The sequence below is a fragment of the Micromonospora chokoriensis genome, from assembly GCF_000718555.1.
GTDB classification, from domain to species: domain Bacteria; phylum Actinomycetota; class Actinomycetes; order Mycobacteriales; family Micromonosporaceae; genus Micromonospora; species Micromonospora chokoriensis_B.
Genome location: NZ_JOAN01000024.1, coordinates 1 through 57,671, shown reverse-complemented (window position 1 = coordinate 57,671; position 57,671 = coordinate 1). Strand labels below are relative to the sequence as shown.

General features: G+C 71.0%; 42 protein-coding genes (1 of these 42 running past the window's edge). 20 read left to right on the top strand and 22 right to left on the bottom strand.

Annotated elements, in window-relative coordinates; genetic code table 11:
• Both IF46_RS0127010 and IF46_RS0127005 read right to left on the bottom strand, forming a co-directional pair.
• Positions 1 to 1,243 carry the 5' end (the start) of a X2-like carbohydrate binding domain-containing protein gene (locus IF46_RS0127010; protein ID WP_030491201.1) on the bottom strand. 1,244 nt of this gene lie to the left of the window's left edge, so 1,243 of the gene's 2,487 nt are visible here — the first part of the coding sequence; its start codon is at positions 1,241 to 1,243; the stop codon falls past the left edge of the window.
• 363 nt (positions 1,244 to 1,606) lie between these two features.
• On the bottom strand, positions 1,607 to 4,315 hold the full coding sequence (locus tag IF46_RS0127005; RefSeq protein ID WP_030491200.1) for an MGH1-like glycoside hydrolase domain-containing protein: 2,709 nt from the start codon (positions 4,313 to 4,315) through the stop codon (positions 1,607 to 1,609).
• A 42-nt stretch (positions 4,316 to 4,357) separates the two neighbouring features.
• Between IF46_RS0127005 and IF46_RS0127000 the strand changes: the two genes are divergently transcribed.
• The 12 genes from IF46_RS0127000 to IF46_RS0126945 all read left to right on the top strand — a co-directional run bounded on the left by IF46_RS0127000 (position 4,358) and on the right by IF46_RS0126945 (position 21,247).
• Entirely contained in the window at positions 4,358 to 6,301 is a 1,944-nt protein-coding gene (locus tag IF46_RS0127000; protein ID WP_030491199.1) for an amylo-alpha-1,6-glucosidase, read from the top strand.
• Between the two features lie 84 nt (positions 6,302 to 6,385).
• Entirely contained in the window at positions 6,386 to 7,714 is a 1,329-nt protein-coding gene (locus tag IF46_RS0126995; protein WP_051724210.1) for a glycosyltransferase family 4 protein, read from the top strand.
• Between the two features lie 83 nt (positions 7,715 to 7,797).
• Positions 7,798 to 9,438: a serine/threonine-protein kinase gene (locus IF46_RS0126990; RefSeq protein WP_051724209.1), complete on the top strand. Its 1,641-nt coding sequence runs from the start codon at positions 7,798 to 7,800 to the stop codon at positions 9,436 to 9,438.
• A gap of 119 nt (positions 9,439 to 9,557) precedes the next feature.
• On the top strand, positions 9,558 to 11,186 hold the full coding sequence (locus IF46_RS0126985; protein ID WP_036393418.1) for a serine/threonine-protein kinase: 1,629 nt from the start codon (positions 9,558 to 9,560) through the stop codon (positions 11,184 to 11,186).
• A 103-nt stretch (positions 11,187 to 11,289) separates the two neighbouring features.
• Positions 11,290 to 12,099: a metal-dependent hydrolase gene (locus IF46_RS0126980; RefSeq protein WP_030491195.1), complete on the top strand. Its 810-nt coding sequence runs from the start codon at positions 11,290 to 11,292 to the stop codon at positions 12,097 to 12,099.
• On the top strand, positions 12,096 to 12,998 hold the full coding sequence (locus IF46_RS0126975) for an amidohydrolase family protein (protein WP_030491194.1): 903 nt from the start codon (positions 12,096 to 12,098) through the stop codon (positions 12,996 to 12,998). The genes IF46_RS0126980 and IF46_RS0126975 overlap by 4 nt, the downstream gene beginning before the upstream one ends.
• Positions 12,999 to 13,248: 250 nt before the next feature.
• A complete protein-coding gene (locus tag IF46_RS0126970; protein WP_232234189.1) occupies positions 13,249 to 14,298 on the top strand; it encodes a LacI family DNA-binding transcriptional regulator in 1,050 nt (349 codons plus the stop codon).
• An 85-nt stretch (positions 14,299 to 14,383) separates the two neighbouring features.
• Entirely contained in the window at positions 14,384 to 15,688 is a 1,305-nt protein-coding gene (locus tag IF46_RS0126965; protein ID WP_030491192.1) for an ABC transporter substrate-binding protein, read from the top strand.
• Positions 15,689 to 15,755: 67 nt separating this feature from the next.
• A complete protein-coding gene (locus IF46_RS0126960; protein ID WP_030491191.1) occupies positions 15,756 to 16,724 on the top strand; it encodes a carbohydrate ABC transporter permease in 969 nt (322 codons plus the stop codon).
• 1 nt (position 16,725) lies between these two features.
• Positions 16,726 to 17,613 carry a carbohydrate ABC transporter permease gene (locus IF46_RS0126955; RefSeq protein WP_030491190.1) on the top strand — a complete coding sequence of 296 codons (888 nt, stop codon included), beginning with the start codon at positions 16,726 to 16,728 and terminating at the stop codon, positions 17,611 to 17,613.
• Positions 17,610 to 19,841 carry an alpha-xylosidase gene (gene yicI / locus IF46_RS0126950; RefSeq protein ID WP_030491189.1) on the top strand — a complete coding sequence of 744 codons (2,232 nt, stop codon included), beginning with the start codon at positions 17,610 to 17,612 and terminating at the stop codon, positions 19,839 to 19,841. The genes IF46_RS0126955 and yicI overlap by 4 nt, the downstream gene beginning before the upstream one ends.
• The gene (locus IF46_RS0126945) at positions 19,838 to 21,247 is read left to right on the top strand and encodes a GH1 family beta-glucosidase (RefSeq protein ID WP_030491188.1); all 1,410 of its coding nucleotides are present in this window, start codon (positions 19,838 to 19,840) and stop codon (positions 21,245 to 21,247) included. Before yicI ends, IF46_RS0126945 begins: the two co-directional genes overlap by 4 nt.
• Before the next feature lie 185 nt (positions 21,248 to 21,432).
• Here IF46_RS0126945 and IF46_RS33440 read toward each other — a convergent pair whose 3' ends face one another.
• The 3 genes from IF46_RS33440 to IF46_RS0126930 all read right to left on the bottom strand — a co-directional run bounded on the left by IF46_RS33440 (position 21,433) and on the right by IF46_RS0126930 (position 24,723).
• On the bottom strand, positions 21,433 to 22,191 hold the full coding sequence (locus IF46_RS33440) for a hypothetical protein (protein ID WP_051724208.1): 759 nt from the start codon (positions 22,189 to 22,191) through the stop codon (positions 21,433 to 21,435).
• Between the two features lie 57 nt (positions 22,192 to 22,248).
• Positions 22,249 to 22,842, bottom strand: a complete 594-nt coding sequence (locus IF46_RS0126935; protein WP_030491186.1) for a nucleotidyltransferase family protein — start codon at positions 22,840 to 22,842, stop codon at positions 22,249 to 22,251.
• Positions 22,843 to 23,013: 171 nt separating this feature from the next.
• Entirely contained in the window at positions 23,014 to 24,723 is a 1,710-nt protein-coding gene (locus IF46_RS0126930) for a bifunctional 3'-5' exonuclease/DNA polymerase (RefSeq protein ID WP_030491185.1), read from the bottom strand.
• A gap of 120 nt (positions 24,724 to 24,843) precedes the next feature.
• Here IF46_RS0126930 and IF46_RS0126925 point away from each other — a divergent pair, with 120 nt between their 5' ends.
• Positions 24,844 to 26,610, top strand: coding sequence for an ABC transporter ATP-binding protein (locus IF46_RS0126925; protein WP_051724207.1), 1,767 nt, complete (start codon positions 24,844 to 24,846; stop codon positions 26,608 to 26,610).
• Between the two features lie 50 nt (positions 26,611 to 26,660).
• Entirely contained in the window at positions 26,661 to 28,358 is a 1,698-nt protein-coding gene (locus tag IF46_RS0126920) for an ABC transporter ATP-binding protein (protein WP_232234188.1), read from the top strand.
• Between the two features lie 66 nt (positions 28,359 to 28,424).
• On the opposite strand, the gene IF46_RS0126915 is transcribed toward IF46_RS0126920, so the two are convergent.
• From IF46_RS0126915 to IF46_RS0126895, 5 genes are all read right to left on the bottom strand, one after another.
• Positions 28,425 to 29,228 (bottom strand): carbohydrate ABC transporter permease, encoded by an 804-nt coding sequence (locus IF46_RS0126915; RefSeq protein ID WP_232234187.1) that lies wholly within the window; start codon positions 29,226 to 29,228, stop codon positions 28,425 to 28,427.
• A gap of 162 nt (positions 29,229 to 29,390) precedes the next feature.
• Positions 29,391 to 30,332: a carbohydrate ABC transporter permease gene (locus IF46_RS0126910; protein WP_030491181.1), complete on the bottom strand. Its 942-nt coding sequence runs from the start codon at positions 30,330 to 30,332 to the stop codon at positions 29,391 to 29,393.
• 31 nt (positions 30,333 to 30,363) lie between these two features.
• Positions 30,364 to 31,776 carry an N-acetylglucosamine/diacetylchitobiose ABC transporter substrate-binding protein gene (ngcE, locus tag IF46_RS0126905; protein ID WP_030491180.1) on the bottom strand — a complete coding sequence of 471 codons (1,413 nt, stop codon included), beginning with the start codon at positions 31,774 to 31,776 and terminating at the stop codon, positions 30,364 to 30,366.
• A 25-nt stretch (positions 31,777 to 31,801) separates the two neighbouring features.
• Positions 31,802 to 32,551: a sugar isomerase domain-containing protein gene (locus IF46_RS0126900; RefSeq protein ID WP_030491179.1), complete on the bottom strand. Its 750-nt coding sequence runs from the start codon at positions 32,549 to 32,551 to the stop codon at positions 31,802 to 31,804.
• Entirely contained in the window at positions 32,548 to 33,501 is a 954-nt protein-coding gene (locus IF46_RS0126895) for a MurR/RpiR family transcriptional regulator (RefSeq protein WP_030491178.1), read from the bottom strand. The genes IF46_RS0126900 and IF46_RS0126895 overlap by 4 nt, the downstream gene beginning before the upstream one ends.
• Positions 33,502 to 33,707: 206 nt before the next feature.
• Between IF46_RS0126895 and IF46_RS0126890 the strand changes: the two genes are divergently transcribed.
• Entirely contained in the window at positions 33,708 to 34,694 is a 987-nt protein-coding gene (locus IF46_RS0126890) for an N-acetylglucosamine kinase (RefSeq protein ID WP_030491177.1), read from the top strand.
• A gap of 143 nt (positions 34,695 to 34,837) precedes the next feature.
• Here IF46_RS0126890 and IF46_RS0126885 read toward each other — a convergent pair whose 3' ends face one another.
• The 3 genes from IF46_RS0126885 to ngcE (IF46_RS0126875) all read right to left on the bottom strand — a co-directional run bounded on the left by IF46_RS0126885 (position 34,838) and on the right by ngcE (IF46_RS0126875) (position 38,124).
• Complete coding sequence (locus IF46_RS0126885; RefSeq protein WP_051724206.1) at positions 34,838 to 35,737, bottom strand: carbohydrate ABC transporter permease; 900 nt, start codon at positions 35,735 to 35,737, stop codon at positions 34,838 to 34,840.
• Positions 35,734 to 36,642 carry a carbohydrate ABC transporter permease gene (locus tag IF46_RS0126880; protein WP_030491175.1) on the bottom strand — a complete coding sequence of 303 codons (909 nt, stop codon included), beginning with the start codon at positions 36,640 to 36,642 and terminating at the stop codon, positions 35,734 to 35,736. The genes IF46_RS0126885 and IF46_RS0126880 overlap by 4 nt, the downstream gene beginning before the upstream one ends.
• A 66-nt stretch (positions 36,643 to 36,708) precedes the next feature.
• Positions 36,709 to 38,124, bottom strand: coding sequence for an N-acetylglucosamine/diacetylchitobiose ABC transporter substrate-binding protein (gene ngcE / locus IF46_RS0126875; protein WP_030491174.1), 1,416 nt, complete (start codon positions 38,122 to 38,124; stop codon positions 36,709 to 36,711).
• A gap of 194 nt (positions 38,125 to 38,318) precedes the next feature.
• On the opposite strand from ngcE (IF46_RS0126875), the gene IF46_RS0126870 reads away from it, so the two are divergent.
• Positions 38,319 to 39,689 (top strand): acyltransferase family protein, encoded by a 1,371-nt coding sequence (locus tag IF46_RS0126870; RefSeq protein ID WP_030491173.1) that lies wholly within the window; start codon positions 38,319 to 38,321, stop codon positions 39,687 to 39,689.
• Here IF46_RS0126870 and IF46_RS0126865 read toward each other — a convergent pair.
• Positions 39,661 to 41,148: a CoA-acylating methylmalonate-semialdehyde dehydrogenase gene (locus tag IF46_RS0126865; RefSeq protein WP_030491172.1), complete on the bottom strand. Its 1,488-nt coding sequence runs from the start codon at positions 41,146 to 41,148 to the stop codon at positions 39,661 to 39,663. The genes IF46_RS0126870 and IF46_RS0126865 overlap by 29 nt on opposite strands.
• Positions 41,145 to 42,443 carry an aspartate aminotransferase family protein gene (locus IF46_RS0126860; protein ID WP_030491171.1) on the bottom strand — a complete coding sequence of 433 codons (1,299 nt, stop codon included), beginning with the start codon at positions 42,441 to 42,443 and terminating at the stop codon, positions 41,145 to 41,147. Before IF46_RS0126860 ends, IF46_RS0126865 begins: the two co-directional genes overlap by 4 nt.
• 151 nt (positions 42,444 to 42,594) lie before the next feature.
• Between IF46_RS0126860 and IF46_RS0126855 the strand changes: the two genes are divergently transcribed.
• Positions 42,595 to 43,491, top strand: a complete 897-nt coding sequence (locus IF46_RS0126855; RefSeq protein WP_030491170.1) for a glutamate cyclase domain-containing protein — start codon at positions 42,595 to 42,597, stop codon at positions 43,489 to 43,491.
• Here IF46_RS0126855 and IF46_RS0126850 read toward each other — a convergent pair.
• Positions 43,475 to 44,290, bottom strand: a complete 816-nt coding sequence (locus IF46_RS0126850; RefSeq protein ID WP_030491169.1) for a hypothetical protein — start codon at positions 44,288 to 44,290, stop codon at positions 43,475 to 43,477. The genes IF46_RS0126855 and IF46_RS0126850 overlap by 17 nt on opposite strands.
• 30 nt (positions 44,291 to 44,320) lie before the next feature.
• Positions 44,321 to 45,196 carry a hypothetical protein gene (locus tag IF46_RS0126845; RefSeq protein WP_030491168.1) on the bottom strand — a complete coding sequence of 292 codons (876 nt, stop codon included), beginning with the start codon at positions 45,194 to 45,196 and terminating at the stop codon, positions 44,321 to 44,323.
• Positions 45,197 to 45,283: 87 nt separating this feature from the next.
• Here IF46_RS0126845 and IF46_RS0126840 point away from each other — a divergent pair, with 87 nt between their 5' ends.
• Entirely contained in the window at positions 45,284 to 46,255 is a 972-nt protein-coding gene (locus IF46_RS0126840) for a hypothetical protein (protein WP_030491167.1), read from the top strand.
• Positions 46,256 to 46,321: 66 nt separating this feature from the next.
• On the opposite strand, the gene murD is transcribed toward IF46_RS0126840, so the two are convergent.
• The gene (gene murD / locus IF46_RS0126835; RefSeq protein WP_030491166.1) at positions 46,322 to 47,668 is read right to left on the bottom strand and encodes a UDP-N-acetylmuramoyl-L-alanine--D-glutamate ligase; all 1,347 of its coding nucleotides are present in this window, start codon (positions 47,666 to 47,668) and stop codon (positions 46,322 to 46,324) included.
• Positions 47,669 to 47,750: 82 nt separating this feature from the next.
• On the opposite strand from murD, the gene IF46_RS0126830 reads away from it, so the two are divergent.
• Positions 47,751 to 49,094, top strand: coding sequence for a hypothetical protein (locus IF46_RS0126830; protein ID WP_030491165.1), 1,344 nt, complete (start codon positions 47,751 to 47,753; stop codon positions 49,092 to 49,094).
• Positions 49,095 to 49,205: 111 nt separating this feature from the next.
• Here the strand turns inward: IF46_RS0126830 and IF46_RS0126825 are convergent, their stop codons facing one another.
• Genes IF46_RS0126825 through IF46_RS0126815 form a run of 3 tightly spaced genes read right to left on the bottom strand, consistent with a single transcriptional unit; the run spans position 49,206 to position 53,457 of the window.
• Positions 49,206 to 50,984, bottom strand: a complete 1,779-nt coding sequence (locus IF46_RS0126825; protein WP_030491164.1) for a PucR family transcriptional regulator — start codon at positions 50,982 to 50,984, stop codon at positions 49,206 to 49,208.
• 59 nt (positions 50,985 to 51,043) lie between these two features.
• On the bottom strand, positions 51,044 to 52,495 hold the full coding sequence (argG, locus tag IF46_RS0126820; RefSeq protein ID WP_030491163.1) for an argininosuccinate synthase: 1,452 nt from the start codon (positions 52,493 to 52,495) through the stop codon (positions 51,044 to 51,046).
• Between the two features lie 47 nt (positions 52,496 to 52,542).
• Positions 52,543 to 53,457: a TrmH family RNA methyltransferase gene (locus IF46_RS0126815; protein ID WP_420063596.1), complete on the bottom strand. Its 915-nt coding sequence runs from the start codon at positions 53,455 to 53,457 to the stop codon at positions 52,543 to 52,545.
• A gap of 26 nt (positions 53,458 to 53,483) precedes the next feature.
• On the opposite strand from IF46_RS0126815, the gene IF46_RS0126810 reads away from it, so the two are divergent.
• Positions 53,484 to 55,331: a thiamine pyrophosphate-requiring protein gene (locus IF46_RS0126810; protein ID WP_051724204.1), complete on the top strand. Its 1,848-nt coding sequence runs from the start codon at positions 53,484 to 53,486 to the stop codon at positions 55,329 to 55,331.
• A 33-nt stretch (positions 55,332 to 55,364) separates the two neighbouring features.
• Here IF46_RS0126810 and IF46_RS0126805 read toward each other — a convergent pair whose 3' ends face one another.
• Entirely contained in the window at positions 55,365 to 57,560 is a 2,196-nt protein-coding gene (locus tag IF46_RS0126805; RefSeq protein WP_030491160.1) for a transglycosylase domain-containing protein, read from the bottom strand.
• Positions 57,561 to 57,671: the final 111 nt, after the last annotated feature.

Below are 57,671 nucleotides of genomic sequence, written 5' to 3'. Positions count from 1 at the left end.
TGGAGCCGAGGTTGAACAGGGCCACGGTGTAGGAGTTGTCCTCGTTGAGCGAGAACCAGGTCTGCCGGTTGCTCTTGATGGAGAGGGGTTGGGCGGGCCGTCCGGCCTGGTTGACCGCGATCACCTCGCGGTTGGTCAACAGGTCCAGGCCGTAGGAGTCGAGCCGGGTCATGTCGTTGCCGATGTAGAGCGGCGCGGCCGAGACCGCCCAGAGCGTCGCGGCGGTACGCCGCTCGTCCCGGGTAAGCCCGTCCATCTGGCCGTTGCCCACGTTCAGCGAGTCCAGATCGTTCCACCCGCCGGGGCCGCCGTGGCGCCACCACTCGGCCAGCTTGGGGAAGAGTCGCGAGATGCTCGACCAGGCGGTGAGGGCCTCACCGGTGCAGTAGCACTCGACGTCCCAGTCGATCCGCCAGCCGTTGGCGTACTGCTTCCAGTAGTCGGCGTAGCGGATGTCGAGGGCCCAGGAGAGCTCGAACCAGATGCCGTGCCGGGCGAGGGCTTGCGACCACGCCTTGACGTCGTCGCGGGAGTCGACGGAGAGATCGTTGATGCCGGAGCCGGGGGTGACGCTGTCGAACTTCAGGAAGTCGACGCCCCATGAGGCGTAGAGGTCAGCGATCGAGTTGACGTACGCCTGCGCGCACGGGTTCTTGAAGTCGATCTTGTGCCCGATCTTCCAGTGGTCGCCCTGCTGCAGCGGTCGCACCGGCAGGTTCCCCGTCGTGCAACCAGGGGCTCCGTAGATGGGCAGGTTGGCATCGATCAGTGCGGACGAGATTCCGGGAATGCCGTACAGCCCGAACTTCTGCCCGTTGGCGTGCACGTGGTCGATGACGTTCTGCAGTCCATCGGGGTACAGCGTCTTGCTCGGCACCGGCCTGCCGTACTCGTCCACGCCGGAGTTCCAACCCGCGTCGACGTTGATGTACTCGTAGCCGTACGCCTGGAGCTTCTCGTGCATGGCATCGGACTGCGCCTTGAGCTGGGCGGCCGTGATCCAGGTGCTGCCGTTGGGCACGAACACCTGCATGCTGTAGCTGCTCCAGCCCATGTAGGGCTTCCGAGCCCGCTCCCCGGCAGGTGCGTACGGGGCGTTCGCGGCGGTGGTGGGGGCGGGCAACCTGGCGGCGGTCGCCGGTCCGGCTGAGGCCGCCGAGGCGGTCAGCCCGACGGGGAGGAGGGCGGCGACGGTCAGCCCCACGACTGCGCCTCGCATCGCCTTGTGGACTTTTCTGGTCATGAGCGGCACGTCTCTCTGTGTGTGTGACAGCTCATCGCGGTCACACCTCCGGGTTGGGGGGAACCGGGGTGGTGCCTGTTGCGATACGACCGACCAAAAGGGTCGGACGAAACATGGCCGAAACCTAAGTGGATTATTAAACTTCGTCAAGTATTGATTTGCGCGAACGCCGCTCCTACGCTCGGCAGTGCTCGACCGAAGCGGTCAGGAGGGTGCGGCGGCGACGAATGCACCGATCGCTGACGGTCCGCATGACCGTGCTCGATCCAGGATCGTGTGGCCTCCGACGCCGGGGATACCGCTACAACATGGATCGAGCGCGATCACGCCGACGGCAGGCCCGCGCAGGCGCGGCCCGGGCGGTCAGCGGCGCAGGGTGAGGATCAGGTCGGCTACCAGGGCCGTCCAGCCGGTCTGGTGCCAGGCGCCCAGGCCGGCCCCGTTGTCGCCGTGGAAGTACTCGGGGAACGCGATCAGATCCCGCCAGTCCGGGTGGGTCTGGAAGAGCTGGCACGCGCCGTAGATCGGCCGTCGACCCCAGTCGTCCTGGGTGAAGAGCGCGATCAGCCGGGCGGAGAGGTCGTCGGCGATCTCGTCGAGGGTGCGCTTCACCCCGGAGCGGGTCGGGTACTCCACCTGGAGGCCGTCGCCGAAGAACGCCGCGTAGTCCCGTAGCGCGCTGATCAGCAGGTAGTTCGTCGGCATCCAAATCGGACCACGCCAGTTCGAGTTGCCCCCGAACAGCCCGCTTGTCGACTCGGCCGGCTCATAGCCGACGGAGAACTCCTGCCCGCCGAGGGTGACCGAGAACGGCTTGTCCAGGTGGGCACGGGACAGCGTACGGAGGCCGAAGTCGGAGAGGAACTCGTCGGGATCGAGCATCCGGGCGAGCAGGCGAACCACCTGCTCCGGGCCGACCATGGAGAGCAACCGCTGCTGCCGGCCGTCGGGGCCCAGTCGGCGGGCGCCGATCACCTGGGCGTACTCCGGGCGGTTGGTGAGGAACCAGCGCAACCGGGCACCCAGCTCCGGCAGCTGGTGCAGGGTCCTGGCGGAGAGCCGGGTGGTGGCCGCCAACGGCAGCAGCCCGACGACGGAGCGGACCTTCAGCGGCACCTTCGTGCCGTCGGCGAGGCGCAGCACGTCGTAGAAGAAGGCGTCCTCGTCGTCCCACAACCCCTGCTCGTACGCGGCGGCGGCGATGTAGGCGAAGTGCTCGAAGAACTTGGTGGCGGTGTCTACCCAGGTCCGGTCATGTTCGGCGAGCACGATCGCCATGTCCAGCAGGTTGAGCGCGTACATGCCCATCCAGCCGGTGCCGTCGGACTGCTCCAGCACGCCGGCGACCGGCAGCGCCGCCGAGCGGTCGAACGGCCCGACGTTGTCCAGCCCGAGGAAGCCGCCCTCGAAGACGTTGTTGCCGCCGGTGTCCTTGCGGTTGACCCACCAGGTGAAGTTGAGCAGCAGCTTGTGCATCACCCGGGCCAGGAAGTCGTAGTCCCGGCCGCCGTCGATCTCGAACACCTTCAGCGCCGCCCAGGCGTGCACCGGCGGGTTCACGTCACCGAACGCCCACTCGTACGCCGGGATCTGCCCGTTGGGGTGCAGGTACCACTCGCGGAGCAGGAGCAGGATCTGCTCCTTGGCGAAGCCCGGGTCGACCCGGGCGATGCTCACACAGTGGAAGGCCAGGTCCCAGGCCGCGTACCACGGGTATTCCCACGGGTCGGGCATGGAGATGACGTCGAAGCTGGTCATGTGCCACCAGGCGCTGTTGCGCCCGTGCCGACGCCCGGCCGGCGGCGGTGTCGAGCCCGGGTCGCCTTCGAGCCAACGCTTGACGTCGAAGTGGTAGAACTGCTTGCCCCACATCAGCCCGGCGATGGCCTGCCGGGCCACCAACGCCTCGTCGGGTGTGGCGGCCGGCGGGATCACTCCGGCGAAGAACCGGTTCGCCTCGGCCCGCCGGGCCCACACCACGGCCTCGAAGCCCTCGCTGAGGTCGGCCGGCGGCGGCGGCGCGGCGGCCGGCGGCGACGCGGTACGGGTCAGGCGCAGCCGGATCTGGCGCTGCCCGCCGGCCGGCACGTCGAGCACGTAGTGCAGCGCGCCCTTGGTGCCCTCCCGGGCCGGGTTGACCGTGGCCGCGCCGTTGACGACGTGGTCGTTGATGCCGTCCTTCGGGTAGGGCGAGCGGCCGGGTAGACCCCAGAGTCGTTCGGCGTTGGTGTCGTTGTCGCAGAGCAGCGGCACCGGGCCGCCGTCACCCTCCAGCAGCAGTTGGCCGAGCACCCGGTGCTCGCCGACGAGCCGGGTGCCCTGGCCGGTCAGCTGGGGGATCCGGTCGCCGCCGGGCAGGCCCCAGGACCAGGTGTTACGGAACCACAGGGTGGGCAGCACGTGCAGGGTCGCCGCCTCATCGCCCCGGTTGGCGACGGTCACCACCATGCACAGGTCGGTCGGGGAGGCCTTGGCGTAGTCGACAGTCACCGCCCAGTACCGGTCGTCGTCGAAGATCCCGGTGTCCACCAACTCGTACTCGGTGTCGTCGCGGCCACGCAACGCGTTCACCGCGACGAGTTCGTCGTACGGGAAGGCGGCCTGCGGGTAGTGGTAGCGCCACCGCATCCAGGAGTGGGTGGGCGTGGAGTCCTCGTACCACCAGTACTCCTTGACGTCCTCGCCGTGGTTGCCGCCGTCGCCGCCGAGGCCGAACATCCGTTCCTTGAGGATCGGGTCCTTGCCGTTCCAGAGGGCGAGAGCGAACGCGAAGGTCTGTCGTTCGTCGCAGACGCCGGCCATCCCGTCTTCATTCCACCGGTAGGCTCTGGACCGCGCGTGGTCATGCGGGAAGTAGTCCCAGGCCGTACCGTGCTCGCTGTAGTCCTCCCGTACCGTCCCCCACGCCCGTTCGGACAGATAGGGACCCCATGCTCGCCAGTCCTGCTCCCCCGAGTCGGCTTGGGCGAGCCGGAGCCGCTCAGCGTCGGGTGGCGAGGCGTCGGAGGACGATCGGTCAGTGATCACGTGCACATCCTTGACGTCGCCTCGGTACTTGACCACAGCGGCCATTCTCGTCGTGGCGTGTTACACCTTGCCGCCGGTGGAGGAAAGTTGATCGACATTCATTTCGGCCCGCAGGTGTGCGGCGATCTGACCAGCGCGGCAAGCCGGGAGTGGCTGGTCCCCGACGGCCTCGGCGGATACGCGATGGGCACGGTCGCAGGGCTGCGGACCCGTCGCTACCACGGTCTGTTGGTGGTTCCCGGCGAAACGCCGGCGTCCCGGCAGGTGGGACTGGTCAGTCTCGATCCGGCGGTCACCCTGCCGTCCGGCGCGCGGGTGCGCCTCGGCGCGCACGAGTGGTCCTCCGGCGACGTGGACCCGCGCGGCTTCGAGCTGTTGGAGCGCTTCGACCTCATCGACGGGCTGCCCCGGTGGCGGTGGCGGATCGGCGCGGTGGTGATCGAACGGGAGTTGGCCATGCTGCCCGGCCGCTCCTGCGTCGCGGTGGTGCACCGGCTGGTCGCCGGCGGTCCCGTCCGGCTGGAGCTGTCGGCCGCCTGCACCTGGCGCGACGCGCACGGCGAACGCCGGGCCGACGGCCCGATTCCGCAGGTCGAGGCGGTCGCCGACGGCGCGGTGGTCGAGGGCGCGTACCGGCTCGCCGGGCCGGGCTGGACGCCCGAGGGGCAGTGGTGGTTGGGCGTGCACCACCGCGAGGAGGCCAACCGGGGCCTGCACCCGGATGAGGATCTCTGGTACGCGGGCCGCTTCTCCGGCGAGTTGGAACGCCCCGGCGACACGGTGTCGGTGCGGGCCTGGGCCGGTCAGCTCGACCTAGTGCCACCGTCGGCGGAGGAGATCGTGGCGACGGCCCGGCGGCGCAACCGGCAGGTGGTGGCGACGGCCAAACCAGCCGACGACGTGGACGCCGCCCTGGCGCTGGCCGCCGACGCGTTCGTGGTGCGCACCAACCAAGCGGCGGTGGACGTGGTCGCCGGCTACCCGTGGTTCGGGGCCTGGTCCCGGGACACGATGATCTCCTACGAGGGGTTGTTCCTCTGCACGGGCCGCGCCGACGAGGGGCGGGAGCTGCTGCGGGCGTACGCGGCGACGCTGTCCGAGGGGATGCTCGCCAACACCGCCGACACCGGCCGGGTGGAGTACAACACCGTCGACGGCACGCTGTGGTTCCTGCACGCGGTGAGCCGGCACGTCACCGTCACCGGCGACACCGACCTCGGCGACGAGCTGCTGCCCGCCCTGCGCGCGGTGATCGACGCCCACGTGGCCGGCACCCGGTACGGGATCCGCGTCGATGCGGCCGACGGGCTGCTCACCCAGGGCGCCGCCGGCACGGCGTTGACCTGGATGGACGCGCGGGTCTACGGGGTGCCGGTCACCCCGCGTACCGGAAAGCCGGTCGAGGTCAACGCGTTGTGGATCAACGGGCTGGCCGGGCTCGCGGAGCTGACCGAACTGGCCGGGCAGGACGCGGACGAGCTGTGGCGACGCCACGGGCAGGCCACCTCCTCCTTCCGGGAGCGTTTCCCGGCGCCGACCGGGTGGCTGCACGACGTGCTGGACGCGCCCGCGCCGGCGTACCCGCTGGGTGGAGCGGCCCTGCACGACGACGACGCGTTGCGCCCCAACCAGCTGCTGGCCTGGTCGCTGCCGTACGCGCCGATGGAGCCGGACGAGGCGACGCTGCGGCGAATCGCGGACGGTCTGTTCACCCCGCTCGGGCCGCGCAGCCTCGCCCCGGACTCGCCGGAGTTCGTGGGCCGGCACGGGGGTGGCCCGGCCGACCGGGACGGGGGCTACCACCAGGGCACGGTCTGGCCGTGGCTGCTCGGTCCGTACGTGGACGCCGCCCGCCGTGGAAAGATGTCCGTCGATGACGCATTCGTCGGCATAGAGGCTCATTTGATGGAATATGGGTTAGGCTCGGTGAGCGAGACGGCCGATGGCCTCGCGCCGCACGCCGCGACCGGCTGCCCGTTCCAGGCATGGTCCGTGGCCGAGTTGCTGCGGGTGCGTCGAAAGAGCCAGTAGCGCTTTACACGACCGCAATCGTGGTGTCGCCGCTGGTTATCGCGATCCCGGCAGGATTGGCCCCGATCCAGACGCGGCGGCGACATCGATTCCGGTGTCGGTCGGCGCGCGCCCGGGGACAACTCAAAGGGGGCCGCATGTTCCTGGGAGTACCCGCCGGTGCTCGTCGGCGGTCTCGGCCGACACGTGCACGCCCTCTCCGTCGCCCTCGCCGCCGCCGGCCACGAGGTCACCGTCGTCCCCCGCCACACCGACGGCGCACCCCTGGAGGAGTACGCCGACGGCGTCCACATCCTGCGCACCCCCGAAGACCCCGTCGCCTTCCCCCTCGCCACCGACTCGCTGCTGGCCTGGACGATGGCCTTCAACCACACCCTCACCCGCACCGCGCTGCGCGCCACCCAGGCCGGCAGCTACGACGTCATCCACGCCCACGACTGGCTCGTCGCCCACACGGCCATCACACTCGCCGAACACCTGGACCTCCCCCTGGTCACCACCATGCACGCCACCGAGGCGGGCCGGCACCAGGGTTGGCTGCCGGAGGAGATGAACCGCACCATCCACGGCGTCGAGCACTGGCTCAGCGGCTCATCCATTCGAGTGATCACCTGTTCCGGTTACATGCGCGAGCAGGTGACCACGCTCTTCGACGTACCGGCCAGCCAGGTCGACGTGGTGGCCAACGGGGTCGACGACCGGGCCTGGCGGGCACGTCCCCGCGCGGTCGCGTCGGCCCGGGCACGGTTCGCCGGGGACGGCCCGCTGGTCGGGTACGCCGGGCGGCTGGTCTACGAGAAGGGCGTCCAGCATCTGGTGCACGCCGTACCCCGGCTCCGCGAACGGCACCCGGGGCTGCGCGTGGTGATCGCCGGCGACGGCCCGTACCGCGCCGAGTTGGAGGCCCAGGCCCGACGGCTGGCGCTCAGCTCGACCGTCCGGTTCACCGGTTTCCTCGACTCCACCCAACTGCCGGCGATGCTCGGCGCGACCGACGCGACAGTGGTCCCCAGCCTCTACGAGCCGTTCGGCATGGTGGCGCTGGAGGCCGCGGCAGCCGGAGCGCCGCTGGCCGTGGCCCGCACCGGCGGCCTCGCCGAGATCGTCGAATCCGGCGTGACCGGAGTGACGTTCCCGCACAGCGACCCGGACGCGCTCGCCGGCGCGGTCGGCCAACTGCTCGGCGACGAGGTCTTCGCCCGGCGGCTGGCCCGCCGGGCCCGCACGATGGTCGGCGAGCGGTACGGCTGGGCCACCATCGCGGCCCACACCGCCGCCAGCTACGCCGCCGCCCGTCGCGAGCACGGACCCGTGCAGACCCGACGCGCCGCCGCCCGACTGGCCGGGGGGCGCCCCCGGATCGCCATCCCCGAGGGGAATCTGCTGGCCGCCGCCGACCACGCCGCCTGTTGAGCTGAGTCGGACGACCGATAGGTGACTTCCGATCCGCTGGTTAGGGTGTAGCCCGGACAGCGGCTGAGGAGGAGCGTGCACAGGTGCTGATCGCCGGTCGGTACCGGCTGCTCGACCTGGTGGGTCGCGGGGGCATGGGTCGGGTGTGGCGTGCCCGCGACGAGATGCTGCACCGCGAGGTAGCGGTCAAGGAGATCGTTCCACCGAGTTGGTTGGCCGAACATGAACGGGCCGAGGTGCGCCTGCGTACCCTGCGGGAGGCGCGCGCCGCCGCCCGACTCAACCACCCCGCCGTGGTCCGGCTCTACGACGTCGTCGCGGTCGACGACAGCCCATGGATCGTCATGGAGTACGTCCCGTCGCGCACCCTCCAAGACGTCGTGGACGCCGAAGGGCCACTGGCACCGGCCCGCGCGGCCCGGATTGGCCTGGCCGTGCTCGACGCGCTGCAAGCCGCGCACACCGCCGGGGTGCTGCACCGCGACATCAAACCGCAGAACGTGCTCGTGGCACACGACGGGCGGGTGATGCTCACCGACTTCGGGCTGGCCACCTTCGACGGCGGCGACGGCACGATGACCCGACCCGGCATGGTCCTCGGCTCCCCGCAGTACGTGGCCCCGGAACGGGCCGCCGAGGGGGTGTCCACGGTGGCCGCCGACCTGTGGTCGCTCGGGGCGACCCTGCACGCCGCTGTGGAGGGGCAGTCCCCGTACGCCCGCAGCACCGCGATGGCCACCCTGAGCGCGCTGGCCGCCGGGCCACCGGACCCCGCACCGCACGCCGGGGCGCTCGCGCCGGTGCTCGCCGGGCTGCTGCGCCGCGACCCGCGCGACCGCCTCGACCACGACGGGGCCCGGCGACTGCTCCAGGCTGCCGCGACCGGCGACGAAGACCAAGACCAGGACCCCACGGTTCCACTACCCGACCCGGCCGCCACCGCGAGCGCCGACCCGACCCCAGCATCCCCCACGCCGACCCCGGATCCGGCGGCCGCCGGGCGTACCGCACGTCGGGTGGCGCTGGTCGCCGTGGCGCTGCTGGTCGCCGTCGTAGCCGGCGTCGGCACCGCGCTGACCGTCACCGACGACAAGCCCACCGACCCCACCGGCTGGTCCTACACGCCCCCGCCGAACCGTCCACCCGACGGCGGCGGCGGTCCAGGTGGACCAGGCGGCCCGGACCGCCCCGGCCCGCCGCCCGGTGGCCGGAACGTCCCCCCGCCTCCATTCCCGTGTGTCCGCCCGGACATCGTCGGCACGCCGGTGTCGGCCAGCGCACCGGACTCGGGTGAAGAGTTCCGGCCGCCGCCCGGCTGGGTCTGGCACGTCGACACCACCGGCTTCCGGGTCTCCGTACCGGCGACGTGGCTGACCTCCCGCGACGACGGGGTGGCGTGCTTCCAGGACCCGGCGACCGGCCGGGCCTTCAGCGTCGCCAAGGGCGATGCCACCGATCCCCTGCAACGGCTGCGGGCCACCCGCGACGCGGCGGCCGGGTCGGGGTCGTTGCCGGGGTACGACGAGATCCGGCTCGCCGCGGGCGGCGGCGGGGCCGAGTGGGAGTTGCGGTGGCGGACACCGCACGGGCCGTGGCTGCATGCCCGGCAGCAGATCCTCGGAGCCGACCGGTGGACCCTGGCTTGGATCATCCACGACGAGGACTGGGCGGGGGCCGCAGCTGACTGGCTCCTGGTGCGAAACAGTTTCCGACCACCCCGCTGACCTGCACCGTATGGCCATGATCCGCACTACTGTCCGTCGTGGATCGAGGCCGCTCAGTGGATGAGAAAGCCGGCATTGGTGGCTATCGTGGAACCCGGGGTGACCGAGGGGGAGCGACCGTGCATCAGTTGCTGATCGCGGGTCGGTACCGGCTGCTCGACCTGGTCGGCACCGGCGGAATGGGCCGGGTGTGGCTTGCTCGCGACGAGATGCTGCACCGCGACGTGGCGGTGAAGGAGGTAGTGCCGCCGTCCTGGCTGGCCGAGACCGAGCGCGAGGAGTTGCGGCTGCGCACCCTGCGCGAGGCACGCACCGCCGCCCGGCTCAACCATCCCAACGTGGTCCGCATCTACGACGTGGTGCACGACCGGGAGAGCCCCTGGATCGTGATGGAGTACGTGCCGTCCCGGTCGGTGCAGCAGATCATCAGCGCCGAAGGGCCGCTGAGCCCGCAGCGGACCGCCCGGATCGGGCTGGCGGTGCTCGCCGCGTTGCGGGCCGCGCACACCGCCGGCGTGCTGCACCGCGACGTGAAGCCGCACAACGTGCTGGTGGCCGACGACGGGCGGGTGGTGCTCACCGACTTCGGGCTGGCCACCTTCGAGGGCGGCGACGGCGCGATGACCGGGCCCGGCACCGTGCTCGGCTCGCCGCAGTTCGTCGCCCCCGAGCGGGCCCGCGAAGGGGTGTCGGATGCGCGCACCGACATGTGGTCGCTGGGTGCGACGCTCTACGCGACGGTCGAGGGGCAGTCACCGTACGCGCGATCGAGCGCGATGGCGACGCTCAGTGCCCTGGCCACCGAACCACCGGATCCGATGCGTCGGGCCGGCCCGATGGGTGCCGTCCTCACCGGCCTGTTGCAGCGCGACCCCTGGCGGCGGTTGACCGCCGCCGAGGCGGAGCCGCTACTGACCAGCGCCGCGGCAAGCCACGACGAGCCCGCCGCGTCGGCCCGGTCCTCGGCGGTCGCGGCGGTCCGTAACGCCGGCCGGGCCATCGCGTCCCACCCGGTCGGCCCGCTGGCCCCGCCCGGCGAACCGGTGACGCCGACCGCACCCCCGCCGAGCCGACCCGGCCGCCGACGACGACGCCTGATCGCCCTGGTTGGTACGGCCGCCGCCCTGCTCGTCGCGGGAGGCGTCACGCTGACGCTGGTCAACCGACACGACGAGCAGACCCCACCGTCCGGCAGCGGTGGTGGCGCGCCGACCTCACGGCCGGCGGCGTTCGCCTGCGCGTCGTCCCCGCCACCGACGGCGACCCCGGTGGTGGCGGTGTCCCCGCCAGCGGACGCGAAGTACGGGCTGCGCGACGGTTGGACCTGGTACGACGACCCGACCGGATTCCGCATCGCCGCCCCGGTGGGTTGGGCGCGCTGGACCGAGGGCGCGGTGACCTGCTTCCGGAGATCCGGCGAGTCCCGGGTGCTCAGCGTCGAAGCGGGGCCGGCCCGCCCGGACCCGGTGGCGCACTGGAAGGCCGAGGAGGCTCGGCTGACCGGGAGTGAGGCGCTACCGGGCTACCGCAAGGTGGACATCTCCGCGATGGACATCTTCCGGGGTGGCGCGGTGTGGGAGTGCGGGTGGCAGAACGCCCTCGGCGTCTCGGTGCACAGCTTCCGCTTGCTGGCCAACACCTCGTCCGAGCGCTCCTACACCGTCTCGTGGTTGACAGAAGAGTTCGACTGGCAGGTCAACGCGGCATACTTGCCGATGATCCGGCAGAGTTTCACCCCCATCCTGTGAGTCGCTCCTATGTGGACCTCTCGGGTGATGCCCCTGCGGCGTCGACGCTGACTACAGTGGCGTAGTTTTGGGCGCTCAAGATCCCTGGGGAGGGTGAACCGAAATGATGGGACCGCAACACGCGCTGTCCGGCGCGGCGGTGTGGTTGGCTGGCTCCTGGGCACTGGAGCAGTTCGCCGACTACCACCAGTCGCCGCTCGCGCTGGCGGTGGGCACCGCGGTGTGCGCCGGCGGCGCGCTCTTTCCCGACCTCGACATGTCGGGCAAGGTCACCAAGAACCAGGGTGGCGCCACGGTGGGCCGTACCTTCGGGGTCTTCTCGCTCTTCGTGGCCGAGGTCATGGAGAAGATCTCGCTCGGCGTCTACTACGCGACGAAGCTCAGCAAGGACCCCAAGCGCAGCAACGGGCACCGGACGCTGACCCACACCCTTCCGTTCACCTTCCTGATCGGCTGGGGCACCACCGCGCTCTGCGCCGCGTACGGCAAGTGGGCGGTCATCACCATCCTGTTCTTCATGTTCGGCCTGGCCCTACGCGGGCTCTTCGACGATTGGGCGGAACGCGCCGGCTGGGTGATCGTGACCCTCGCGTCCGCCGGGGCGGCCTGGTTCACCTTCGTCCACCTCCCGGGCGGGCGCGGCTATCCGCTGATCGGCACCGCGCTCGGGGTGGGCTGCTTCGTGCACATCCTCGGCGACATGATCACCCGAGCGGGCGTGCCGATCCTCTGGCCGATCCCGATCAAACGGCGCATGTGGATGATGGTCGGCCTACCGAACAAGTTCGCTCTGCGCGTCGGTAGCAAGGCCGAGGTGGTCGGGATGCGCATCGCGCTGACCGTCGTCGTGGCGCTCTCGACCGTCGGTCTGATCGCGCCCTCGGTGCTGCGGCGCTTCGACATCGACATATGACCGATCCGGCGCCGGTGCCGGCCGCAGACGAACGCGTACCGGAGTTCTACCGTGCGCTGGGGCTGCCCGGCCTCGCTGACGTGCACGTGCACTTCCTGCCGCCGCGACTGCTGCGCCGGGTCTGGGCCTACTTCGACGCCGCCGGGCCACTGGTCGGCACCGAGTGGCCGATCCTCTACCGGTGGAGCGACGCCGACCGGGTCGCGCACCTGCGCCGGCTCGGGGTGCGGGCGTTCAGCGCGTTGGCGTACGCGCACAAACCGGGCATGGCGGCGGAGCTCAACCGCTGGACGTTGGACTTCGCCCGGGACACCCCGGGCTGCCTGGCCTCGGCCACGTTCTTCCCCGAGCCAGGCGCCCCCGAGTACGTCGAGGCGGCCCTGGGGCAGGGCGCCCGGCTGTTCAAGGTGCACCTCCAGGTCGGCGGCTTCGCACCGACCGATCCGGCGCTGGACCAGGTGTGGGGGATGCTCTCCGACGCGGGCGTGCCGGTGGTGGTGCACGCCGGGCATGCCCCGGTGGGGACCGCCCACACCGGCCCGGACCCGTTCGCCGCTCTGCTCGCCCGCCACCCTCGACTGACCGCCGTGGTGGCGCACCTCGGCGCCCCGGACTACCGGGCGTTCCTGGACCTCGCCGAGACGTACGAGCGGGTCCGGTTGGACACCACCATGGCGTTCACGCCCTTCTTCGACCAGTTCATGACCTTCCCCGCCGACGAATTGCCCCGATTGCGCGAGTTGGGGCTGGCCGGCAAGGTGCTGCTGGGCAGCGACTTCCCGAACATCCCGTACCCGTACGCCGACCAGGTGACCGGGCTGGCCCAACTGGACCTGGGCGACGACTGGCTACGCGCAGTCTGCTGGGACAACGCCGCCACCCTCTTCGACCTCCACTGACCCCTGCACTGCCTCCAGGTTCGAGCACGATCTTGAGGAGTAGCCCTCCGAGGCACCCGCGCGGCGCGCAGGGGAGGCTCAGGTAGGACCGACGCGCAGCCCCACGCGGGTCCTGAATTCTTTTCGACATCACCTATTGACGTCGCCGTAACGGGTGGCCTAGCGTCCTGTCGAATCGCTTCGTCGAAACGCTTCGACGAGGTTCGGGAGCGGTCCCACCCCAGGCCGGAGGAGGTGCGCGGTGGCCACCATGCAGGACGTCGCCCGCCTCGCGCAGGTCTCGGTCAGCACCGTCTCGTACGTGCTCACCGGCACCCGGCCCATCTCGCAGGCCACCCGCAACAAGGTGCTCGCCGCGATGGCCGAGCTCGACTACCAGCCCAACGCGATGGCCCGGGGGTTGGCCAGCCGACGCAGCCGGATCCTCGGCCTGCTGATGCCGATGGACGAGCGCGGGCTCGGCGCCACCGAGACCGCCTTCGTCACCGGCGCCGCCGCCGCGGCAAGCGTCGCCGGTTACCACCTGGTGCTCTCGCCGGTCGGCGGGGGCAACCTCGACGACCTGCGTCGACTGGCCAGCCAGCGGATGCTCGACGGCGTCGTGCTGATGGAGGTGCAGCTGGCCGACGAGCGGGTCACCGTGCTCCAGGAGGCCGGGGTGCCGCTGGTGCTGATCGGCCGCACCGGCGACACCAGCACACTCTCCTACGTCGACATCGACTTCGACCAGACCGTCCGGGAGGCCGTCGCGCACCTGGTCGGCCTCGGGCACCGGCAGATCGTGTACGTCAACCACTCGGCCGCCACGCTGGCCAGCGGCTACGGGCCGGCGCTGCGTACCCGGGACGCCTTCACCGCAGCGATGACCGGGCACGGCCTGGACCCGGTGATGATCGCGGCCGAGGACAGCGCCGCCGGCGGGCGAGCCGCCCTGGCGGCCGCGTTCGCGCAGGCCCCGGAGCTGACCGCCGTGTTGGCCATGAACGAGACCGCGATCTTCGGCATCCTCGGCGAGCTGGCCGGCCGGGGGTTGTCGGTGCCCCACGACGTGTCGGTCGTCTCGATGGTCACCTCGCCGCAGGTCGCCGAGTTGGCCACCCCGGCGTTGACCGCGATGACGTCACCCGGTTCGGCGCTCGGTCGGATCGCGATCGAGGCGCTGACGCGCCACCTGGATGGCCCCACGGATCTTCTTCACCAGCAGCTGCTGCCGTGCGCATTGGAGATCCGGGGATCGACCGCCGCGCCACGCAGGCCGGCACTGGTTACCTCTGGTCCATCGTCGAGCGACGGCGGCTGACCAGCTAAAACGGCCCGCCACCGCGCTGCAACGCGACGGCGGGCCTCGTGAAGTACCGGCTAGATACTCAACGAGGAGGATAGTAATGCAGCGATTCCGCCGACTCGTCGCCGCGATCGCCCTGGCGGCGACCGCGACGACCACCATGGCCGCCTGCGGCGGTGGTGACACCGGGGACGACAGCGACGCCAAGACCCTCAAGCTCTGGCACTACGAGAGCGAGACCAGCGCCATGGGGGTCGGCTGGAACCGGGCTATCGAGATCTTCAAGTCTGAGCACCCGGGCGTCGAGGTCCGCTTCGAGCGCAAGGCGTTCGAGCAGATCCAGCAGAACGCTGGCATGATCATCAACTCGTCCGAGGGCCCGGACATCATGGAGTACAACAAGGGCAACGCGACCGCTGGCCTGCTCTCCTCCCAGGGCCTGCTGGCCGATCTGAGCAGCGAGGCCGACAAGCGCGGTTGGGCCGGCAAGCTCAGCCCCAGTCTGCAGACCACCGCCCGCTACAGCGACAAGGGCGTGATGGGCTCCGGCAAGTGGTTCGGTGTGCCGAACTACGGCGAGTACGTCACGGTCTACTACAACAAGGACCTGTTCCAGAGCAACGGCGTCAAGGTCCCGACCACGATGGCCGAGATGACCGCCGCGATGGACACCTTCGTCGGCAAGGGCGTCACCCCGCTGGGCATGGCTGGCGCCGAGTACCCGGCCGGGCAGCTCTTCTACCAGCTCGCCCTCGCCAAGGGCGACCGGCAGTTCGTCGACAACTACCAGCTCTACAAGAACCCGGTCGATTTCAAGGCCGACCCGCTCAAGTACGGCGCGGACACCTTCGCCGAGTGGGTGAAGAAGGGCTACGTCGCGAAGAACTCGGCCAGCCTGAAGGCCGAGGACATGGGCACCGCCTTCATCGGCGGCAAGGTCCCGATGATCGTCTCGGGTAGCTGGTGGTACGGCCGGTTCAAGACCGAGATGAAGGCCAACTGGGACACCTTCCTGTTCCCCGGCAACACCCTGCAGGCCGGCTCCTCCGGCAACCTCTGGGTGGTCCCGGAGAACAGCAAGGCCAAGAGCCTGGCGTACGACTTCATCGACATCACCCTGCGCGAGGAGATCCAGGACCTCATCGGCAACAACGGTGGTGTTCCGGTCGCCGCTGACGCGTCGAAGATCACCGACCCGAAGGACCGCAAGCTGATCGAGGACTTCAACACGGTCAGCAAGTCCGACGGGCTCGCCTTCTACCCGGACTGGCCGGTCCCCGGCTACTACGACGTGCTGGTCTCCGGCTTCCAGGGTCTGATCAACGGCTCGAAGTCGCCTGACCAGGTCCTCGACACGATCGCCAAGCCGTACGCCGATGGCGTCAAGGAGATCACCGGCAAGTGACACGGTGAGCGGCGGGCACGACCGGCAGGACCGGCGTGCCCGCCCGCCCCGCTGGGAAGGATCTTCGATGGCAGTCTCCGAGACGGTCGCCGCCACACCACCGGCCGCGACCCCCACCCCGCCCGCGCCCAGCCGCAGACGCCGCGGCCGCAACGCGGCCTACTGGCTCTACCTGCTCCCCGGTGCGCTGCTCTTTCTCCTGGTCATCGGCGCGCCGCTGATCGGCACCCTCTACCTGTCGCTGACCAAGTGGTCCGGCATCGGCGACCCCCGGTGGGTCGGCCTGGACAACTACCAGCAGTTGCTGCAGGACGACGTGTTCTGGGCGTCGTTCCGCAACACCGTCTGGATGCTCGTCGCGATGGTGGTGGTGCCCACCCTGCTCGGGCTGCTGCTCGCCGCCGTGCTCTTCGACGTCATCGGCCGCCGGTTCAAGCCCCGCACCGCCGCCGCCCTGCGGGCCGCGTTCTACCTCCCGCAGGTGCTGCCCGTCGTGGTGGCCGGCATCGTCTGGGGCTGGATCCTGCGCCCCGACGGCGCGTTCAACAGCCTGCTCGACACGGTCGGTCTCGGCGCGCTGCGCCATGACTGGCTCGGCGACCCAGGCACCGCCCTGCCGTCCGTGATGGCGGTGATGATCTGGGTGCAGATCGGCTACCCGGTGGTCGTCTTCATGGCGGCGTTGCAGCGGGTCGACCCCGAGCTGTACGAGGCGGCCGAGGTCGACGGCGCGACCTGGGTCCACCGGTTCCGGGCGATCACCCTCCCGCAGATCCGGCCGGAGACCTTCGTGGTGGCCCTGACCTGCACCATCGCCGCGTTGAAGGTGTTCGGGCCGATCTTCGCCCTGACTCGGGGTGGCCCGGACAACGCGACGAACGTGCCGAGCTACTTCGCCTACTACACGTTCTTCAAGAAGCTGCAGGTCGGCTACGGCTCCGCGATCTCCACGGTGCTGACGCTGATCATCGTGGTGGTGGCCGGGGTCTTCATCTGGATGCAGGCTCGCAGCGAGCGCCGGGACCGGGGGTTCTGACATGGCCGTCACGCTCACACCGAGCACCGCGCCGGTGGCACCGCGCCGGCCCGTACGCGATCGACACCACCGTGGCGTCAGCCGCTGGGTGGTGCTCGCCCTGGTCACCCTCGGCGCGCTCGTCATGCTGGTGCCGTTCGCCTTCATGCTGCTCAACGCGTTCAAGTCGCCCGGCGACTACTCGTCGGGCGGGCCACTGAGCTGGCCGACGGAGTTCTACACCAAGGGTTTGCGCACGTACTGGACCGAGGTGAACTTCCCGCTGAAGTTCTGGAACTCGGCGCTCATCGCCGGCTCCGTGGCCGTGCTCGGCGTCGCTGTCTCACTGCTCAACGCGTACGCGCTGGGTATCGGCCGGGTCCGTGGCCGGCTCTGGATCGTCGGTCTCTTCCTGCTGGCCAACATGCTGCCGCAGGAGGCGCTGATCTACCCGCTGTACTACGTGGCGAAGCAGGTCGGCCTCTACAACACCCAGCTCTCGGTGATCATCATCTTCACCGTGATCCAGAGCGCGTTCGGCACCTACCTTCTCGCGTCGGTGCTGAGCACGTTCCCGCGCTCACTGCTGGAGGCCGCGGCACTGGACGGCGCCGGCAAGTGGACGGTGCTGTGGCGGGTGGTCTTCCCCAACCTGCGGCCCACCCTCGCGGTGCTGCTCATCTTCTTCTTCATCTGGACGTGGAACGAGTTCCTCATCCCGCTGGTCATGCTTATCGACAACCAGACGCAGACCATCCCGGTCGCGCTGGCGTCGTTGCAGGGCGACCGGCTGATGGACGCGCCGACCACAAACGCCGGCGCGCTGATCAGTCTCGTACCGGCCATCCTCTTCTTCCTCATCTTCCAGCGCACCCTTGCGCGCGGCATCACGGCAGGAGCCGAGAAGTGAAGTTCACCGACGGGTACTGGCAGCTGCGCCCCGGCGTCAGCGTCCTGCGCCCTGGCACCGTGGAGTCGGTCGAGCCGGACGAGCGCGGCTTCACCGTCTTCGCACCGACCGGTCAGATCAACGGCCGCGGCGACACCCTCAACCGGCCGATGGTCACGGTCCGGTTCTTCTCCCCCGCCCCCGGCGTCATCGGGGTGACCATCGCCCACCACACCGGTGGGCTGCCCCGCGAGCCGCACTTCGGGCTGAGCACCGACGAGACGCACCCGGTCACCGTCGACGTCACCGGGCTCAGCGCGACGCTGACCACCGGCGAGCTGACCGCGCGGGTCGCGCTGATCGACGGGTGGCGGGTCGACTTCCTGCACGGCGACCGGGTGGTCACCGCGTCCACCGGGCGCAGCATCGGCGTCGTCACCGACGCCGAGGGCCGCCCGCACGTGCACGAGCGGCTCGCCCTCGGTGTCGGTGAGACGGTGTACGGGTTGGGCGAGCGCTTCGGCCCGTTCGTCAAGAACGGGCAGACCGTCGACATCTGGAACGCCGACGGTGGCACCGCCAGCGAGCAGGCGTACAAGAGCGTGCCGTTCTATCTGAGCAGCGCCGGCTACGGGGTCTTCGTGGACCACCCGGAGCACGTGTCGTTCGAGGTCGGCTCCGAGGTCGTCACCCAGACCCAGTTCAGCGTCGAGGGCCAGTCGCTCACCTACTACGTCATCGACGGGCCCCACCCGAAGGACGTGCTGCGCCGCTACACCGCGCTCACCGGCCGCCCGGCCCGGATCCCCGCGTGGTCGTACGGCCTCTGGCTGTCCACGTCGTTCACCACCTCGTACGACGAGAAGACCGTGACCGAGTTCGTCGACGGGATGGCCGAGCGCGGGTTGCCGCTGTCGGTGTTCCACTTCGACTGCTTCTGGATGCGCCAGTTCCACTGGGTCGACTTCGTCTGGGACCCGGCTACCTTCCCCGACCCGGAGGGGATGCTGCGCCGGCTGCACGAGCGCGACCTGAAGGTGTGCGTCTGGATCAACCCGTACATCGCGCAGCGCTCCTACCTCTTCGAGGAGGGCCGCGAGGCCGGCTACCTGGTGCGCAACCCGGACGGCTCGGTCTGGCAGTGGGACAAGTGGCAGGCCGGCATGGCGCTTGTCGACTTCACCAACCCGGACGCGGTCAGCTGGTTCACCGGCAAGCTCAAGGCGCTGCTGGACATGGGCGTCGACTGCTTCAAGACCGACTTCGGTGAGCGCATCCCGACCGACGTGGTGTGGCACGACGGCTCGGACCCGCAGCGGATGCACAACTACTACGCGTACCTCTACAACAAGGCGGTCTTCGAGCTGTTGGAGACCGAGCGCGGCAAGGGCGAGGCGGTGGTGTTCGCCCGCTCGGCCACCACCGGCGGGCAGCAGTTCCCGGTGCACTGGGGCGGCGACTGCGAGTCGACGTTCGTCGCGATGGCCGAGTCGCTGCGCGGCGGCCTGTCCCTGGCGGCGTCCGGCTTCGGCTACTGGAGCCACGACATCGGCGGCTTCGAGGGCACCCCCGACCCGGCGGTGTTCAAGCGGTGGGTCGCCTTCGGGATGCTCTCCTCGCACTCCCGGCTGCACGGGTCCGGCTCGTACCGGGTGCCGTGGGCGTACGACGACGAGGCCGTCGACGTGCTGCGGCACTTCACCCACCTCAAGCTCAGCCTGATGCCGTACCTGGCGGCCGCCGCCGAGGAGGCACACCGCGACGGTACGCCGATGATGCGCCCGATGTTCCTGGAGTTCCCGGACGACCCGGCCACCGCGTACCTGGACCGGCAGTACATGCTCGGCCCCGACGTGCTGGTCGCTCCGGTGCTCAGCGCCGACGGTGACGTCACGTACTACGTACCCGCCGGCACCTGGACGCACCTGATCACCGGCGCGCAGGTCACCGGCCCGGCCTGGGTGACCGAGAAGCACGGCTTCGACAGTCTGCCGGTGCTGGCCCGACCCGGCGCGGTCATTCCGTTCGGCTCCCGCACCGACCGACCGGACTACGAGTGGGCCGACGATGTGCGGCTGCGCGTATACGCACCGACCGAGGGGCAGCGGACCCGGGTACGGGTACCGTCACCCGGCGACGGACCGGGCGCCGAGTTCGACGTGCGCTACGAGGGTCAGACGGCCAGTGCCGAACTGGTCGCCGGCACCTCGACGGGCTACATCTGCGAGATCCAGGGGACGGAACGATGACGCAACACCACTTCCCGGAGAGCTTCGTCTGGGGCTCGGCTACGGCGGCGTACCAGATCGAGGGCGCGGCCACCGAGGATGGACGCGGACCGTCCATCTGGGACACCTACAGCCACACCCCCGGTCGGACCCTCAACGGCGACACCGGCGACGTGGCCGCCGACCACTACCACCGCTGGGCCGACGACCTCGGGCACATCGCCGATCTCGGGCTAGGCGCGTACCGGTTCTCCATCTCCTGGCCGCGCGTGCAGCCGGGCGGCTCGGGCCGGTTCAACCAGGCGGGCATCGACTTCTACTCGCGGCTGGTGGACGGGCTGCTGGAGCGCGGCGTCCGCCCGGTGGCCACCATGTACCACTGGGACCTGCCGCAGGAGTTGGAGGACGCCGGCGGCTGGGCGACGCGGGAGACCGCGCTGCGCTTCCAGGAGTACGCGGCGGGCATCGTCGGCGCGCTGGGCGACCGGGTGCACACCTGGACGACGCTCAACGAGCCGTGGTGCTCGGCGTACCTGGGCTACGCCTCCGGTGTGCACGCGCCGGGTCGGACCGAGCCGGCGGCGGCGCTGGCCGCGGTGCACCACCTGAACCTGGCGCACGGCCTGGCCGGCCGGGTGGTGCGCGAGCTGGCCCCGTCCGCCGAACTGTCGGTGACGCTGAACCTGCACGTCATCCGGGGCGCATCCGACTCCGCCGCCGACCAGGACGCGGTCCGGCGGATCGACGCCCTGGCCAACCGGGCGTTCCTCGGCCCGATGCTGGACGGGGCGTACCCGGCCGACCTGCTGGCCGACACCGCCTCCGTCACCGACTGGTCGTTCGTCCGCGAGGGCGACGAGAAGCAGATCGCGGTGCCGCTGGACGTGCTCGGGGTCAACTACTACTCCAGCACGTTGGTCCGGGCCTGGGACGGGGTGTCGGCCCGCTCCGACGCCGACGGGCACGGCGCGTCGACCTCGACGCCGTGGGTAGCCGCGGACGACGTCGACTTCCTGCCGCAGCCCGGCCCGTACACGGCGATGGGTTGGAACATCGACCCGCCGGCGCTGACCGAGCTGCTGCTGCGCCTGCAGCGCGAATACCCCAGCCAGCCGATGATGATCACCGAGAACGGCGCGGCGTTCGACGACGTGGTGTCGGCCGACGGCGGTATCCACGACGACCGGCGGATCGACTACCTGCGCCGGCACATCGGCGCGATGGCCGATGCCCGCGCGCAGGGCGCCGACGTGCGCGGCTACTTCGTCTGGTCGCTGCTGGACAACTTCGAGTGGGGCTACGGCTACGACCGTCGCTTCGGCATCATCCGGGTCGACTACGACACCCAGGTTCGCACCTGGAAGGACAGCGCCCACTGGTACCAGCGGCTCGCCGCCACCGGAGAGTTGGACCAGGCGTCGGCCTGACCGATGGTCTGCGCGTCGCCGTCACCCGCCCGCCGAGGGCTGGTGGCGGCGACGTCGTTTCCGGTGCAATGCTTGCCGCCACCCTACGAAGCTCCGCGACAACATTTGGCTCGCGATCGACGACGTGGCGTGGCCCCCTCGCCCGCCCAGACGGCGCGCACTGTGCCCGTGCGGCAGGGCCCCGATCACGGCCGGGGCAGGTCGGCGCAGAGTCTGCTCGGGAAGGTCGGCTCGGTGGCGCGGACACGTCCGCAGCCGGCGCTTGTCGAGTTGGCGATCGTGGCCCAACCGCCCTGGCCGGCCCATCGCAGGAAGTACCGGCGCACGTTGACAGACGAATCGCAGCCGGGCCGCGCCTCGGCACCGCACGGCACCGGATCGAACGGCACCGTCATGACCAACCAGGTGCCGTCGCAGCCCTCGACCGATCCGGTCGAGTGCCGGGACACATCCATGCCGCGGACCGCGACGCTTACCCACGCCGGGTCGCAGTGGTCCGTCGGCATCGGATCGCAACCGAACGTCGGGTCGCAGCGGTGGTACTCCGCGCCGTCGCGTTTCCACGGCTCCTGATTGAGCACGACGATCCGGCCGGCGATCGGCCCCGGCGCTGTCAACAGCACCTCGCCTGGCGTGTGGGTGGGGCAGGCCCCGACCACCCCGGACAAGCGCGAATCCTGCACCACGTTGGCGTGAATGCGGTTGTTCTCCTCGGTGAAGTAGGTGATTCGCGGATGCCGGGAGCATCCGTCCGCGGCACCCAGCAATGCCACGGTCAGCACGAGCGAGCGCGGGTCCGCGCTGACCCGGACGCCCGTGACATCAGCCTGGTAGGTGGACCAACCGGTGTCCGCGGCTGGGCCGACCTGCACGGGCGCTTCGCCCGGCCTGGCGCAGCCGACGAGCGCGGCCACGCACAGCAGGGCGGTGGCGAGTCGACGCATGACAACGAGTATCGCCGCTGGGCGGCCCGACACATCCGTACGGATACTCAGTGCGCCTCAGACCCCGACGCGCTGGGGCGGGACGGTGAGCCCGTACATCTCCATCAGCTCCGGAGTGTCGACCCGGCTGCCGTCGGCCACCGAGTCGCAGGCGATGTCGACGATCTGGTCCTTGTGCGCCAACAGGTACGGCCGGGCGCCCACGTCGGCGCTGGCCAGGGTGGCGATGCCGGGCCAGTGCCGGCGGCCGAAGAGCATCGGGTAGCCGCGCAACCCGTCGTAGGTGGCGCAGACCAGCACGTCCGGATACGGCAGCGCGGCCACCCGGCTGACCGCCTCGGCGGTCAGGCCCGGCATGTCGACCGGGACCACCACCACCGCCTCGATCCCCTCGTCGTCCATGGCGGCCAGGCCGGCACGGATGGACGAGCCGACTCCGGTGCCCCACGCCTTGTTGATCACAACCGTGGCCTTGCCCAGGTCGGCGGTCTCCTGGACCTGCTCGGCGGCGGCACCCAGCACGACCACGATCTGCTCGCAGCCCGCCTCGGTCATCGTGTCGATCATCTGATTGACCAGGGGCTTGCCGCCCTGATGCAGCAGCGCTTCGGGACCACCGATCCGTCGTCCCCCGCCTGCGGCGATGATCATTCCTGCGATCCGGTTCAGCTGCGCCCCCTCCAGCACGGGACGGACCGTGACCGATCCGTCCCCTCCTACGGACACTGCAACGAGGACGGCAGGTCGAGGGTGGCGGGGCGAAAAGGAGAAATAGCACAACCGTTACACGCCCGGCATCTCCCAGGGCGGTCGCGCCGTCGGTCAGGCCGCGTCGGCATAGCTGTCGACGATGGACAGATCCAGTGGGAACCGGACCGGCGTCGCACCGAAGAGCAGCGCGGAGGCTCGCTCGCCGGACCGGTGCACAGCCTCGGCCACCGCATCCGCCTGAGCGGCCCGAGCGTGCACGACCACCTCGTCGTGCTGGAAGAAGACCAGCTCGGCGTCGGTGCCGGACAGCTCCGTCCGCAGCGTGGCCAGCAACGTGGAGGCCCACTCCGCAGCCGTGGCCTGGATGACGAAGTTGCGGGTGAAGCGCCCCCGCGACCGCGCGGCGCGAGCCCGTGGACTGTGCGGATCGGCCGTACCCTCCGCAGCGGAGGGCTCATCGTCGAGATCACCGAACCCGGCCGAGCCGGGCGGGCACGTCCGCCCCAGCCACGACCGCACCAACCCACCCGTCTCACCGGTGCGCGCCGCCGCCTCGACGTAACCGAACGCCGTCGGGTAGCTGCGTTTCAGCACCGCCAACGCGGGCACCGCGGCCCCGCCGGTCTGCCCGTACATCGCGCCGAGCAGGGCCACCTTGGCCTTGGCCCGGTCGCCACCGAACGAGTCCCGGGCCAGGGCCGCGTAGAGGTCGCCGGCACCGCCCGCCGCCGCCAGCCGGGCGTCACCGGAGACCGCGGCGAGCACCCGAGGCTCCAACTGGCCGGCGTCGGCGACCACCAACCGCCAGCCCGGATCGGCCACCACCGCCCGCCGGATCACCTTGGGGATCTGCAACGCGCCACCACCCCGGGTGGCCCACCGGCCGGATACCACCCCACCCGGCACGTACTCCGGTTGGAACCGGCCTCCCCGCACCCACTGATCGAGCCAGGCCCAGCCGTGCGCCGTCCAGATCCGGTAGAGCTCCTTGTATTCCAGCACCAGCGGCACCGCCGGATGATCCACCCCGCGCAGCACCCAGGCCCGGGTGTTGGGCAACTCCACCCCGACCCGGGCGAACGCCTTCAGCAGCTCCGCCGGGGAGTCGGTGTGCAAGCTGCGTACGCCGAGCGCGTCGGCGATCCGGGCGGCCAGCTCGGCAAGGCGGCGGGGCGGACCACCGACCGGGGACGCCTCGCCGAGCAGCTCGTGCAGGATCTCGTTGTGCACGTCGGCACGCCACGGCAGCCCGGCGACACCCATCTCCACCGCGATCAGCGCGCCGGCCGACTCGGCGGCCACCAGCAGCCGGAACCGGCCGGGGTGCTCGGTCGCGGCGACGCGGGCGAGCTGGTCGGCGTACACCTGGGTCAGTGCCTCGATGCCCGGCCCCGACGGACCGGGCAGGGCGTCGAAGAGCGCGCCCTGGCCGTGCCCGGGCGGCGCGGCGGCGCGCGGCGGCGGGTCGGGCGGCACCGCGGCGCCGGTCAGCCGGGCCCAGGCCGCCGCCAGCGAACGGGGCTCACCCCAGCGGCCCGCGTGCCCGAGCAGCAACGCCTCGGTCAGCTCCACGTCGTGACACCTGTCGACCCGGACGCCGGCGCGCAGCAGCATCGGGTAGACCGCCGTGGCGGTCGACCAGACCCAGCGCGGGTGCGCGGAGGCCTCACGCGCGGCGACCGCCGTGACCAGGTCGGCGACGACCTCGGTCGGGCCGGTCGGTCGGCCGGTGGCGTCCAGCGGGCACAGCGCTCCCCCGCCCCGCTCGTCGGACACCACCGCCACCAGCACGAACGCGATTCTGCCTCTCCCGTGCGACAGGAACGGAGGCGCACCTCACCATGATCGGGTCGGTGGGGTGTCGGGGTCGGTCGGTAGCGTGATCGGGTGCCTCCGCAGATCCCGCATCCCGATCCTGGCACTCCCGACACCCGCGGCCCGATGCGCTACCTCTGGTGGCTGGCCCGCCGCCAACCCTGGCGGGTGCTGCGCGGCAGCCTGCTCGGCACAGCCTGGATGGTCGGGCTGTCGGTGCGGCCCTACCTGATCGCCCGAGCCGTCGACGACGGGCTACGCGCACGTGACACCCGCGCCCTGGCGCTCTGGATCGCGGCGATCGTCGTCGCCGGTGTGGGCCTCTCCTACCTGGGCATCATGCGGCACCGCACGATGACCTTCCTGCGGGAAGATGCCAAGGCCCGCTCGGCGGAGGTCCTGCTGCGTCACCTGTCCCGGGTCGGCGCGGTGCTGCCCCGCCGGGTCGGGGCCGGCGAGGTCTCCACCATCGGCGGCTCCGACATCGACTGGACGGCGCAGGTGCTGACACTGACCGGGCCGGGCGTCGGCGCGGTCGTCGCCTACGGGGTGATCGCCGTGGTGCTCTGGTCGATCTCCCCGATGCTCGCGCTCTGCGTGCTGCTGGGAGTGCCGGTGGTCGGTCTGGTCGTCGGGCCGCTGCTGCGCCGCCTGGAGCGGGTCGAGTCGGCCTACCGCCGGCAGCAGGGCGCGCTCACCGCCCGATCCGGCGACATCGTGGCCGGGCTGCGAGTGCTCGCCGGGGTGGGTGGACGGGATTTGTTCGCCCGGCGGTACGCGACCCGCTCGCAACAGCTGCGCGCCGAGGGCTACCGGGTCGGCGCGGTCAACAGTTGGATCGACGCGGCGATCGTCGCCATTCCCGGGCTGTTCCTGGCGGCGGTGGTGTGGCTGACCGCGCGGATGGCGGTGACCGGTGACGTCAGCATCGGCGAGTTGGTCGCCGTCTACGGCTACGTGGCGACGCTGATCGTGCCGGTCTGGTTCCTGCTGGAGGGCAGCTACCAGCTCATCCGGGGGCGGGTCGCCGCCCGGCGGATCACCGACCTGCTCACCGTGACACCCGACGACGTCGGCGGCCCGGGTCGGCGGTGGCCAGCCTACGTGCCCGAGGCGGGTCTCCCGGCCTCCGTGCCCCTCGCACGCCGGCCGGGTGACCTGACCGCGCCGGACGGCCCCGCCGACCTGCACGACCCGCTGACCGGGCTGACCGTGCGCGCCGGGCTGCTGACCGGGGTGGCGGCGGACGACCCGGCGGCGGCCGTGGCGTTGGCCGACCGGCTCGGCCGGTACGTCGCCAGCGAGGCCACCTGGGGCGGCGTGCCGCTGAGCGGGATCGCCCTGGACGAGGTCCGCGCGCGGATCCTCGTCGCCGACCACGACTCGTACCTCTTCGCCGGCACGCTGCGCGACATCCTGCGCGCCGGGGCCGACGACGATGACGAGCGGATCGACGCGGCCCTGCGGACCGCCTCGGCGCAGGACATCGTCGACGCCCTGCCGGGCGGGCTGGACACCCCGGTCGACGCCCGCGCCCGGACGCTCTCCGGCGGGCAGCGCCAACGCATCCGCCTGGCCCGGGCACTGCGCACCGAGCCGGAGGTGCTGATCCTCGTCGACCCGACGTCGGCGGTGGACGCGCACACCGAGGCGCGGGTCGCCGAGCGGCTGCGCGCCGCGCGGGCCGGACGGACCACCGTGGTGATCGCCGCGTCGCCACTGCTGCTCGGCCGGGCCGACCTGGTCGCGCACCTGAGCGCCGGCCGGATCACCGCCACCGGCAGCCACACCGACCTGCTCGAGGGCGACCCGGGCTACCGGCACCTGGTGGCTCGGGGCAGCGAGGATCCCGACATCGCGCAGCCCACCGACACCGAGGAGGCGTACCGGTGAGCCGACTGCCGGTGGCCGACCGCGGCACCGTACGCCGGGCCCTGCGGGACATGATCAGCCGGCACCGACGCGCCGTCGGGTTCGTGCTGGTGCTGCACAGCGCCGCCGCGGTCGCCGGGCTCGCCCCGCCGTGGCTGCTCGGCACCATCGTCGACCGGGTCACCGCAGGCGCGGGCGTGGCCACGGTGGACCGGCTGGCACTGGCCATCGCCGGCTGTGTCCTGGTCAGCGCGTTGCTCTCTCGCTACGCCCAGTACGCCGGCCATCGCTTCGGCGAGCGCGCCGTCGCCGAACTGCGTGAGGAGTTCGTCTCCCGAACTCTCGGGCTGCCCGTCTCGGTCGTCGAGCGCGCCGGCTCCGGGGACCTGGCCACCCGCAGTTCGGTCGACGTGGCGACGGTCGGGACCACCGTCCGGGACGTGGTGCCCACCATCGTCATCGCCACGGTGCAGTTGACGTTGCTGTTCGGGGCGGTCTTCCTGCTGCATCCGCTGCTCGGGCTGGCCGGGTTGGCCGGGCTCCCGTCGATCGTGGCGGTGACCCGCTGGTACCTGCGCCGGGCCAGCTCGGCGTACCTCACCGAGGGCGCCGCGGCGGCCGAGCTGACCGAGACGCTGACCACCACCGCCGAGGGCGCCCGCACGGTGGAGGCGCTGCGGCTGACCGACGACCGGATCCAGCACGGCACCACCCGCATCACCCGGGTCTGGCGGGCCCGGCGGGCGACCCTCGCGCTGCGTACCGTGTTCTTCTCGGTCGTCGAGGCCAGCTACCCGCTGCCGGTCGCCATGGTCCTGCTCGTCGGTGGCTTCCTGCTCTCCCGGGACATGCTGTCGCTCGGGGCGGTGGTCGCCGCCGCGCTCTACCTGCAACAGGCGATCGACCCGTTGGACCGGCTGTTGCAGTGGACCGAGCAGGCGCAGCGCGGCTTCGCGTCGTACGCCCGGGTGCTCGGCGTCGGCCTGGTCCCACCGGAGCCGCCCGGCACGACGGCCTCGTCCCGGGGTGAACGGCTCGTCGTCTGCGGCGCGCGGTTCTCCTACTCCGACGGGCCGGACGTGCTGCACGGTATCGACCTGGAGGTGCAGCCCGGTGAGCGGCTGGCCATCGTCGGCCCGTCCGGCGCCGGCAAGTCCACCCTGGCCCGGTTGTTGGCCGGGATCGACGCGCCGCGGCACGGTGTGGTCAGCATCGGCGGCTGCCCGGTCACCGACCTCGACCCGGCCGAGCGACGCCGCCGGATCGCCCTGGTCACCCAGGAGCACCACGTCTTCATCGGCTCGGTGCGCGACAACCTGTCGTTCGCCGCGCCCGACGCCTCCGACGATCAGATGCGCGCCGCGCTGGTCACCGTGGGCGCCGACTGGTACGCCGAGTTGCCCGAAGGTCTGGACACCGCCCTCGGCGACGGGGCCCGGCAGCTCGGTGCGGCCGAGGCCCAGCAGCTCGCGCTGGCCCGGTTGGTGCTCGCCGACCCGCACACGCTGATCCTCGACGAGGCGACCGCCGCGCTCGATCCGAGCACCGCCCGTCGGACCGAGCGGGCGCTGGCCGCCGTGCTGGTCGGGCGGACCGTCATCGCGATCGCGCACCGGCTCAACACCGCGCATGACGCCGACCGGGTCGCCGTGCTCGCCGACGGCCGGATCACCGAGATCGGCAGCCACGACGAGCTGGTCGCGGCCGGTGGGGCGTACGCCGCCCTGTGGCGCTCCTGGCACACCCCGGCCGACGAGCACCGGAGATGACGAAGGGGCACCTCGTTGCCGAGGTGCCCCTTCTGGTCACGCTGCTCACCTGCCGACTGGGGTCGCTTACTTGCCGACGCCCGCGGTGAGGCCGGACTGCACCTGCCGTTGGAAGATGATGTAGACCACGAGCACCGGGAGCATCGCCATGGTCACCCCGGCGAAGAGGCCGGACCAGTCGGACTTGTAGCCCTGGTTGACCGAGAGTTCGATCAGGCCCTGGGCGATCACCTGGTTCTTCGGCTCTCCCCCGACCGACTGCATGAGCAGGGTCGGCAGGTACCACTGGTTCCACTGGCCCAGCACGTTGAAGATGCCGATGCTGATCAGGCCGGGCTTGGACATCGGCAGCATGACGCTGAAGAAGAGTCGGCTGTGCGATGCGCCGTCCACCATGGCCGCCTCGGCGATGGTGTTGGGCAGCGTACGGAAGAACGAGTGCATGAAGAAGACTGTGAACGACAGTGACCAGGCGACGTAGACCAGGATCAGCATGAGGTGCTTGTTCGGGCCGAGCAACGGGAAGTAGACGCTCGTGTTGTAGACACCCTTGAACAGCGGCACCGCGGCCAGGTAGATCGGCAGGGTCAGGCCGGAGAGGAACACGTAGTAGATCAGCCGGTTGCCTCGGAACTCGTAGCGAGCCAGCGCGTACGCGGCCATCGAGCCCAGCAGCATGGTGAGGGTGACGCTGCCGGCCAGCACCAGCACGGTGTTGAGGAAGAACGACCCGAGGTGCCCCGCGCTCCAGGCTCGGGCGAAGTTGTCCCAGTTGAGCTTCGCCGGGATCAGGGACAGCGGCTGGCGGATGACCTCCGAGTCGGTCTTCAGCGCCGACATCACCACCCACAGCAGCGGGTAGATCACCATCACTGCCCAGACCAGCAGGAAGACGTGGGAGAAGCCGTTGAAGAACCTGCCGCCGACCGCGGCTGCCGCAGACCCGCCCGCAGCACGCGCGGGTGGCGTGTCCGGGCTCTGCTCGGGACGGGTCAGACCATCGTGAGTCGCTGTGCTCATCGTCCAGCCTCCTCAGTACTCGATACGCTCACGACGGGTGATCCTGAGCTGCGCAGCCGCGAGCAGGATCGTGAAGATCGCCAAGGCGACACCCATCGCGCAGGCGTAACCGAACTGGCCCTTCTGGAACGCGGTGAAGTTGAGCACCGACGCGAAGATCTCACTGGCGTGGTTCGGGCCGCCCTGGCTGGGCGTCATGACGAAGACCAGGGCGTACATGTCCAGTGCGATGAAGCCCAGGTAGACCCAGGCAACCGAGACGGTGTCCCGCAGCAGCGGCAACGTGATCCGGAAGAAGGTGTGGAAGCGGCTGGCCCCGTCCAGGAGCGCCGCCTCGAAGATGTCTTTCGGGATGGACTGCATCGCCGCGCTGAAGAGCACCATGTAGAAACCCGCGCCGCTCCAGACCGCGATCAGCAGCAGCCACCACAACACCGCCGGTACGCCGAGGAACGGCTCCGGGTCGGAGGTGAAGGCGATCGGGTTGTCCGCGTCGACCAGACCGATCTTGATCATCAGGCCGTTGATCAGGCCCTGGCCGTCGCTCCGGTAGATCTGCTGCCACATCACGGCGATGACCACGAGTGACAGCACCTGCGGGAAGAAGAAAATGATCTTGTAGATGCCGGAGCCGAACACCCCTCGGATGCCGGCCCTGTCCTCGCGTCCGCCCACATTGAGCAGGAACGCGAGGAACAGGGCCAGCGCGATGGTGAACAGCGGCACGGTGATCAGGAAGAAGACGTTGTGCCAGAAAGCCTTCCTGATCAACTCATCCGACAACAGCCGGACGTAGTTGTCCAGACCGACGAAGTTCTGGGTGTTCGAGTAACCACCCCAGTCGGTCAGCGAGTACCCCGCCGCCTGCACGAAGGGCCACACCACATAGAAGAGGTACAGCCCAAGCGGCAAGGCCAGGAAACCCGTGACGAAACGCGCAACACCGTGCCGCATGGTCACTCACTTCTCTAGCTGATCGGGCCTGTCAGGCGGTGCGGGTCTGCTTCTTGACCGAGGAGTCCTTCGCGACCTTGTCCGCGGCCGCCTGCATCTTGTCGACAAACTGCTGTGCGGTGAGGCGCCCCGCCATCAGCTCCTCGGCCAGGTTCTGGCTCTCCTTGTCCAGGTCGGCGTAGAAGTCCGGGAACTTGACCGAGATGAGCTCCCCGCTGCCGCCCTTGACCAGACTGTTCGCGCTGTTCAGCGCGGTGTCCTGGACGTTGTCGCCGGACCCCTTGGTGGAGGCCAGCGACTTGGTCAGCTCGGCGAACTTCGCCGAGCCGGCCTTCGAGAGGATGGCCCGCAGGAACTCCTTCGCGGCCTCCTTGTTCGGGGCCTTGCTGGGCACCACGAAGCCCTCGCCGGAGGAGGCGTAGACGTCCTTGGGGGCCTTGTCTCCGGGCTTGCTCCAGTAGTCCGACATGGTCAGCTCGAAGCCCGGCGGGATGGTCGCCGACATCTCGTTCTTCAGCCAGGTGCCGACCTGGATGAAGGCGGCCTTGCCGTCGAGCCACGCCTGCTGCGACTGGGTGTGGTCGAGCTTGCCCGGCAGCAGCAGCTTGTCCTTGACCAGCTTCTCCCACGGCTCCAGCGCCGCGACGATGCCGTCGGCCTTCCAGGCGTTGTCCTTCAGGTTGTCGATGTCGATGATCGGCTGCTTGCCGACGGCCTTCCAGATGCTGGCGAACAGCGCCCATCGCGGGTAGTAGCCGTGCGCGGCATCGTGCACGTACGGCGCGATGCCCTTGGCCTTGATCTTCGGCGCCAGGGCGAAGAACTCGTCCCAGGTGGTCGGGGCGGTCCAGCCCTCACGCTTGAACAGCGCGGCGTTGTGCCAGTTACCCCAGACCGTGTAGGCCACGTTCACGACGTAGAACTTGCCGTTCTGGGTGCCGTCGGTGACCGTGCCCGGCAGCAGCGTGTCGGCCACCGTGCCCTCGCCGTCCCAGGCGGGAGCGGTGAGCAGGTCGTCGAGCGGCTCGATCGCACCCTCATTGATCAGCGTGCTGCGGTCCATCATGTCGGCGCCCGAGTTCATCACCAGGTCGCTCGGCTGAGTCGCCATCTTCGGCTGTTCTTCGGTCTTGATCTTCTGGGTGGAGCTCATGTTGACCGTGATGTTCGGGTGCTTGGCGTTGAAGACGACCTTGTCTTCCTTGGCCCACTGGTCGCCCAGGCCACCGTTGAAGACGACCACCTTGACGGCGCTGCCGTCCTTGACACCGAACGGGTTGTCCTTGCTCTTCGCCGCACCGCTGTCCGCGGACTTGGTCGGCTCGCTGCCGGCACAGGCACTCAGCATGCCCGCGGCCGGAACGGCGAGCAGACCCGCCGCCGCGGCGCGCTGCAACAGGATCCGGCGGCTCAGGTCACCGATGTTCTCGGGGGAATCCGACATCTTTGACTCTCCTTGTGGTGTCGGGTCAAGCGGTACGCCGGAGACGCCCGGCGTACCGCGACTCGAGGGCGAGGTTGTGCTCGTCCCCGCCGGGGACGTTGGCGGAGAGGTAGATAGGGGGTACCTCCCCGGCCTGGTGGAACCGTCGCACGACCTCCGCGGTCAGCAGCTGCGCCAGCAGCGCCGTGGTGACCGAGGAGACCGCGCAGACCGCGCCGCCGCCCTCGAGCGGCAGCAGTGCATCGCCGTACGGCGCGCCGTTGTCCAGCACGACGTCGGCGAGGTCGGCGAGCCGATGCCCGGACGGGTGCCGTGGCGCCACCCGTGCGGTGTGCTCGACCGACGTGACCGCGATCAACGGGTGACCGCGCTCGGTGACCAGCGCCGCCAGCTCGACCACCGAGCCGTTGATGCCGGATTGGGACGCCACCACGAACACGTCGCGCGGCTGGGGCGCCGCGAGCGCGTAGATCTGGTGGGCGATGGAGGGATCACGTTCCAGCTTGGGGTCGGCGAGCACGTCGCGCGGGGCGTCACCGTGCAGCACCAGGTCCCGTACCGAGAGCCGGTTGGTGGGGACCAACCCGCCGGCCCGGGCCACCAGCTCGGCGGCGAACGCCTCCGAGTGCCCAGCGCCGAACGCCTGGAGCACGCCACCGTCGCGCAGGCTGTCGGCGATCAGGTCGGCAGCCCGGGTGATCCCGTCGGCCTCCGAGTCGAGTAGCCGGTCGAGCACCGGGCGGACGGCGTCCGCGTACCCCTGGGCGCTGATCATGAAAGGGCTCCCTTCGCTGCCTTGTGCCCATCGACGGCCTGCGCGGTCCGGCGGAAGGCCGCGTGCGCGCGATCGTGCGTGCGTTGGGCGACGGCGATGTAGAGCAGGTCGAGCACCACCAACTGGGGGTGCCGGGCGGAGAGCGCGTCCGGCCGGAAGGTGGTCGCCTGGCTCGCCGTGAGCAGCACGATGTCGGCCAGCTCGGCCAACGGTGAGCGGGGAAACCCGGTGAGCGCGAGCGTGGTGGCGCCCCGGCTGCCCGCCTCGGCGAGCATCTCGATCGTTTCCCGGGTCTGCCCGGTGTGCGAGATGCCCAGCGCCACGTCCCCCGTCCGCAACAACGCGGCGCTGGCCAACCCCTCGTGCACGTCGTTCCAGGCCCACGCCGCCACACCGATGCGATGGAGGCTGAACTGCATCTCCTCGCCGACCAGCGCGCTGCCGCTGGCGCCGAAGATGTTCACCCGGTTGGCGCCGGCGATCGCCACCGCGGCCCGCTCCACCTCGGTGAGGTCGAGCAGGGTGGCGGTGTCGTGCATGGCCCGGGTGTCGGCGGCCATGATCTGGTCGAGGACCCGGGCGAGCGGGTCGCTGGGCTGGATCTCCCGTCCGATGTCGACGGTCCACCCGGCCGAGCGCGCTCGGCCAGTCTCGGAGGCGATGCCCAGCCGCAGGTCGGCGTACCCCTCGAAGCCCATCGCCCGGCAGAAGCGGGTGATGGTCGCCGGCGAGGTGCCGCTGCGCTCGGCCAACTCGACGATTGTCGAGCGGGCGGCGGCCTCCGGGTCGCTGAGCACGTGCTCGGCGACGCGGCGCAGGGCACCGGTCAACTCGCCGAGCCCGTTGCGGACGCGGGCCAGCACCCCGTCGGAGGCTGAGCTCCTTCGATCGATCGCGTCGGCGTCGACCACCGCGGTCCCCGCGGCGGTGTCCACCTCGTGATCAACCATGGGTCGCCTCAGCTTTCCGAAAAGCTTGTTAACTGTTAGTGGTAAAAGTTCTTACTGAAGGCCCCTCTGTGTCAAGACTGTGGGAGAAGTTTTCAAACTGTTACCTGGCGCACAGCCCCTCGCGCTCGCCACAACTTGCCCCGCACGACGCCGCCGACCAGCATGAACAAGCTAGATCGCCGTTCGACGCAAGGAGCCCCATGCCGATGTCCGACACCGTCGTGGTGGGTCTCGATGTCGGCGGTACGTCCACCCGGGCGACCGCCCTCACCCTCACCGGGCAACGCGTCGGCACCGGCCGTGCCGGCGGTGGCAACCCCACCAGTCACGGCGCCGAACGCGCCGCCGCCGAGTTGCTGACCGCACTGCGCGAAGCGCTCGCCGACCTCGACCCGACGCGGGTGGCCGCCGGCACCATCGGGCTCGCCGGAGCAGGCCGCCTGCTCGCCGACCCGGCCGGGCGGGCCGCCTTCGACCGGGCCTGGCACGACGCCGGCCTGCGCTGCCCGTACGAGGTGCACGGCGACGCCCTGGTCGCGTACGCCTCCGGCACCGCAGCCCTGGACGGCACCATCCTCATCGCCGGCACCGGAGCGATCACCGCACAGGTCCACGAGCTGCGCCTCGACCGGATCGCCGACGGCCACGGCTGGCTTCTCGGCGACGCCGGCTCGGGCTTCTGGCTCGGTCGGGAAGCGGTGCGCCGACTCCTCGCCGACCTGGACGCCGGGCACGCCCCAGGCGCGCTGGCCACCACGGTCCTCACCAAGCTGGTCGGCAACGCCGACATCGCCGCCCGCCCCCGGGACACCGTCGACGCCACCATCCAGGCGGTGACCCGTCAACCCCCCATCGAGCTGGCTCAGCTCGCGCCGCTGGTCGTCCACGCCGCCACCCACGGTGACCCGGTCGCCACCGCGCTGATCACCGAGGCCGCGGCGCACCTCACCGAGAGCATGAGCCGCATCCGCCCGACCGGGGCAGTGACACCGATCGTGCTCGGTGGCGGTCTGCTCACCGCGGACACCCCGCTGGCCACCGCCGTCCGGGTCGAGATCGCTCGGCGCTGGCCGGACGCGCCACTGCGTACCGCCGGAGACGGGGCCGCCGCCGCAGCCTGGCTCGCCGCCCGCGGCCTACCCGAGGTGACCGACCCGGCCGCCCTACACGCCCACCTCTTCCCCACCACCTGACCCACCCGGGCCACGTCACGCCACGCCACGCCACGCCCGGTCATGATCGTGCTCGAACCAGGATGTAGTGGCCTCCTGCCGCGAGGTGGGGACTACAACAACGATCGAGCACGATCATGGCCGGCGGGGCGGTGGGGTGGGCGCTACTTGAGTTGGCCGGCGGTGAGGCCGGTCTGCACCTGGCGCTGGAACGCCACGTAGACGGCGAGTACCGGGAGCACCGCGATGCTCAGCCCGGCGAAGAGCCGCGCGTAGTCACCGGCGTAGCCCTGGCTGACCGAGAGCGCGAAGAGCCCCTGCGCCAGCATCCACTTGGACTCGTCGCCCTGCAACAGGACCTGCGGCAGCAGGAACTGGTTCCAGTGGCTGAGGAAATTGAAGATCGCCACGCTGATCATTCCCGGACGCGCCATGGGCAGCATCACCCGGAAGAAGAGCCGGAAGTGGCCGCAGCCGTCGACGAGTGCGGCCTCCGCCACCGAGGTCGGCAGGGTCCGGAAGAACGCGGTCAGGAAGAACACCGTGAACGGCAGCGAGTAGGCCGCGTACACGAGGATCAGCCCGAGCCAGGTGTTGAAGAGCCCGGCGTTGCGGACCACGAAGAACAGCGGCACCAGGGCGAGGAACACCGGGAACATCAGGCCGCCGACGAACAGGTAGTAGACGACCTGGCGGCCACGGAACTCGTACCGGGCGAAGACGTACGCGGCGGTGGCGCCCATCAGCATGGTGAGGCTGACCGAGCCGGTCACCACCACCAGGCTGTTGAGGAAGTACCGGCCGATGTGCGCGCCGGTCCAGGCCCGCGCCCAGTTGTCCAGGTGCAGCGCGCCGGGCAGCCCCCAGGGGTCGGCGAGGATCTCGCTGTTGGTCTTGAACGAGCTGATGAACATCCAGAGCAGCGGCAGGACGGTGAGCAAGCCCCAGAGCAGCAGGAAGCCGTGCGACAGGGTGTTGGCCACGCCGAGTTCCCGGCGCACCGGGCGGTCGCGGCTGGTCACCGGGGTCGGGGCGGTCGCAGTGGGCTGATCCAGAGTGGTCAAGAGTACTCGATCCGTTCGCGCCGGCCGACCCGCAGCGACAGCACCGCCACCGAGAGGGTCAGGAAGAACATCACCACGCCGATCGCCGAGGCGTAGCCGAACTTGGTCTCGCTGCCGAAGGCGGTGTCGTACATCCGTACGCCGATCACGTCGGTGGAGAAGTTCGGCCCGCCGTTGGTCATCAACTGCACGAGGATGAACCCGTCCAGGGCGAAGATGGCCAGGTAGACCCAGGCGACCTGGACGGTGTCCCAGAGCAGCGGCAGGGTGACCCGGCGCAGGGTGGTGAACCGGGACGCGCCGTCGAGCAGCACCGCCTCGTAGATCTCCTTCGGCACGGCCGACATCGCCGCGCCGAACAGCACCACGTAGAAGCCGACGTTGCTCCAGACCATCACCGCCAGCACGCACCAGAAGGCGGTCGCCGGGTCACCGAGCCAGGTCGGCGCGGGTAGGCCGACCGCGTGTACGGCAGCGGTGAGCAGCCCCTGGTTGGGGTGGTACACCTCCTTCCAGAGCAGCGCGATGATCACCACGGAGAGCACCTGCGGAAAGAAGTAGACAGTGCGGTAGAGCGCGCCGCCGCGTACTCCGGTCACGCCGGCGCGGCCCTTGCGCCCACCCATGGCGAGCATGGTGGCGAAGAAGAGCCCCAGCACGATGGTCAGGACCGGCACCAGACCCAGCAGGATCGCGTTGTTCTTCAGCGCGTTCCACACGTAGTCGTCGTGCCACAGGGTCTTGAAGTTCGCGAGGCCGACCGGGTTGGCGTCGGCCGAGTAGCCGAGCCAGTCGGTGGTGGAGATCTGGAACGCCTGGAGGTACGGCGAGACGACGAAGAAGACGTACAGCAGGACCGGCGGCACCAGGAACGTGACGATCAGCGGCCACTTGCCATGTTTCACGAGTTGGACCTCTTCCGTTGGGGTACGGCCGGTGGGGGCGGATCTCTCCCCCACCGGCCGGGCGGTTCAGGCCGCTCGCTTGTACTTCTTGATCGAGCTGTCCTGGGCGATCGAGTCGGCGCCCTTCTGACACTGTTCGAGGAACTCCGCGGGGCCGATCCGGCCGCTGAAGAACTCGCCGCACGCGGCGTCGACGAGGTTGCGCTCCAACTTGCGGTAGAAGTTGTTGTAGACCCAGTTGAAGCCGTTGGCGCCGGACGCGTCGAGGGCCTTGACCACGGTGGTCAACCCGTACGGCAGCTCGACGCCCTCGGTGGCGCCGGCGACCACGGTGAGGCTGGCGACCTTCTTCGTGAAGTCCTGAGCGCCCTTGCGGGAGAGCATGGTCCGGAAGTACTCCAGGCCACCGGCGACGTTGCGGGCCTTGGCCGGCACCATGAACGGCTCCCCGGCGGTGCCCCGGATCGCCTCGAACGGCAACTTGTCGCCGCTGCCCAGGCTCGGCGTCGGCGCGATGGTCATGTTGAACCCGGCCGGGGTGACGTCCTTCTGCTCGCTCTCCAGCCAGGAGCCGCAGGAGATGAAGGCGGCCTTGCCCTGGCACCACGCGGTCTGCGACTGCTTGTGGTCCAGGCCGGGCGAGCCCTCCAGGATGTACTTGTCCTTGACGATCTGGTGCCAGGCGTCGGCGGCGGTGCGCATCGCGTCGGACTTCCAGGCGTTCGGCTCCAGGTTGTCGATGGCGGTCGCCACCGACGGGCCGCCGAACTTGATCGCGGTGGCGATCAGGGGCCAGCTCATGTAGCGCGGGTGCAGGCCGGCGTACGTCCAGGGGGCGATGCCGGCGGCCTTGATCTGCTTGCAGAGCGCGATGTGCTCGTCCCAGGTCTTCGCGTACGACCAGCCGCGGTCGGCGAAGAGCTTGGCGGAGTGCCAGATGCCGTAGGCGGTGTAGGTGTAGTTGAGCACCAGGAACTTGCCGTCGTAGGAGCCGACCTCGACCGCGCCGGGCAGCAGCGTGTCCTTGACGGTCTTGCCGGGGATGTCGAGGCTCGGGGCGGTCAGCAGCTCGCCGAGGTCGGCGACGGCGTTCTGGCTGACCAGGCCGTTGAAGTCGATCTGGCCGGAGCCGGAGTTGTTGACCACGTCCGGCGGGGTGCCGTCGACGAAGCGCGGCTGGAGGGTCTTGCTGATCTCCTGGGTGGAGGAGTGCTTGATCTTCGCCTTCGGGTACTTCTCGGTGTACATGGCCTCGTGGGCCTTGGCGTACTCCTCGCCGAACCCGCCGCCGAAGATCACCACTTCGAGGGGGGCGTCCTCCTGCACGCCGAGCGGGTTCTGGGCGCTCTTGGTGCCCCGGTAGGTGTCGGCATCGTTCTTGTCACCGCCACCGGCGGTGGCGCAGCCGGACAGCAGCCCGGCGGCGGGGGTGGCCAGCAGGCCGGCAGCGGCGCTGCGCCGCAGGATGTCACGCCTGTTCATGGGGGTCTCCTCGGGTCGGGTCGGGCGGATCGCCGGTGAAAAGGGGGAGGCGTCCGCCACGCGAGGCACGATTATTCTCTTCAGTTAAGGCTCTGTTCTTGAAGAATTTCTACGACAGCCTGGCCCGGACTTCAACCCCTGACGGTCGAACCGTTATCACCACCGGCCGCCGTCGGGTCGCCTAACCTGGGGCCATGCGCCGTCTGCGCCAGCTGGCCGAGCGCACCCCCGCTGGGCGGGAACGGTACGTCGACCTGCTCCGCGCGCTCGCCATCACCCTGGTCGTTTTCGGACACTGGGCGGTCACGGTGATCGGACGTGACACCGCCGGGCAGGCCACCGGGCACTCCGCCCTCGGCGACCTGCGGTGGGCCTACCCGCTGACCTGGCTGGCCCAGGTGATGCCGGTCTTCTTTCTGGTCGGCGGCTACGCCAACGCGGCCTCGCTGACCCGGCTGCGGGCCCGCGGCGGCGACGCCGCCGGCTGGCTGATCGACCGCAGTGCCCGCCTGGTCCGCCCCACCAGCACGCTGCTGCTGGTGCTCACCGCCGCGGCGGCGGTCGCCTGGCTACGCGGGGCCGACCCGACCCAGATCCGCGAGGTGTTCTGGTTCGCCACCATTCCGCTGTGGTTCCTGATCGCCTACCTGGCGACGGTCGTGCTCACCCCGCCGATGTACGCGCTGCACCGCCGCCTCGGCCTGGCTGTGCCGCTGGTGCTCGTCGCACTGGTCGGCCTCGGCGACCTTGGCCGGTTGACCGGGCCGGAGGAGCTGAGCTACGGCAACTACCTGTTCGGTTGGCTCGCCGTGCACCAGCTCGGCTTCGCCTGGCACGACACCCGCGCCGGGCCGTCGACTCCCGACCAATCGGGGGTACGCCGACGACGGCTGCCCATCTCTCGCCGGGCCGGCCTGGTGTTCCTGGTGGGCGGGTTTGGCGCGGTGCTGCTGCTCACCGTGCTCGGCCCCTGGCCGGTGGCCATGCTCAAGGTGCCCGGCGAGCGGCTCGACAACGCCGCGCCGCCCAGCCTCGCGTTGCTGGCCGTCGCCGCCGGCCAGGTCGGGGTGATCCTGCTGCTGCGCGGCCCGGCGGAGCGGCTGCTGCGCCGCACCGGGCCATGGCAGCTGGTGATCGGGGTCAACCTGGTGGTGCTGACCGTCTTCCTCTGGCACCTGACCGCCGCGATCCTGCTGATCGGGCTGCTCGACGCGATCGGGACGCTGCCCACCCCGGCGGTCGACTCGGCCGCCTGGTGGGCCTGGCGGGTGCCCTGGTTGCTGCTGCTCAGCGCCGTCCTGGCGGTGCTGGTCGCCATCTTCGGGCCGGTGGAGGCGCGCAGCGGGCGGCACCGCACCGGGCGTCGGGCCGGTCGGGGCACACCCACCCGAATGGCGTTGGCGGTGGCCGCGTACGCCGCCGTGGTGGCCGCGCTGCTGCTCAACAGCACGACTGGGCAACAGGCCCCGGAGCCGCTCGGCACGCCCGTCCCGGCACTGGTGGCCTACCTGGCCGGGGCGGGCGTGCTGCGACTGCTCAGGTCTGGGTGGGGAACCCGAGGTTGACCCCGCCGTGGCGCGGGTCCAACCAGCGGCTGGTGACGACCTTGCCCCGGGTGAAGAAGCGCACCCCGTCCTCGCCGTGGGCGTGCAGGTCACCGAAGAGCGACGACTTCCAGCCGCCGAACGAGTGGTACGCCATCGGCACCGGGATGGGCACGTTGATCCCGACCATGCCCACCTCCACCTCGTGCTGGTAGCGCCGGGCCGCGCCGCCGTCGTTGGTGAAGATCGCCGTGCCGTTGCCGTACGGGCTGGCGTTGACCAGCTCGACCGCCTCGTCGTACGAGCCGACCCGGACCACGCTCAGCACCGGCCCGAAGATCTCGTCGGTGTAGATCGACATGTCCGGGGTCACCCGGTCGAACAGCGTCGGGCCGAGCCAGAACCCGTCCGGGTCGCCGTCCGGCGTCACGTCCCGCCCGTCCACCACCGGCACCGCGCCGGCCGCCACACCGGCGTCCACGTAGGCGCGCACCTTCGCCTCGTGCGCGGCGGTGACCAGCGGGCCCATGTCGCAGCCCCGTCGACCGTCGCCGGTGCGCAGACTCCGCACCCGCTGGGCGATCCGCTCGACCAGCGCGTCCGCCACCGGCTGGACCGCCACCAGCACCGAGATGGCCATGCACCGTTCCCCCGCCGAGCCGAACCCGGCGTTGACCGCCGCGTCGGCAGCCAGGTCCAGGTCGGCGTCCGGGAGCACCACCATGTGGTTCTTCGCGCCACCGAGCGCCTGCACGCGCTTGCCGGCGGCCGTGCCGCGCTGGTAGACGTACCGGGCGATCGGGGTGGAGCCGACGAACGACACCGCCCGCACCTCCGGGTGCTCCAACAGCGCGTCGACCGCCTGCTTGTCGCCGTTGACCACGTTGAGCACCCCGTCGGGCAGGCCGGCCTCGGCGAACCACTCGGCCAGCAGCAGCGCCGCGCTCGGGTCCTTCTCGCTCGGCTTGAGCACCACCGCGTTGCCACAGGCCACCGCCACCGGCACGAACCACAGCGGCACCATCACCGGGAAGTTGAACGGGGAGATCACCGCGACCACTCCGAGCGGCTGCCGGATGGTGTACGAGTCGACCTCGGTGGACACGTTCTCGCTGAACGCGCCGCGCAGCGCCGACGGCAGCCCGCACGCGTACTCGATGACCTCCAGGCCGCGCTGCACCTCACCGGCGGCGTCGGCGAGCACCTTGCCATGCTCGGCGGTGATCACCTCGGCGAGCCGGTCCCGGCGGGCGTGCACCAGCTCACGGAAGGCGAAGAGCACCGCCGACCGCCGGGCCAGCGACGCGTCCCGCCAGGCTCGCGCGGCGCGGGCGGCGGCCTGCACCGCGACGTCGACGTCCGCGGTCGAGGCCAGCTCGACCTCGGCGGTACGCCGACCGGTCGCCGGGTCGAACACGTCAGCACGCCGCTCGGACGTGCCGCCGACCCGCTTGCCGTCGATGAAGTGACCGATGCTCACGCCGCCACCCCCGCAGCCGAACGGATCGCGTCGACGAGGATCGCCAAGCCCTCCCGGGCCTCCTCCTCGGTAAGCGTCAACGGTGGCCCCATCCGCAGCACGTTGCCGTGCAGACCGCCCTTGCCGGTCAACAGGCCGCCTTCGCGGGCGGCTTCGAAGACCCGGTTGGTCAGCGCCGGGTCCGGTTCACCGCTGCCCGACCTGACGAACTCGACGCCGAGCATCAGCCCCTTTCCGCGTACCTCGGCGACGCAGTCGAGATCGCCCACGGCGGACCGCAGGCCGTCGGCGAGGATCGCGCCGACGCGGGCCGCGTTGGCCTGGAGGTCGTGCGCGATCAGGTAGTCGAGCACCGCGTTGCCGGCCGCTGTGGAGATCGGGTTGCCGCCGAAGGTGGAGAAGCTGATGGCCGACACCGATTCCAGCACCTCGGCCCGGCCGACCACCCCGGCGAGGGCGAACCCGTTGCCGATGCCCTTGGCGAAGGTGAGCAGGTCCGGGGTGATGCCGTGCGCCTGGTAGCCCCAGAAGTGCTCCCCGGTACGCCCCCAGCCGGTCTGCACCTCGTCGGCGATGAACAGGATGCCGTGCTCGTCGAGGACCTTCTTCCAGCCGGCGAAGAGCCCGTCCGGTGGGTGCACGAACCCGCCCACGCCCTGGATCGGCTCGGCGATGAGCGCGGCCACGTCGCCTGCGGTCTGGGTGGCCAGCACCTCGCGCAGGTCCTCCACCGCCGCGTCGACCTGCTCGTCGGCGCTGAGCCGGGCCAGCAGACCGCGCACCCGGTCACCCGAGTGCAGCCAGGCCACCTGGAGCGGGTTGAGGCCGCTGGCCGACCAGGTGCGGTTGCCGGTGACGCCCATCGTCGCGTACGACCGGCCGTGGTAGCTGTTACGCACGGCCAGGATCTGGTGCGAGCGGCGGTGGTTGGTGGCGACCAACAGCGCCGCCTCGTTCGCCTCGGTGCCGGAGTTGGTGAAGAACACCCGGGCGTCCGGGATGCCGGAGCGCTGGGCGATCTTCTCGGCCAGCTCCACCTGTTGGCGAATCAGGTAGAGCGTCGAGGTGTGCGCGATGCCGGTGGCGAGCTGCCGCTCGACGGCCTCCCGGATCTCCGGGATGTCGTACCCGATCATGTTGGTCAGCACGCCGCCGAAGAAGTCCAGGTAGCTGCGCCCCTGTGCGTCGGTGACCCGGCGGCCCGCACCGGACACCAACTCGATCGGCTCGGCGTAGTACAACGGCATCCAGGACGGGAGCACGGCCCGGTGCCGGGCCAGCAGGTCGTCGGTCATCGTGGCAACCCTTCAGCGGCGTTCGTGGATACCGCACGCTCCCACCGCCGGGCGATACGAACAACTGTCAGCCTGTAGCGCAACGGCATCCTGAGCTGACAGCACGTCACCACTACCCTGGGTCGGTCCACTGTCGCCGAGGAGGCACCCGGTGCGCATCGACGAGACGATCGCCGAGCTGGAACACGTCGCGGCGCGCGAGGTGGGCCGGGGCAGCGAGGCGCTGGCCGAGCCTGCGGCGGGTGGACTCCTGGCCGCCGCCCGGTCGCTCGCCACCGCCGCGGCGCCGGACGCCGCGGTGTTCACCGGGTTCTTCATCCCCGGCGCCGACCCGCCCGCCGTGGAGACCGACGGCCCGCTCGGCGCGGTCCAGATCGCCGCCGCGCTGCGCCTGCTCGGTGGCCGGTGCCGGCTCGTCACCGACGAGCCCTGCGCCCCAGTGATCGAGGCGGCCGTCGCCGCCGCCGCGCCGGGCCTGTCGGTGGACGTCGCGCCACTGCGGGGGTACGACGACTGGGCCGCCGCCCACCTCCCCGAGTACGCCCGGCTGACGCACCTCATCGCCTGTGAACGGGCTGGGCCTACAGTGGATGGTCGCCCTCGCAACATGCGCGGCGAGGACATCAGCGCGCACACGGCACCCCTGGACCGGCTCTACACCTGCGGGTCGGCCTTCCGGATCGGAATCGGCGACGGCGGCAACGAACTGGGCATGGGCCTCCTGCCGGCGGACCTGATCGGACGGGTGGTCGCCTCGGGCGAGCGCATCCGGTGCGTGGTCGGCGCGGACGCGCTGCTCGTCGGCGGCACCTCCAACTGGGCCGCCGCCGCCCTCGTCGGCGCGCTGTCGCTGCTCCGCCCCGAGGTGCCCGAGCTTCGTACGCTGCTGGAGCCCGCCTGGTCGTACGACCTGCTGACCGCCATCGTGCGCGCGGGTGCGGTGGACGGGGTGCGCCGCCGCCGGGCGCTCAGCGTCGACGGCCTCGACTGGCCCGCGTACGCCGAACCGCTCACCCGCATCGCCGAGCTGGTCAGGGCAGGCCGGTAGGCGTGGGTGGCTCGACCGCCGGCCGCAGTGGCCTCGGCGGCCGGCTCTCCGCTCGTGCCTGCACAACCCGGCGGGGACGCAACGGCAGGTGCAGAACGACGGCGACCACCGCGAAGGCCGCCCAGCCGCCGCCCAGCGCCACGGCCGACGAGACGTCCTGAAGGTAGTGGTACGCGCAGAGGAACGCGACAAGCGCGAGGCTGTTGCGGGCGAAGTGCCTGCTGAACTCGGACAACTGCCGGCGGGCCTCGATCGCGACAAGCACCCCCGAGTACGGGAACGTCACCACCATGCCGCGCAGCACGGCACCGAGCAGCGCGGTGAGGATCGCCCCAAAGAAGATCACCACCAACTTGAGCAACGCCGGCAGCCCGTCCGGGCGAGTCTCCGCAACGGCGGCTGGCTCGTCGGCGGCGGGTGCGGCGCGCGGGCCGGCGCTGCGGCGCAGCCACAGCATGGCCGCCAGCCAGAGCAGGAGCGTGCCGGCGAGGGCCGCCTCGAACGGGATGTGGACGGCCAGCAGGCCGGCGCTCAGCGCCACGTACACGGCGATCCCCGCGCCGTCGGCGAGCAGGATCGGCCAGCGCAGCCGCTGGTGGGTGACCGCCACGGTGACGAAGAAGAGGTTGAGCCCGAGCACGCCGAGCACCTGCGCGCCGTTCACCGGGTAGTCGGTGCTGACCAGGGCGAGCGTCATCGGCAGCGGCAGGCTGTAGACCAGCGCGCGGAGCCGGACGGAACGGATCACGCTGACCGCCCAGACCACGGCCGTCACCAGCAGGACCGCGCTCACCGTCATGACTCACCCGTTCCCGCCCCGGTAGGGCCGTCAGTCCTCGAAGGTCGCGGCGTTCGCGCAGAGCGCGAACACGCGGGTGAGCCGGTCGACGTCCGTCCGGTTGACCGAGAACTGGTTCTCGCCGATCTCGCCGTGCGCGGTCATGTGGGCCTCCCAACAGCTCGACCCGTCCCACAGTGTCAGGTTGACGTGGAGCTGCGGGCTCACCACACCGAGGGGCAGCAGACCTACCCGCGCTCCCGCCGCGCGCTGCCGTTGCACCAGGGCGGTCAGCTCGTCGCTCGGCGTGGCGTAGACGAAGACCCGGGTGATCTGGACACCCCGTTGCAGGGCCTCCAGGTTCGCCTCCCAGTAGCGCCGGCCGATCTCGCTGCGCCACCAGCTCAGCTCCCCGCTCACCCGGGGCATCACGTTCGTCAACCCATCCAGCCGGTGTACGCAGGTGCGGGTCGCGCCGACGAGGTCCTCGTCCTCATCGCCGCGCCGGATGATCCTGCCGTCCGCGAGTTGCTCGGCCTCCAACCGGAACTGCTCGTAGCGCCGCTGCGCCTCCAGCGCGACCCGGGTGCCCGCGTGCTGCTCGGCCGCGTCCCGCATCGCCCCGGCCAGCTCTGTCGTGGTGCGGACCAGCCAGGGCGGGCCGTCCAGCAGGGTGCGCAGATGAAAGCGGCGCTCCGCACGGGCCAGGGAGTCCACCAACAGCGAGATGGTGATGCCCATCAGACCGGCCAGCAGCGACTCCACCCCGGAGGCGGCGTTGCTGAGGTCGAGCACGATGCTGAGGCTGATCGACAGCGTGATGCCGACCAACGCCACCGGGTCGGTGTGCGCCACCAGCCGAACGAAGCCCCGAGTGTGGCCGCCGCCTGGTTCCCGCAACCGCTCACGGGCCACGTCACGGGTCATCGAGATCCCCCAATCAGCCGCTCCCGCCAGCCTAGACAGCATCCACAACCACCGGCCCCGCCGCAGCGGGCCGGTAGCATCCGGCAGGTGCAGAGCGCGGACGCGGCGGCGTCGACCGGGCCGACCGACGAGCCGATCACGGCGGAGGTTCGGGCCTGGGTCTACTCGGCCCCGCTCAGCGGCCTGGTGGCCCGCTTCGGCGGCACCTGGCCCGACGGCGACCTCACCGAGGTGCTCGGCTTCCTGGATGACTTCTCCGCCCGCCACTGGGACTTCCGCGGCGGCCGGGAGCGGCCCGACGCCCGGGAACCCGACCTCGACCCGGCCACCGCAGAGCTGGTGCTCGACACGGCGGCCGCGCTCGGGCTGATCCATCCGGTGCTGCCGGTGCTGCCGGCGTACGCCCACCTGGTGGTGCTCGGCGGCCTGGCGCACGCCTGCGTACGCCGCGTCGGGTACGCCGCGCACCTGCTCCGCGCCGGCCTGCCGGTGAGCGGCGAGGTCGCCGTCCTGGGCAGTTTCCGGCCGCTGTCGGACTGGGAACGCCGCACGCTCGCCGACGCGGGCCTGCCGGCCGACGAGACCGAGGTGGACGTGCTGGACACGGCCGTCCGCCAGGTGTTCGGGGTGGCCGCCCCGGTGGAGCAGGACGGCGTCGACGCCGGCCACCCACACCACTCCTGGTCGTCGCGGACCTACCGGCCCGACGGGCTACCGCCGATCCGGGTGCTGGCCGCGCCGTCCAGCGAACCGGACCAGCGGCGGGCGCACACCGCCGACACCCAGCGGTTCTGGGCCGGGCACGTCCGGCTCGCCCCGGGCGACGAGGTCCTGATGGTCACCGCGCCGATCTACGTGCCGTTCCAGCACTGCGACGCGCTGCGCACGCTGGCCCTGCCGTACGGGTGCGCCATCGAGACGGTCGGGGTGGACCCGACGCTGGCCGACCTGGCGGTGCTACCCGAGCAGACGCTCACGCCCGGGCGCTACCTCCAGGAGATCCGGTCGGCGATCCGCTCGATGCGCGCCCTGCACATCGCCACGCGACAGCCTGGCTGACGGCCAGGCTCAGCCGGCGGTGTCTGCTAAGCCGGGCTCAGCCGGCGGTGTCTGGCTAAGCCAGGCTCAGCCGGCGGTGTCGGCGACAGCCTGGGCGAAGACCTCGGAGCGGTGCTCGAAGTTGCGGAACCGGCCGTAGCTGGGGGCGGCCGGGGAGAGCAGCACCACCCCGCCGGCCGGGGTCACCTCGCGGGAGAGCCGGACCGCGTCCACCAGGTCGTCGACCAGCTCGGTACGCACCTTCGGCAGGCCGGCGAGCACCTCGACGATGCGGGTGCCGCTGTCCGGAATCCCGATCACGGTCAGCTCCCGTTCGGCCAGGTGCTCGGCCAACGGCGTGTAGTCCAGACCCCGGTCGTTGCCCCCGACGATCACCGTCAACGGCCGCCCGTCGTACGCGTCGATGGCGTGCATGGCCGCGTACGGGCTGGTGGCCAGGGTGTCGTCGACGAACGTCAGCCCGGACGGGTCGGTGATCTCGGTGAGCCGGTGGGCCAGCCCTTGGAACTCGGCGACCGCGACGGCCAGGTGGTCCTTACCGGCCACCACGTCGACGCCGAGCGCGTCGAGCACGGCGAGCGCGACGCAGAGGTTGCCCTCGTTGTGCCGACCGACCAGCGGCAGCACGGCGCGCGGGAAGAGCGGCTGCGCACCGAGGTGAAACCAGGGCGTGCCGTCGACGCCGGTGGCGACGTGGGTGGTGTCGGGGTGACCGGCCCGCACCGCCGGCAGCTCCCCCAACTCGGCGGCGAGGCGGGGGTCACCGCCGTTGACCACGATCGTCTGCGGGTCGTGGGCGAGCAGGTTCAGCTTGTCCCGGTAGTACTCCCGCTCCCCACCGTGCGCGTCCAGGTGCTCGGGGAAGAGCGCGGTGACCACCGCCACCCGGGGCGAGTCGGTGAGGTCGCTGCACTGGTAGCTGGACAGCTCCAGCACGTACAGCTCCGCCTCCGGCAGGTCCAGGGTCGGCACCCCGATGTTGCCGCCGAAGACGTTCGGCCGGCCCATCGCGGTGAGCAGGTGACTGATCAGGCTGGAGGTGGTGCTCTTGCCCTTGCTGCCGGTGACCCCGACGGTGCGCGCGGCGTGGTCGGCCATCCACAGCGCGGTGCCCTGGGTCACCATGATCCCGCGTCGGCGCAGCTCGACCAGCCACGGGTGGGTCTGCGGCACGCCCGGGGAGCGGACCACCACGTCCACGGCGGCCAACCGATCGAAGCCCGCCTCACCGGTGACCAGCGGCGCCGCCTCGGCCAGCGGGCCGTCCCAGGGCAGCGACAGGAAGTTCGCGCTGTCGTCAACGGCGACCAGCTCGGCCGGGCCGTGCGCGGCGATGGCGGTCACAGCGGCCCGGCCCTCCCGACCGGTGCCCCAGACGGCGACGGTACGTCCGCGCAGGTCAGAAAGGCGCACGGGGCTCTCCTCGGGGGTCACGGCGGCGGCAGGGCGGGCTCGGTCCGGACACGGCCGGACGAACCAGGGCCTAGTATGGCGTGTGCCCAACGAGCAGCTCCGGCGGATGGACGCCTTCACCTTCCCGTCCTACTCGATCGACTTCGCCACTGGCGAGGTCTTGTTCGACTACGCCCTGACCGGCCCGGCCGGTGAGCAGCGGTTCACCGAGGTGATCACCCTTCCGCTGCCGGCGGAGCCGCCCTCCGACGAGACGGTGGCGACCCTCAACCGGGTGTTGGAGGTGCTGCACCTCGTCGCCGGGGTCAGTTACTACAAGGCCGCCGCGCCGCCCCGGCTGGTGCTGCCGGCGCCGCTGGGCGCGGCCACCGTCGACTACGTCACGGCCGTCTACACCAAGGGCCTCGCGGAGTACGCGTACCGCAATCAGCTGCCGCACGTGCTAGAGCTGCGCCCGGAGGTGCCGGCCGGTGACGTGTCGCCGGCCCGGGTGTACGACGACTCGGACCGTCGCCCGCTCTCCGCGGTCGGCGGCGGTAAGGACTCGATCGTCAGCCTGGAGGCGCTGCGCCGCGCCGAGCTGGACCCGGTGCCGTTCTCGGTCAACCCGAACCACGTGATCGTCGCGGTCAACGAGGCGTCCGGGCTGGTCCCGCTGGCCGCCCGGCGGCGCATCGACCCGGTGCTGTTCGACCTGAACGCGGCCGGCGCGCTGAACGGGCACATCCCGGTCACCGCCATCAACTCCCTGATCGCGGTGGCCACCGCCGTACTGCACGGGCTGGGCCCGGTGGTGATGTCCAACGAGCGTTCGGCGTCCGACCCGAACCTGGTCTGGAACGGCCACGAGATCAACCACCAGTGGTCCAAGGGTGTCGAGGCCGAAGGGCTGCTGCGGGCGTCGCTGGCCGAGCACGCCGGCCTGACCGATCCGTACTTCTCGCTGCTGCGCTCGCTCTCCGAGCTGCACATCGCCCGACTGTTCGCCGAGCACACCCGGTACGACGACGTGGTGACCAGCTGCAACGCCGCGTTCAAGCTGCACGACGCGAGCGAGCGCTGGTGCCGGGACTGCCCGAAGTGCCGGTTCGTCTTCCTCGCCATGGCACCGTTCATGCCGCGCGAGCGGGTGGTGGGCATCTTCGGCGGTGACCTGCTGGCCGACGAGTCGCAGATCCCCGGCTACCGCGAGCTGCTGGGCGTGGACGGGCACAAGCCGTTCGAGTGCGTGGGTGAGGTCGAGGAGTCGGTGGTGGCCCTCGGCCTGCTCGCCGAGCAGGACCAGTGGCGCGACGCCCCGGTGATCCAGGCCCTGGTCGAGGCCGTCCCGGAGACGGCCTGGTCCGCAGTGGCCACCTCGGACGTCTTCACCCCAGGTGGCCCCAACCACATCCCCCCCACCTACGCAAAAGCCCTAACCCCCTAACCGCCCCTCCCGGCCCCCTTTCACTCCGTTGATCATGAAGTTGTTGCCACTCGCATCGGCGTGTCATGGCAATAACTTCATGATCAACGGAGGGGTGGGGTGGGGGTGGGTTTAGGGGGTGCGGACTGCTTCTAGGGCTAGTAGGGCTACGTGTAGGGAGAGGCTGGCCTCTACCGAGTCGAGGTCCACGTCGAGGATTCGGGCGATGCGGGCCAGGCGTTCGTAGAAGGCCGGCCGGGACAGGTGGGCGGCGGCGGCACCGGCGGACTTGTTGCGTCCCTGTTCCAGGTACGCGCGCAGGGTGTCGAGCAGCCGTTCCCGGGGGTGCCGGGCGTCGTACTCCAGCAGGGCGCCGAGTTCGCGCTCCACGAACGTCTGCAGGCGGGGCTCGTCGCGCAGCAGGTGCAGCAGCCCGGCCAGACCGACGTGCGGCAGCCGGAAGATCGGCAGGTCACGGCGATCCCGCCGGGCCGCCTCGGCGATCTGCCGCGCCTCGACCAGCGAGCGTCGGGCCTCCCGCAGGGTGCTCACCCCGGACCCGGCGGCCACGATCACGGCACCCGGACCAACCCCGCGGGACGCATCGACACCGAACGGCGCAGGCAACGGGTCGACACCGACCGCCGGCCGCAGCCCGTCGCCACCGGGGGGTACGCGGCCCGCGCCAGCCTCCAGGCGTACCCGACGAAGTGCGCTGGCGAACGCGGACAGCGCGCGGTCCTCGGCGGCCGGGTCCGGCAGGGCCAGCAGCGCACCCACCGAGTTGTCGTCGACGGCGCTGGTCAACGCGGTCAGCTTCGCCTCCCGCAGAGCCTGGCCGACCGCCTCGGAGAGGTCCTGTAGCCGGGCCTGACCGGCCTCGGGGCCGACCTCCCCGGCGGGGTCGTCGGCACGGTGGCGGACCATCACGCCGACCAGGTGCCGCCGGTCGAGCACCACGCCGAGCGCCTTGGCCCGCAGCCCCACTTCGTCCACCGGACGGGAGTGGTCGAGCAGCGCGGTGAGCAAAGTGCGGTGGATCTGCCGTTCCAGGCCCTCGGCGTCGCGGCGGATCAGCCGGCCCAGCGCGAGGGTGGACGCGGCCCGCTCGATCAGGATGGTGAGCCGGGTGGGCGGGCCGGCGGTCGGTTCGACGGCCTGGGCGCTGGGCACGTCCCCGCTGGCCGGCCAGCGCAGCAGCAGCCGACCCCAGTCCTGCCCCCGGGCGCCGACGGTGGTCACGAGCCAGCCGCTGTCCGGGTCGTACGCGGTCCGCCCGGCCGGCCGGATCCGCCGGGAGTGCTGCTCCCAACCGTCCAGCAGCAGCTCGGCGCTCTCGCCCGCCGGGTCGTACCCGAGGACCTGCCGGGACAGGTTCTCCAGCACCACGGGGCAACCGGACAGCTCGGCTGCTTGTCGGATCACCTCGGCGGCGTCGGCGCCCTCGACGGAGAGGTCGTTGAAGCGCTGGTGGATCTCCTCGGTGGCGCGCAGCTCGGTGAGCTGCGCATCGACGATGAGCGCGTGCACCGCCTCGGTGATCCGGACGAACGGGGTGGCCCGGCGCAGCTCCACCAGCGGTAGCCCGCGCCGCTCGGCGGCGGCGACCATCACCCGGGGCACCCCGCTGACGTACCGGCGACCCAGCTCGACGACGAGCCCGGAGACTCCGACGTCGGCGAGGTCGCCGATGAACGCGCGCAGCCCCGCGTCGTCCCCGGGCAGGCCGATGCCGGTGGTGAGCACCAGTTCGCCACCACCGAGCAGGGTGGCGATGTCCGGCACCTCGGCGACGTGCACCCAGCGGACGGGCCGGTCCAGCCCGGCGTCGCCAGCGACCATGCGCGGCGCGCCGTGGCGGACCGGGCCCAGGGCGAGGACCTCACGGACGGTAGGGAACACGGCCGACACGCTACCGTCCGTGACGCCGGAACTCGACATTTGCCGCCCAGCCGGGCGGGCGGGCCGGCTCAGTCGGTGCCGAACTCCATCGCGGCACGGTCGAGCGCCTCGTCCTGGGCCGAGGTGACGCCCCGGGAGGCGATGGCTTCCGCGCCGCCCTGGGGCATCGCGCCGATCAGCCCGGTCGAGGCGGCCTGCTCGGCGCCGATCATCCGCTGCGCGTTCCCGCCGCCGACCAGGCCGAGGGAGGCGTACTGCTCCAGCTTCGACCGCGAGTCGGCGATGTCCAGGTTACGCATGGTGAGCTGGCCGATCCGGTCCGACGGGCCGAACGCCGAGTCCTCGGTACGCTCCATCGACAGCTTGTCGGGGTGGTAGCTGAACGACGGGCCGGTGGTGTCCAGGATCGAGTAGTCCTCGCCCCGGCGCAGCCGCAACGTCACCTCGCCGGTGACCGCCGTGCCGACCCAGCGCTGCAGCGACTCGCGCAGCATCAGCGCCTGCGGGTCCAGCCAGCGACCCTCGTACATCAGGCGACCGAGACGGCGACCCTCGTTGTGGTAGTTGGCCAGGGTGTCCTCGTTGTGGATGGCGTTGACCAGCCGCTCGTACGCGGCGTGCAGCAGCGCCATCCCGGGCGCCTCGTAGATGCCCCGGCTCTTGGCCTCGATGATCCGGTTCTCGATCTGGTCGGACATGCCCAGGCCGTGCCGGCCACCGATGGCGTTCGCCTCCAGCACCAGGTCGACGGCGCTGCCGAACTCCTTGCCGTTGATGGTGACCGGGCGGCCCTGGTCGAAGCCGATGGTGACGTCCTCGGTGGGGATCTCCACCGACGGGTCCCAGAACCGGACTCCCATGATCGGGTTGACCGTCTCGATGCCGGTGTCCAGGTGCTCCAGGGTCTTCGCCTCGTGCGTGGCGCCCCAGATGTTGGCGTCGGTCGAGTACGCCTTCTCGGTGCTGTCCCGGTAGGGCAGGCCGCGCTCCAGCAGCCACTCCGACATTTCCTTACGCCCACCCAGCTCGGTGACGAAGGCGGTGTCGAGCCACGGCTTGTAGATGCGCAGCATCGGGTTGGCCAGCAGGCCGTACCGGTAGAACCGCTCGATGTCGTTGCCCTTGAAGGTCGAGCCGTCGCCCCAGATCTGGACGTCGTCGGCGACCATCGCCCGCACCAGCAGGGTGCCGGTCACGGCGCGACCGAGCGGGGTGGTGTTGAAGTATGCCCGCCCGCCGGTGCGGATGTGGAAGGCGCCGCAGGTCAACGCGGCGAGGCCCTCCTCGACCAGGGCGGCGCGGCAGTCGACCAGGCGGGCGAGCTCGGCGCCGTAGCTGAGCGCACGACCGGGCACCGAGGCGATGTCGGGCTCGTCGTACTGGCCGATGTCGGCCGTGTAGGCGCAGGGGATCGCGCCGTTGTCGCGCATCCACGCGACCGCGACCGAGGTGTCGAGGCCGCCGGAGAAGGCGATGCCGACACGTTCGCCGGTGGGCAGGGAGGTGAGAACCTTGGACACAGGGAAGATTATGCAATAGAACGCATGGCCATGCAAGCTGGCGGGATCTACTCGCCGTCGGACGGTGGATCCTCCCGGCCCAGCTCCCAGAAGGCGACCGCGGCCGCCGCCGCGACATTTAGCGAATCGACACCTCGGCGCATCGGAATCACCACCCGTACGTCGCTGGCGGCCTGGGCCGCCGCGGTGAGGCCAGGCCCCTCGGCGCCGAGCAGCAGCGCCGCCCGCTCACGCTGGGCCGCGGTCAACCGCTGGATCGGTACGGCGTCCGGCGCGGGCGTCATGGCGAGCACTGTGAAGCCGGCCTCCCGCACCTGGTCCAACCCCTCGGGCCAGCGTTCGAGCTTCGCGTATGGCATGGCGAAGACCTCACCCATGCTGACCCGGACACTGCGCCGGTACAGCGGGTCGGCGCAGGACGGCGACAGCAGCACCGCGTCGATGCCGAGCGCGGCGGCTCCCCGGAAGAGCGCACCGAGGTTGGTGTGGTTGTTGACGTCCTCCAGGAGAACGACCCGGCGCGCGGCGGCGAGCACCTCGGCCGCCGTCGGCAGCGGCCGGCGGTGGAACGACGCCAGCACTCCCCGGTGTACGTGGAAGCCGGTGGCCCGTTCCAACACGTCCTGGGTGGCGGCGTAGACCGGCGCGTCGCCGGTGTCCAGGTCGGCGAGCTGGTCGACCCGCTTGGCGTCGACCAGGTACGACCGGGCCGGGTAGCCCGCGCGTAGCGCCCGGCGCAACACCAGCTCCCCCTCGGCGATGAACAGGCCGTGCGGCTGCTCCCAGCGGGTGCGCAGCTCGACGTCGGTGAGCGCCCGGTAGTCGGCGATCCGGTCGTCGTCGGGGTCAGTGATCTGGTGGACGGGCACCCGACGATTCTGCCGGACGCGCGGCGGCACGCTACGACGACCGCCCAGCGGGGTGTTTTGTCCGAAGAAGAAGGGGAATGACCGGCGGAGCATCGGACTCGCGGGGAAGGACAAGCCAGGTGAGCACAGACCACACGGCACCGGATGAAGCGGGCCCGCTGCCCCGGCGCCCGACCGTCGCGGACCACATCGTGTCGCGACTGTTCAGCTGGGGCGTGCACCGCTACTTCGGCTACCCCGGCGACGGCATCAACGGCCTCACCTCCGCGCTGCAACGCACCAACGGGCGGGCCCAGTTCATCCAGGTCCGCCACGAGGAGACCGCCGGCTTCGCCGCCTCCGCGCACGTCAAGTACGGCGGGGGCCCGCTGGGCTGCGCGCTGGTCACCAGCGGGCCGGGCGCCATCCACCTGCTCAACGGCCTGTACGACGCGAAGCTCGACCACCAACCGGTGATCGCCCTGGTCGGGCACACCGCGACCACCGCCGAGGGCGGGGGCTACTACCAGGAGGTCGACCTGCTCGCCCTCTACAAGGACGTGGCCGCGGCGTTCCTGGCCCAGCTCGACCACCCGGCGCAGGTACGCCACCTCGTCGACCGGGCGTGCCGGACGGCGCTGGCCCGGCGTACCGTCACCGCCCTGATCCTGCCCCTGGACGTGCAGGACGAGCCGGCCGTGCCGAACCCGCCGCACGCGCACGGCTACTACCAGACCAGCAACGCGCCGAGCAGCACGCCGACGGTGCCGCCGGAGGCTGACGTACGCCGGGCGGCCGAGGTGCTGCGCGGCGGGCAGCGGGTGGCCATGCTGGTCGGGCAGGGTGCGCTCGGCGCGCGCGACGAGGTCCGTGAGATCGCTGAGCGGCTCGGGGCCGGCGTGGCCACCGCGCTGCTGGGCTTCACCGCCGTCGACCACCGCGAGCCGTGGGTGACCGGCGCGATCGGGCTGCTCGGCACCCGACCCAGCTGGCAGCTGATGAGCGGCTGCGACCGGCTGCTGATCGTGGGCAGCAACATGCCGTACTCGGAGTTCTACCCACCGCCCGGACAGGCCCGCGCGGTGCAGATCGACCTGGACGGCACCCAGCTCGGGCTGCGGTACCCGACCGAGGTGAACCTCACCGGCGACGCCCGCCCCACGCTGCGGGCGTTGCTGGACGAGCTGGGCCCCGGCCCCGGGCCGACCGCCTGGCGGGCGGAGATCGCCGAGGACACCTCGGCGTGGCGTCGGGTGCAACGCGACCTGGCCGAACAGGCCGCCGACCCGGTCAACCCGCAGTTGCTCTTCCACACCCTCAACGAGCGGCTGCCCGACGACGTGCTGCTCGCGGTCGACTGCGGCACCACCACCGCGTGGTACGCCAGACACATCCAGGTACGCCCCGGAATGCTGGCCAGCCTCTCCGGCACGCTGCTGTCCATGGGCGGCGCCATGCCGTACGCGCTGAGCGCCAAGTTCGCCCACCCGGACCGGCCGTTGGTGGCGCTGATCGGCGACGGCGCCATGCAGATGAACGGCGTCAACGAGCTGATCACCGTGGCGAAGTACTGGCGCAGCTGGGCCGACCCGCGCTTCGTGGTGCTGGTGCTCAACAACCGGGACCTGGCGTTCGTCAGCTGGGAACAGCGCTCCACCGAGGGGACGCCGATGTTCCCGGACAGCCAGCAGTTGCCGGACATCGCCTACCACAAGTGGGCGGAGGTGCTCGGGCTGCACGGCGAGTTGATCGACTCGCCGGACCAGGTCCCGGACGTCTGGGACCGGGCGCTCGCCGCCGACCGGCCGGTGGTCATCAACGCCCTGGTCGACCCGGCCGAGCTGATGCTCCCACCGCACTTCACCGTCGAACAGGCCCGCAAGACCGCGGCGGCGGTGCTGCGCGGCGACACCGACTGGGCCGGAATCATCCGCCGCGGGCTCCCCGCGACGCTAGCCAGCTACCGCCCTCGCCGCCGGGAACGCTGAGGGGCGTCCGCCCCGGCGGTCGAGGGCGAGGCGTCAGCCCCGGCTGTCGAGCCAGCGCTGCAGAGCCGAGCGGGGGTCGTCGGTGCTCTGCTGACGGTCCGGCACGGTCGGGCGGTCAACGGGGCGGTGCGGGTCACCGGCCAGCTCGTGGCTGGGTGCCACGAACGCCTTCTCCGGCTGGCCCTTCACGGCGGTGGCGATGACCCGGGCGACCGCGTCGATCACCTTGGTCTGCACCGCCGACCCCACCGAGTCGGCCGGGTCATCCGGGTTGACGGCGATGCCGGCCACCGCGACCTGCGGGGTGTAACCGACGAACGTCTCGGTGGAGTTCCGCTCCGAGCTACCCGTCTTGCCAGCCACCGGTCGGCCGTCGAGGATGCCGTTCACACCCGTGGCGGTGCCGCCGTTGCACTGCCCGAACGCCGACTGCTGACCCACCGGGCAGCGAGCCGCGTCGGTCGCGGCCCGGGCGACATCGGGGTCGAGGACCTTCTTGCAGGAGGGCTGCCCGACCGGCACCTTCGCACCGTTCGCGCCGGTCACCGAGAGCACCGGCACCGGCGTGCAGTAGGTGCCCTCGGCGGCCACCGTGGCGTACGCGTTGGCCAGGTCCAGCGGGGTGGTGGAAGCCACGCCGAGGGTGAAGGCACCCCAGTTCGCGGCGTTGTTCTTGGCGAAGTCGGCATCGGAGCCGGCACGGAAGGTGATGCCGAGCCGCTGCGCCATCTCGACCACCTTGTCCTGGCCGACCTGCTCGGCCAGCCAGACGAAGTAGGTGTTCACCGAGCGGCCGAAGCCGTCCCACATCATTCGGTACCCGTCCATCCAGTCCGGGTTGGCGTTCCCCGGGCACCAGTGGCCGTCGCAGCTGCCCGGACCCTCGGCCGCGTACCGGGTGGGCAGCTTGGCGGGCGCGTCGAAACCGGTGGAGAGGGTACGGCCCGACTCCAGCGCGGCGAGCATGGTGAACAGCTTGAACGTCGAACCCGCCTGGTACCCCTCGACGCTGGCTCCGCCGGAGATCAACGGGTTGACCGTGTTCGGGTAGTTCGCCTGCCCGGCCGGGTTGTCGGCCAAGCTGTAGTGCCGGTTGACCGCCATCGCCAGCACCCGCCCGGTGCCCGGCTGGACCGCCGCGATCGGCAGGGCGTGCTTGTTGTCGTATCCATAGACCTTGGTGGCCTGCTGCTGCGCGCTGGCCTGGATCTTCGGGTCCAACGAGGTGATCACGGTGTAGCCGCCCGAGCGCAGGGCCTGCTCGCGCTCCGCGACCGTGGCCCCGAACGCCGGCTGGGTCATCCACCAGCGGCGCAGGTAGTCACAGAAGTAGCCCCAGTCGTCGTGGCCCTGGGAGACGGCGGTGCAGCCGTTGGGCTGGGCGGTGGGGTGCAGGGCCAGCGGCTCCGCCTTGGCCTGCGCGGCCTGCGCGGCGGTGATCGCGTTGGTGGCGACCATCGAATCCAACACGTACGACCGGCGGGCGAGCGCCTGGTCTTTGTCGCCGCTGATCGGGCTGTACGCGTCCGGGGACTGCAACAGGCCGGCGAGCAGAGCCGACTCGGCGAGGGTCAACTGCGCCGGCGCCTTGCCGAAGTAACGCTGGCTGGCCGCCGCGATCCCGTACGCGCCGGAGCCGAAGTAGGCGATGTTCAGGTACCGGCCGAGGATCTCGTCCTTGCCGAGGCTCTTGTCCAGCGCGCTCGCGTACCGGATCTCCTGGATCTTGCGGCCGACGGTGGGGTCGGTCGCGGCGGCGCGCTCCTCGGCGGTGCGGGTGGGGTCGGTCTTCAGGACGTTACGGACGTACTGCATGGTCAGCGTCGAGCCGCCCTGCTCACTGCCGCCACCCTTGACGTTGGCCACCAGTGCCCGGGCGAGGCCACGCATGTCCGCGCCACCGTGGTCGTAGAAGCGCCGGTCCTCGGCCGCCACGATCGCCTGCCGCATGACCGGCGCGATGTCCGACAACGCGACGTCGGTGCGGTTCACGTCGTAGAACGTGGTGATCAGAGTCTTGCCGTCATTGGCGTAGAGGTACGAACGCTGCGGGGTCGCCGGGGTGCGCAGCGAAGCGGGCAACGCGGCATACGATCCGAGCGCGGAGCGGGCGGTGAGCCCGAGCAGGAGATTGCCCGGCAGCGCGGCGACTGCCAGGACAAGCCCGGCCAACACGCCGGCGAGCAGCACGGTGAACAGCCGCGACAGCGGCGAGCGGGGAGCGGCCATGCAACCCAGGATTGCCACGAAAGCCGCCAACCGACCACCCCCAGCCCTCAATTGTCAGCAACTTCACGGCCCCCCACCAGCCACCTCCCACCCACCCCAGTCCCCCCAACC

Bases quoted from the DNA above. Each gene is read 5' to 3' on its own strand.
- IF46_RS0127005 (WP_030491200.1), bottom strand. From the start codon at position 4,315: ATGGCCGCTGTGGTCAAGTACCGAGGCGACGTCAAGGATGTGCACGTG.
- IF46_RS0126980 (WP_030491195.1), top strand. From the start codon at position 11,290: ATGATGGGACCGCAACACGCGCTGTCCGGCGCGGCGGTGTGGTTGGCT.
- IF46_RS0126975 (WP_030491194.1), top strand. From the start codon at position 12,096: ATGACCGATCCGGCGCCGGTGCCGGCCGCAGACGAACGCGTACCGGAG.
- IF46_RS0126970 (WP_232234189.1), top strand. From the start codon at position 13,249: ATGCAGGACGTCGCCCGCCTCGCGCAGGTCTCGGTCAGCACCGTCTCG.
- IF46_RS0126965 (WP_030491192.1), top strand. From the start codon at position 14,384: ATGCAGCGATTCCGCCGACTCGTCGCCGCGATCGCCCTGGCGGCGACC.
- IF46_RS0126960 (WP_030491191.1), top strand. From the start codon at position 15,756: ATGGCAGTCTCCGAGACGGTCGCCGCCACACCACCGGCCGCGACCCCC.
- IF46_RS0126955 (WP_030491190.1), top strand. From the start codon at position 16,726: ATGGCCGTCACGCTCACACCGAGCACCGCGCCGGTGGCACCGCGCCGG.
- IF46_RS0126945 (WP_030491188.1), top strand. From the start codon at position 19,838: ATGACGCAACACCACTTCCCGGAGAGCTTCGTCTGGGGCTCGGCTACG.
- IF46_RS33440 (WP_051724208.1), bottom strand. From the start codon at position 22,191: ATGCGTCGACTCGCCACCGCCCTGCTGTGCGTGGCCGCGCTCGTCGGC.
- IF46_RS0126935 (WP_030491186.1), bottom strand. From the start codon at position 22,842: ATGATCATCGCCGCAGGCGGGGGACGACGGATCGGTGGTCCCGAAGCG.
- IF46_RS0126925 (WP_051724207.1), top strand. From the start codon at position 24,844: ATGCGCTACCTCTGGTGGCTGGCCCGCCGCCAACCCTGGCGGGTGCTG.
- IF46_RS0126920 (WP_232234188.1), top strand. From the start codon at position 26,661: ATGATCAGCCGGCACCGACGCGCCGTCGGGTTCGTGCTGGTGCTGCAC.
- IF46_RS0126915 (WP_232234187.1), bottom strand. From the start codon at position 29,228: ATGGTGATCTACCCGCTGCTGTGGGTGGTGATGTCGGCGCTGAAGACC.
- IF46_RS0126910 (WP_030491181.1), bottom strand. From the start codon at position 30,332: ATGCGGCACGGTGTTGCGCGTTTCGTCACGGGTTTCCTGGCCTTGCCG.
- ngcE (WP_030491180.1), bottom strand. From the start codon at position 31,776: ATGTCGGATTCCCCCGAGAACATCGGTGACCTGAGCCGCCGGATCCTG.
- IF46_RS0126900 (WP_030491179.1), bottom strand. From the start codon at position 32,551: ATGATCAGCGCCCAGGGGTACGCGGACGCCGTCCGCCCGGTGCTCGAC.
- IF46_RS0126895 (WP_030491178.1), bottom strand. From the start codon at position 33,501: ATGGTTGATCACGAGGTGGACACCGCCGCGGGGACCGCGGTGGTCGAC.
- IF46_RS0126890 (WP_030491177.1), top strand. From the start codon at position 33,708: ATGTCCGACACCGTCGTGGTGGGTCTCGATGTCGGCGGTACGTCCACC.
- ngcE (WP_030491174.1), bottom strand. From the start codon at position 38,124: ATGAACAGGCGTGACATCCTGCGGCGCAGCGCCGCTGCCGGCCTGCTG.
- IF46_RS0126870 (WP_030491173.1), top strand. From the start codon at position 38,319: ATGCGCCGTCTGCGCCAGCTGGCCGAGCGCACCCCCGCTGGGCGGGAA.
- IF46_RS0126860 (WP_030491171.1), bottom strand. From the start codon at position 42,443: ATGACCGACGACCTGCTGGCCCGGCACCGGGCCGTGCTCCCGTCCTGG.
- IF46_RS0126850 (WP_030491169.1), bottom strand. From the start codon at position 44,290: ATGACGGTGAGCGCGGTCCTGCTGGTGACGGCCGTGGTCTGGGCGGTC.
- IF46_RS0126845 (WP_030491168.1), bottom strand. From the start codon at position 45,196: ATGACCCGTGACGTGGCCCGTGAGCGGTTGCGGGAACCAGGCGGCGGC.
- IF46_RS0126815 (WP_420063596.1), bottom strand. From the start codon at position 53,457: ATGCTCCGCCGGTCATTCCCCTTCTTCTTCGGACAAAACACCCCGCTG.
- IF46_RS0126805 (WP_030491160.1), bottom strand. From the start codon at position 57,560: ATGGCCGCTCCCCGCTCGCCGCTGTCGCGGCTGTTCACCGTGCTGCTC.